Here is a 56,935-nt window from a genome sequence, read left to right as displayed (position 1 = left end):
TGTGCCCACATGATATCCCGCAAGTGCGGGAATGCTGGCCGCTGCGCCAAACCGTGCGGAGAGCGCAGCGAAGAACAAATTCCCCGGCCCCGGGGAAAAGGCAAGTGGAATGAGAAACAGGACTAGAGGTAAAACATATGACATCTAAGCAGCCTTACTAAATTAGCTCACATGCTATCGGTGGATCATCAGCTAGGCGACCCGATTTTGACCAGCGATTATCTGGAAATCGGCAATAGTGGCTCATCCCTTTCAGGTTCGCCCAATTGTGGTCCATCTGTATCTTCTTCTGACTTGTCTTCAAATTCTAGTTGCTCAATGCGCTCACCGCGCTTGGTCACTTTGCCGGTGGAAATGAGAATTTGCTCGACGTCTTTGTTGGCTTGGCTGAAATGGGTTTGGAGCTTTACCACTCGGTCTGAAAGTCGACCGACATCGCTTAAAAGGTTCGCGACTTCCTTTTGAATAATATGCGCCTGCTCCCGCATTTTAACGTCACGCAGCAACGCTTGCACCACTTGGATGGACAACATCAGCAATGAGGGTGAAACGATGACCACGCGTTGGCGCAGAGCCTTTTGCACGATATCTTCAAACTTCTCGTGAATGTCGGCAAAAATCGCCTCGGACGGCACAAACATAAAGGCCGTGTCATGGGTTTCACCCGGGATCAGATATTTCTCTGAAATGGCCTTAACGTGAACATTCATATCGTTGCGAAACGAAGCCAGGGCCTGCTTGGTTTGATCCGTATTTTCCGCTTCATGCAGCCGTTGCCAAGCCTCTAGCGGAAACTTGGCGTCAATTACTAAATTAGGCGCATCATTGGGCAATGTAACCAAACAGTCGGGTCGATTATTGTTGGAAAGGGTAGCTTGAAAATTAAAGCTGGCGTTAGGCAGCCCGTCGGCAACAATGGCTTCCATGCGTCCTTGGCCAAACGCCCCACGGCTTTGCTTGTTCGCCAAAATATCGCGCAGGGATACAACTTCTGTGGAAAGGTCCGCAATGGTAGATTGCGCCCGATCAATCACAGCCAAACGTTCGTTGAGTTTGGAAAGGCTCTCTTCGGTTTTAACCCGGGTTTCGTTGACCGACTGATTGGTGCGATGGCTCGCCCCTTCAATCCGTTCGGTTAACAGCCGCGCAAGGTCCGACGTGCGCGAGCCGAATATTTCCGACATGGTGTGCATGCGCCCGGTCATTTCAGACTGAACGCGCATCAAGTCCGCCATATGGCGTTCCATTTCCGAATTGCGTTCCACCAACGCAATCGCGTCTTCGCGTCGTTTGCGATTTGCGGCCATCGAGGTAAAAATGGCGACGACAGAAACAAACAATAAAAGCCCCAAAATGATGAGGACGGTTTCAAAGCCACTAAAATTGCGACCAAATGCTGAGAATAAGATGCTTTCCATATCGATGTTTTATCGTGATTCGGTGCTCGAGGTTGTGCAATTTTGATCTAGAAATTGATGGCAAAAATCCCCATATTAAGGGTGAGCTTCACTGGAACGGGCGAAAGCTTTCCTTGACCAGTAAAGCCCTTTCATCCTATCGACACGACTGAATTGGAATAAAAGGTAAAAGACCCCATGGCTATCCGGCGCATTCTTCATATCCCCACCCCTTGCTTGCGTGAAGTGGCTGCACCCGTCGCAACAATTGATGACGAGATTAAAACGCTGGTCAAAGACATGTTTGACACCATGTATGATGCGCCTGGCGTTGGGCTTGCTGCACCCCAAATTGGGGTCATGCGTCGGGTAATCGTGATGGACCCCGCAGGGGAAGAAGAAGACCCTCAGCCGTTGGCGATGATCAACCCTGAAATTACGTGGTTTTCAAAAGAATTGCGTGTGCATCAGGAAGGTTGCTTGTCCATTCCCGAATATTACGAAGATGTAGAACGCCCGGAAAGGTGTAATGTGACATTTTTGGATGAGAACAGCGAACGCCAAGAACTTGAATGTGATGGTTTGTTAGCCACTGTTGTACAACATGAAGTTGATCATTTGGACGGCAAATTGTTCATCGATTATATATCTCGCTTAAAACGAGATCGGGTGAAAAAGAAATTCCAGAAACTGGCCAAACGAGCGGCAGAATAATCCATGCGGATCATTTTCATGGGCACCCCAGAAATTGCGGTGCCGACATTGAGCGAAATTATCGGACGTGGGCATGATGTGGTTGCCGTGTACAGTCAGCCGCCGCGCCCAGCCGGGCGCGGAAAGAAAGAGCGTAAATCTCCGGTCCATGATTTGGCTGAAGGTTTTGGTCTTGAGGTGCGTACCCCGTTAAACTTCAAAGACGAAGCTGACATAGAAGCCTTTGAGGCGCTGGACGCAGATGTCGCCGTCGTTGTGGCCTACGGATTGCTGTTGCCCAAACGCATTTTGGATGCGCCGAAAAAAGGCTGTTTGAATTTGCACGGGTCATTGCTACCGCGCTGGCGCGGTGCAGCGCCAATCCAACGGGCGATAATGGCTGGCGATACGCAAAGCGGCCTAATGGTCATGCAGATGGACGAGGGGCTAGATACTGGCGATGTTGGCCTAATTGATGAAATTCCAATTTCGGAAAATATGACCGCTGGTGAGTTACACGATGAAATGATGATCCGTGGTGCGGATCTGATGGGGCGGGCACTGCCAGCGCTGGAGCGGGATAGCCTACACTTTGTGCCGCAGGCCAAAGAAGGCGTCACTTACGCCAAAAAAATCGACAAAGCAGAAGCGCGGATCGACTGGTCAGCAAGCGCGATTGATATCCATAACAAAGTGCGTGGTCTATCGCCATTTCCCGGCGCGTGGTTTCAGATCGAACTGAATGGCAAACCAACCCGGGTCAAAGTGATTAAGTCGGCACTCGTAGACGGGCAAGGTGCTGCAGGTACGATAATTGATGACGAATTAACGGTCGCAACCGGGCAAGGCGCAATCGCGATCACCCACGTTCAACGTGAGGGCAAAAGCATGATGGATGCTGAAACGTTCATTCGTGGAACGGGTTCGCTCAAATCATATGTGTTGACTTAATGCCTCGTTACAAAGCGCTTGTTGAATATGATGGCACGATTTATGCGGGTTGGCAGGTGCAGCCAAATGGCAAAGCGGTTCAAAACAAAATTGAACGCGCAATCGAAAAATTTTGTGGCGTAAAAACACGCACACAGGCGGCTGGCAGAACAGATGCCGGTGTGCATGCGCTAGGTCAGGTCATTCATTTCGATACAGATGTGGATCATGATCCATTCAAGGTCATGCAAGCAATCAACTTTCATCTTAAGCCGAACACCATTGTTATTATCAGTGTTGAAAAAGTCGATGAAAGCTTTGAAGCTCGGTTTTCTGCCACAGCGCGGCATTACGAATATCAGATTTTCTGTCGTCGTTCGCGGCCAGTACTGGATGCGAAGCGCGTCTGGCATGTTCCTATCGAACTAGATCACGTCAAAATGGCTGAGGCTGCCAAGTACTTCTTGGGCGAACATGATTTTTCAACATTTCGATCCAAGTTTTGCCAAGCAAAATCACCGATCCGCTCGATTGATCGGTTTGATGTGAGCCGGGATGGTGAAACGATTTTTATCAACGTTTCGTCTAGGGCATTTTTGCACAATCAAGTGCGATCAATGGTTGGGTCTCTCAAAGCAGTGGGTGAAGGACGTTGGCAACCTGAAGATGTCAAAATTGCGCTGGAAGCCAAAGACCGAAAAGCTTGCGGACCGGTAGCACCGGCCCACGGCCTATATCTGACCCACGTGGATTATCCTTAGATCTTGCGTCAAACCAGCATCTCAGCGCTACGGGGACTAACCGGGTATATAAAAGCCAAGTCCCGGAATAAACCCACCAATAATCATCAGCAAAATAACACAGGCCAACATCGCCAATAGTTGTGCGCCGATCATCAATACCAGGTCCGCGCCGCGAACGTTCAGCAGGTGCGTGGCCGCTCGGACATAGAAAACCGCCGTTGCAATTGTTATCGCCAAGCTGCCCATTAAACCGGGCAAGGCAAATACCAAAATTAGGGTAGCGCTCAAAAAGAACAAGTTGGACCAGTTGTGCGCGGCGATATATCGAAACATATCGATGCCCCGCCCTTTGGCGCGTAAAAACAGATAAACACCATAAAAACCAGCAACATTAACAGCCACCAAATGCAGCAAAACCATCACAGGGATAGGCGCAACAACACCTTCGGGCAGCGGCAATTTCAGCATAGCTTGAACGCCGATTGCCAATAGCGCAGCGATGGCAGAACTGATCAGTGCGGGCCAACTTCCATCAAGATACTTGATTTCTTGTTCGCGTCCCAAAAGAATGCCGAAGCATCCACGGGCGGCCGCCACCAATTCGTCGATCAAACTCGGCGGGTTCATAAAATTATCCTTGGTTTGCAAAGCTATTCAAGAAATGGGCGTAAACCTTCTCAAGTTCAAGTACCATTTGTGTGGGCACGCGTTCGTCAACTTGGTGCATGGTTTTTCCCACAAGACCAAATTCGGCAACCGGGCAATAATCAGCGATGAAACGAGCGTCCGATGTGCCGCCGCCGGTGGAACGTTCCGGGGTTTGTCCTGAAACAGTTGCGACACTATCCACTAACATATCGACATGTTTTGAACCATGCGAAACAAATGAGCGTGACACCGGTTCTTTGAAGTTCAACTCAATATCACAACCTTGGGCCGGAACTTTCAAAATTTGTGTCGAAATCCAATATTCAAGTTTTTGCGCATCCCAAATATCATTGAACCGAACATTGCCTTTAACGGCACCTTTGGCCGGGATGATATTTGTTGCATTATTGCCAACATCAATCGATGTAATCTCTAAATTGGTTGGCTGGAAATTCTCATTGCCATCATCCAGCTTTGCGCTTGAAAGCTGATGTGCAATACCTGCAAGAACTGGCATTGGGTTGCGGGCTTTATCGGGATAGGCAACATGGCCCTGCTCCCCCGTCACACTGATGGTGAAACTCATGGAGCCGCGTCGTCCGATTTTTACCGTGTCGCCAAATGTTTGAGCGCTGGACGGTTCACCGACCAACCCGAAGTCGAATACATGTCCGTGTTCTTCCGCCCATTTGAGCACTTTCACTGTGCCATTTACGGCGTCTGCTTCTTCGTCGCCAGTGATCAGCAAAGAGATGGTGCATTTGTCTGCTTCACCGCTTTTAATGAAAGGGGGTAGGGCAGAGCAAAAAGCAGCGACGCCACTTTTCATGTCCACCGCACCACGGCCCCACATCACGCCATCAACCACGTCAGCTGAAAACGGATCATGTGTCCAGGCGTCTGCGTCGCCAACCGGTACAACATCTGTGTGGCCAGCGAACAGCATATGCGGGGTTCCCGATCCGCGCGTTGCAAACAGATTGTCCACGGGATAACTGCCGTCGCCTTCAAATGGCGTGCGCGTACACGTAAAGCCCAATGGGTTCAAAAATGCTTCAAGCACATCCAATGCACCACCATTTTCGGGCGTTACTGAACGGCATTTAATAAGGTCAGAAAGCAGGTCAAGCGCGTCGGACATCAACTAGTCTCGCAACAATTCATTGATCGAGGTTTTCGAGCGCGTTTTTTCGTCAACCTGTTTAACGATCACCGCGCAATATAGGCTTGGGCCAGGAGTGCCATCTGGAAATGGCTTGCCGGGCATGGAACCTGAAACAACTACTGAATAAGGCGGAACTTCACCCATATGAATTTCGCCAGTGTGTCGGTTCACAATCTTTGTGGATTGGCCAATGAATACGCCCATGGAAATCACAGAGCCTTTGCCGACACGAACGCCTTCAACAACTTCTGAACGTGCGCCGATAAAGCAATCATCTTCGATGATAACCGGCCCAGCTTGCAACGGCTCCAAAACGCCGCCAATGCCCACGCCGCCAGAAAGATGCACATTCTTACCAATTTGAGCACACGACCCAACGGTCACCCAAGTGTCGACCATCGTACCTTCGCCAACAAAGGCACCCAGATTAACAAATGACGGCATTAAAACAGCACCTGGCGCAATATGGGCAGAGTGGCGGACAATGGCGCCCGGCACTGCGCGAAAGCCTGCGGCGCGGAAACGATTGTCACTCCAGCCAGCAAATTTTGAAGGCACCTTGTCCCACCAGTGCGAGCCACCAGGGCCGCCGGGAATGGCTTCCATATCGTTTAGCCGGAACGATAGCAAAACTGCCTTCTTCGCCCATTGGTTTACCGTCCATTCGCCTGCATCGTTTTTTTCAGCGACGCGTAATTTGCCGTCATCCATCAACGCTAGCGCATCCTTTACAGCTTCACGAATTGCGCCCGTGGTGGAAAGGTTGACATTATCGCGGTCATCAAAAGCGGCATCAATTGTTTGGGCCAAGTCGGCAAAAGACATAATTTGGGCTCTCTAGCTAAACATTCAAGGATTTGTGAGCGACATTAGCGTTGTCACAATTGGTGTCAACTCATCCAACTGCGAAAGCAATCCTTTCCCTCGCGGAAAAATGACGATTGCGCGATCCGCTTGCAACCACCTATCGTTAACTGGATTGTGCGAATAATAGTTACAAACAACATTTGGAGAATTTTATGTCAAAACGCCGCCACACCGCGTTACGTACTTCGCAAGAAGATATCAACGTTACGAGGCGTGTTCCCAAAACGCTTCAAACAGAATCAGCTGCCTATAAATTGGCGTTCTCAGACGAAGAATTCATGACGTCAGAAGACACGCGTGCCATTCGCTTGCAGCTTGAGATTTTAAAGCCAGAATTATGGCTGCAGGAGCGGGGCATTAACTCAACCGTGGTGCTATTTGGTGGCGCAAGGTTGCCAGCCCCGGGTGCAGATGCTTGGGCGGCGAAAAACGAGGTGCAAAAAGCCAATTTGGAAAAGAACTCCAAATATTACAACGAAGCGCGTAAATTTGCCCGTTTGGCATCGCTCACCTCAGAAACGCTTGATCATAAAGAATATGTTGTCGTAACGGGCGGTGGACCAGGCGTCATGGAAGCGGGCAATAAGGGCGCAACTGAAGTGGGTGCGCCTTCTATCGGATTGAACATCGTATTGCCGCATGAGCAAGCACCAAATACTTATGTTACACCCGACCTATGTTTCAATTTTCACTACTTTGCGACCCGCAAAATTCACTTTTTGCTACGCGCGAAAGTTATTGCGGTTTTTCCGGGTGGCTTTGGCACCATGGACGAGTTTTTTGAAACGCTCACGCTTATTCAGACGGGCAGGATGGAGCGGGTGCCGGTTTTGCTGTTCGGCAAACACTTCTGGAACCGGGTGATCAATCTTGAAGCTTTGGCCGAAGAAGGCACCATTTCACCCGATGATTTGAACTTGTTCAACATGGTTGATACCGCAGAGGAAGCTTGGTGCATTGTGCGTGACGCATACAACTTGCCTGCAATTACCGATGAAGGTTGTGACGCTGTCATTGAGTAGCTTTTAATTGGCTTTGAATATGCACGGACTCGGCTTTGCCGGGTCTGTGCCGTTCAATCAGCTCTTTTTCGCTTAGGCTACCAATTTCAACAATCGCATGGGCTTCTGCTGGGTCAATTCCGTACTAGCAAGTCCTTTGTTTAGGAAACCCAACTCTCGCACGATAATGCGAGATGATAAACGGATTTGATCAATTTCAGTATGCCTCAACATGGTTGCACCATGCAACCATGTTGAGGCCTGTCAATGACGTCCTGAGCAGTTCAGGCTCTGGAGAACATCAGGCTATTCAACCACATGTTCGATGTTGAAATGGTTCATGCCCTCAACGGTTTCAATCTGTTCCATCATTGGCGCAAATTCAGGTATTTTCATTACCATTTCTGCCGCGGACTTAGCGTCTTCAATGCTTTCCCACTCAACAAGGTCAGCGAATTGAGTTGGGTCTTCGTGGTTGATTAAAGCGGTCGCTTTTACGAAGCCAGGTAGTTTTTTAGCCGCAGCAAGTGCATCGCGTCGCGCCAATTTAGTTTGCTCTGGATCTTTAACTTTGAACGTAACGAGTTCGAAAACATGATTGGTCATTTTGTCTCTTTCCATTGTTGATGGAGTGGAACTATCATGACCCTGTTGCCACCCTTGTGGCCACAATGGAGAAATAAATGCGCCGAGCAGAACGATTGTTCAGAATTATCCAAATCATGCGGCAAGCAAACGGGGCAATGACCGCGTTGCAAATCGCCAACAAGCTGGAAACGTCTAAGCGTTCGATATATCGGGACATGGCGCACCTTGTAGCATCGGGTGCGCCGATTGATTCAGAGGCTGGTGTTGGGTTTATGCTACGGGACGAATTTGATGTGCCGCCGATGACATTCACATTTGAACAACTCGAAGCTTTGGCCTTTGGCGCGCGAGCAGTGGCCAACTTAGCCGATCATGCAATGGCCGTGGCTGCAAAGGAGGCGCTGGAGAAAGTTAAGTCGGTTTTGCCCGAAACGCATCAAAAGAAGCTAGAGCGCAATCACTTACTCGCCTATCCAGCGAGCGGCACCGAGAAATTAAAATCGCGTATTGCGCTGGCGCGACGGTCAATTGAAAAATGCACAAAGTTGAATGTGACCTATCTCAGTCTTTCGGAAACAGAGACCAAACGCATCCTTAGACCACTTGGTCTGATCAGTTTCGGCCCTATCTGGCTATTGACGGCATGGTGTGAAACCCGCAGAGGATTCCGCGAATTTCGACTGGACCGGTTTAGTAAACTCCAGCCAATCGATGAGCGTTTCAGCCAATTGCCCGGTCAAACGTTAGAGGACTACCATGGGAGCATGTCGCAAAGCCGTTAACATGAACGCTAAGCTGCGAAAGGCTTGAGAAATCCTGCAAGGTCGTCTGTTACGTGATGAATATGGTCGTGATCATCTTTGCGCTCCAGCTCGAACGCCTCAAGACTATCATCTATAAAATCAGCGCTTGGCACAACATGCACCGTGCGCATACCCAGTTGATGGGCGGTGAGGAGATTTTTTTCCATGTCTTCAAACATTGCAGCGGCTTTTGCCTCCACATGATGGTCCCTGAGGAATTTTTCATAGGGTCCAAGGAACGGTTTCGGTTCCAAATCGGCATCGACAACATCAAAAATGCCGTCAAATACATCATTGCCGCCAAGCCGATCAATTACAGCTTCTGCGTGTTTGGTGTCGGCATTTGTAAAAATCAGCTTTTTGCCCGGAAGAGCGCGAATAGCGGCCATCAAAGCGGGGTCTGGCTTCACCGGACTGTAATCAATGTCATGGACCTTTGATAGGAAATGGTGCGGGTCGATATCACGAGTGGCCATTAATCCCCGCAAAGTGGTGCCATATTGGCCGAAGAATTCTTTCTGCAATTGGCGAGCTGGTATCGGTTCCAATCCGGTAACATCTGCAACATAGGCGGTGATCAGTTTATCGATTTGCGCGAAGAGTTGGCATTCACGCGGATAAAGCGTGTTGTCCAAATCAAAAACCCAATATTGAATGTCCGCCAATGGCATTAGCATTCCTCCCGATCATCATCGTTGTGATGAATAAGCGTTCCCGCGCCATGTTCTGTGAACAGTTCCAACAAAACCGCGTGTTCTGTTTTGCCATTCACGATCACCACGCCTTCTACGCCGCTTTCAACAGCGTCGATCGCTGTTTCCAATTTTGGGATCATGCCGCCTTTAGCAACCCCATCTTTAATCAGCTTTTGCGCGCCTTCTACATCCATGTCAGGGATCAACTTACCGTCTTTGTCCAAAACGCCTTCGACGTCGGTCAATAAGAGGAAGCGCTTGGCGTCCATGGCAGATGCAATCGCGCCAGCAAAGGTGTCAGCGTTGATGTTAAATGTATCCCCATTTTTACCCGCAGCGATCGGCGCGATCACTGGAATAATCTCTTCGCCGATCAAACGATGCAGGATTTCGGGGTTTACGTGTTCGGGTTGACCTACAAATCCCAAATCGATGATCCGCTCAATATTGCTGTCTGGATCCATTGATGTGCGGGTGAGCTTGCGCGCTTGCACCATGCCCGCGTCCTTGCCACAAAGACCAATCGCCCGTCCGCCCTCTTGGGTAATAGCGGTAACAATTTGCTTGTTGATCGCACCCGCGAGCACCATTTCCACGATATCTACAGTGGCGCGGTCCGTGACCCGCAAGCCATCTTTAAATTCGGATTTGATGTTTAGTCGGTCGAGCATTTTGCCAATTTGCGGACCGCCGCCATGCACCACGATGGGCATAACGCCGGACTGGCGGAGCAAAACAATATCCCGCGCAAAAGCGCGTGAAAGTTCGGGGTTCCCCATGGCATGTCCACCATATTTAACAACGACAACCCTATGCCCATATCGCAACATATAGGGCAGGGCTTGAGCCAAAATCGCGGCTTCTCTTGTTTTGTCTATCATGGGGCAAATTCTCAAATACGTTCCGGAAGTCAATGTCACCCATAAACAAAAATCGATGTCTTGTCTTGATCTGCAATGAAAATTTTTAGCGCGTAGATGATGCGATAAGAATGTAAAATACGCTAGGCAGTGAGCAAAGTATAACGCCACCAGGCAAGAAGAGACTTCACAGTTGAACTTCAGGCATCAGTATTTAAAGCATTTTTGCGGTTCTTTTAGGTGTTTCTGTTAAATTGAACGTTAATCTTTTCACCGTTAAAGTTAGAACATAATAATCTGAATGAGTTCACAGGCAATTATGACAGAACGAATTCTAACCTTCATAAAACTTCATGTATGGAATGTTACAAACACTCCGGCGATAATTGCCCTCGTCCTGACCATTTGTTTTTGGCAGTATACTGAGTACCAATCTGGCGCTATCCAAGAACACTCGCTTCGTGAAGAAGTTATCGGCAATGCCAGTGTTTTACAGTCGCGTTTGGAAGGGAAGATCAATTCCAATCTTCAATTGGTGCGCGGCGTTGTATCGGTTCTTTCTGCCCGTCCCAACACAACTCAGCCCGAATTCGAATCTCTGCTGTCTGACCTTTTTGGTGACCATTCCGAGCTAACGATAGTTGCGGGTGCGCCAAATCTTGTCATTTCCATGATCTATCCGATTAGTGGCAACGAGCAAGCAATCGGTCTTGATTACAATCAAAACCCAGCACAGTTTGAGGCGGCTTTACGCGCGCGCGATAGCGGAAAGCTAATTTTGGCCGGCCCAATAGATTTGGTGCAAGGTGGGCAAGGTTTCATTGGTCGCTACCCTGTGTTTATCCGCTCAAGCGATGGCAGCCGAAGGTTTTGGGGCATTGTTTCCGCCGTAATTGACGTGCAAAAGCTCTATGAAAATAGCGGGTTGTTGGATGAAAGTATGCCGGTTGAAGTTTCGTTAGTTTCCAACGAAAAGCCCGGTCAGGCCGGTCAGGCCGGTCGGGTGTTCTTCGGACCAGATATACGCGATGACCCAAGGTCTGTTGTTTTGAATGTTGCACTTCCAAGCGGCTCTTGGAAAATGCTTGCCCAACCAAGGGGCGGGTGGGACGCTTACGAACCGGACCTGTTTTCAGTACGGATGATTATGTTCCTCGCGGGCATTTTGATTTTTATTCCGTCCGCTTATTCTGGCCACCTCATGCGCCAACGCGCATTGAAGAACAAAGAATTGGCTGAACGGGAGCAAAAAATTGGACTGATTTCAGAGCGGCTGAACATTGCCCTTGCGTCGTCCAATGTTGGGGTTTGGGAAGCTAACCTGACAACGGGTGAACGCTATTGGGATAAACGCACGACCTTGCTGTTTGGGTGGGAGTCTGAAGGGGCTACAGTTCCCGCGGATGCATTCACCGAAGCCTTACACACTGATGACCTTGAACGTGTAATGTCTTCCTTCGGGAAGGCTATCGATGAGAAATCTCAACTAAACACTGAGTTTCGGATTGTCCTGCCCGATGGCACAACGCGTCACTTACAGTCTCGTTGTGCATATTACCATCCTTACGGCAGTGACCCTAAAATGGTTGGGGTGAATTGGGACATCACCGAAGATGTTAAAATGCGCGATGAATTGCTTTCATCAAAGCGGTTGGCCGAAAGTAAAAATGTCGAGCTGCAACAAATGCAGAAACGTATTGAATATATTGCATTGCATGATGCGTTGACTGATTTGCCCAATCGTCGTTTCCTTGACCAAACCATCGAGCAATTTGCTAAATCGGCACATAAAAGTGACCCTGTCGCCATGCTGGTGGTTGACTTGGATAGGTTTAAGCAAATCAACGACACATTGGGTCACTTGGCGGGTGATGCCACGCTTAAACATGTTGCGCAGGTTCTGTTGCAAAGCGTCGATGAAAGAGATTTCGTGGCACGGATTGGCGGCGACGAATTCGTCGTTATGGTAAAACGTCCCTTTGATAAGGCGGAACTGGCAACCCTTGCAGAAGGCATCATTGAGGCACTCAAAGAGCCGGTGATGTATGAAGGCCAACCGTGTCGGTTCGGCGCGAGCATGGGAATTGCTCATGCGAAGGCCGGTAGCTCAAACCTAAATGATTTGATGGTGCAATCCGATATTGCACTGTATCGGGCAAAAGAGTGCGGCCGCAATTGCTTCGAGTTCTTTTCAAATGAACAGCAAGAACGCATTGTTAAGGCGCGTGAGGTTGCCGAAGAAATCCTTTGGGGACTAGAGCTTGGCCAGTTTGTGCCATTCTATCAACCTCAGTTCGACGCGAATACTTGTGAAGTCATTGGTGTGGAAGCGCTAGCGCGTTGGGACCATCCGGATAAAGGCATACTCGGCCCGTTCGAATTCCTCAAAGTCGCTGAAGACATTAGTGTCGTTGATGAAATTGACCATGAGATTTTAACCGCTGTTTTGAACGACTTTAAATATTGGGACGAGCAGGGTGTCCATGTAGAAAAAGCTTCCGTCAATATTTCGTCACCAAGGTTGCGCGATGATAACCTTGTTCGTCGATTAAGGGAGCTGGATATTGAACCCGGACGGATCACATTTGAATTGCTTGAATCAATCTTCTTGGATGAAAGCGACAACGTGATCGATAAAAATTTGGCCCAGATCAAAGCCATGGGCATCGACATCGATATTGATGATTTTGGCACCGGTCACGCGTCGATTGTTGGGTTGCTCAATTTGCAACCAAACCGGATCAAAATCGATCGGCAATTTGTTTCCTCAATCGCAGAGGCCGTTGATCAACGACGCCTCGTCAAGTCAATGATTGATATGGGCAAGTCATTGGGCATTCGAGTTTTGGCCGAAGGCGTGGAAACACAAGAGCAAGCCGATATCTTGCGCGAGCTTGGGGTCGACGAGTTGCAAGGCTACCTTTATGCCAAACCAATGGCGGCGCCGGACTTGAGGCATTTCTTGTCTAAATATACTTGGTCGAAAAGTAAGTCTAATTGTACAGGCTAAAACTGCGCAATTGTTGCCCGCAATATATCGATGCCGTAGCCTTTTTCAGACGAAGTGACCAACATCTCTGGGTGTGCTGCTGGGTGTTTGGAAATGATTTGCGCAGTCTGCAATTTAACCTTTTCCAACTCTTCAACCTTTGGCTTATCTGCTTTGGTCAAAACGATCTGATACGAAACGGCTGCACCGTCCAATTCGTTCATCACGGTGATGTCGGCGGGCTTGGGGCCATGCCGTCCATCAATAAGCACAAACACCCGGCGCAAGGTCGCGCGGCCCTTTAGATAGGAATGGATGAGGCGCGTCCATTTCTCAACGATCTTTTTGGGTGCTTTTGCAAAACCATAACCGGGCATATCAACAACGCGCATCGGCGCATTGTCTGCCTCAAAAATATTCAGCTCTTGCGTGCGCCCTGGCGTATTGGACGTCCGGGCCAAGTTCACCCGGCCTGTTAGTGCGTTGATGAGCGACGACTTACCCACATTTGATCTGCCAGCAAAAGCAATTTCCAAACGGTCGCCGGGAGGGAGGTCGTCAACGCGCACGCACCCCTTGATGAATTGCCAAGGTCGGGCAAACAAAAGGCGGCCAGCTTCAATTTCTGCAGAGCTAAATTCAGTCATCCGTGCGGTCTATACGGCATTGATCATCCCGTCTAGGTCTGCATTGGTGATCATATGAAGATTTGTGGTGATTTTTTCTGGTGACCAGTCCCACCAACTGATTTCCAGCAGTTTAGTGACCGTTTTATCGTCAAACCGTTGTCGAACAGCCTTAGCCGGGTTGCCCACAACAACGGTATAAGGTGGCACGTCTTTGCTCACGACAGCTTTTGCGCCGATGATTGCACCATCTCCGATTTTGACACCCGGCAGAATACACGCATCCCGTCCGATCCAGACGTCGTTCCCGACGACGGTGTCGCCACGGTGTTGTTCGGCCAATTGCGCCACGTCGCCATCTCCCCAACCATTTTGAAATATCGCGAACGGAAAGGTTGAAAAGGAAGAGAGGGGATGGTTTGCCCCATTCATCAAAAATGTACAGCCCGTCGCCAGCGAGCAATATTTCCCGATCACCAGTCGGTCGCCGACAAAGTCATAGTGATAAAGGACATTGCGCGTTTCAAATTCTGTCGCATGTTCCACATCATCATAATAAGTGTAGTCCCCGACCGAAATACTGTCTCGAGTGATGAAATTCTTTAGAAACACCAATTGATCGACGCCGGGCAATGGCGTCGGGTTGTCAGGATCAGGACCATACATGTGAACACCCAAAAAAAAATCGCGCTGTGAAAACAGCGCGATCTTAAACATCAAATCTTTTTGGGTCTATCGAAAACCCTAAGGATTATTTGGCGTCGCCTTCTGGCGATTTTTTCTTAAATGTCGCCAAAATATTGCCAATAATATCCACATCCGCGCCGTGGCGCTTCATGATGAAATATTGCTGACAGATGGACAAGAAGTTGTTCCACGCCCAATAGATCACCAAGCCAGCAGGGAAACCTGCGAGCATGAAGGTAAAGATCACCGGCATCCATGCGAAAATAGCTGCTTGGGTCGCATCAGCTGGTGGAGGGTTCAAACGCATTTGCACGAACATGGTGATACCCATGATCAATGGCCATGCGCCGATTACCAAAAAACCACCAATAAGCGGAAGCGATGTTGGATCAACCGGTATCAATCCAAAAAGATTAAACAGGTTGGTGGGATCGGGCGCAGCCAAATCCTGGATCCAGCCAAAGAACGGTGCATGGCGCATTTCGATGGTAACGAATAGCACTTTATATAATGAAAAGAACACCGGAATTTGAATAAGCACCGGCCAACACCCACTCATTGGGTTGATCTTCTCGCGCTTATACAATTCCATCATGGCCTGTTGTTGGGCCATGCGGTCTTCTTTGTGCCGCTCTTGAATTTCCTTCATTTCAGGCTGAACTTTTTTCATGCCAGCCATAGATGCGTATGATTTATTTGCGAACCAGAAGAACAAGATTTTGATCATCACGGTCACAGCCAGAATAGCCAAACCGAAATTGCCCAAAACTTCGTTCAGAGAGCGAATGACATAGAAAAGAGGTTTGGTGATGAAGTGGAACCAACCCCAATCGATCAGTAATTCTAACCGATCGATGCCCATGCCTCTTTCATACGAATCGATGATGCTCTCAACTTTCGCGCCTGCATAAATAAAGCTTTTATGTTCAGTCGTCGCACCTGCACCAACAACGAGCGGCTCGCGGCCAACATAGCTTGTTTGATAGGTGTCACGAGCATCAGCTTTTTTGTACGAGAAGCGTGCGTTGATTGGGGTGTTTGCTTCAGGAAAAACCGCTGAGGCCCAGTATTTGTCGGTAAAGCCGAGCCAGCCACCGGTGGCCTCATAATCTTTGCGACTATCCTCAACAAGGTCTTTATAGCCCAGTTCAACAAGGTTCGCGTCGCCCAACACACCAATTGGTCCCTCATGCAGAATGAAGAAGCCAGATGTTTGTGGTGTTTCTTGGCGGGTCACATATGAGTAGGGGTAAAGCGCGATGTCGCCGCCAGTGCTGTTTTGAACACTTTGCTTGACCGTGAACAAATAGTTCTCGTCAACCTCAAAGGTGCGCTTGAAAACAAGACCTTCGCCATTGTCAAAACTAAGTGTTACGGGTGCGCTGGCGCTTAAAGTTGGATTTCCTTCAACCGTCCAAACACTATCTGAATTTGGCAATGTTGCGGTGGATCCTGCAGCACCAACCCAACCTTGCTCAGAATAATAAGGTTCAGGTGTGCCTTGGGGTGAAAACAATGTGATGATAGGACTGTCATCTTCAATGGTTTCTTGGTAGCGCTTCAACCGCAGATCATCCAGGCGACCACCTTTTAAGTTGATCGATCCGGTAAGGGCCACGGTGGAAATTTCAACGCGGTCACCAGCAGCGATCACTTCGTCACGCGTACCAACAAGAGAAGCTGAGGATGTTGCAATTGCTGTGCCATCGCTCGCGGTACCTGGCGTTGGTAAATCTGCTGTGGCTTCGCTTTGTGCCTGTTCTGCAGCAACCTGGGCTTGTTGTTGTGTTTTTTCGAGCTGTGGTCCTGCGACAAAAAATTGCCACCCAACCAACACTAAGATCGACAAGCCGATCGCTACGATATAATTGCGGCCTTCACCATTCATGACTTTGCTTTCCGCTCCCCTAAGTCCGCTTTTGATTTGCGCGGACTGTGAATTTTGTCGATCGCTTCACCCAAGCCTTTTTGTAAAAGGCTAAAGGGTTCATGTAGCGCTTCTTTGCGCCCAATCAATACATAGTTATAATTAGGCTGGAATTTTGGTGCCAATTCGTCGCACAAAGCGCGAAGTCGGCGTTTTATGCGGTTGCGCTCCGGCGCGTTCCCAACGCGTTTGGTAACAGTAAACCCGATCCCGGGCTCTCCATCATCACACGTAGTTGCTTGCAGCACAAAGCCGCGCCGGACAGATTTCAGTCCTCGCGCGGCTTGTAAAAACTGCGACCGGTTTTTTAGACGGCGCATTGATCCACCTGCAATGTTTTGACCCAATTTTATCGACCGGGTCACAAAAACAATTTACGCAGACAAACGCTTGCGACCGCGTGCGCGGCGTGCGTTCAAAATTTTGCGGCCGTTTTTTGTTGCCATGCGTGCACGGAAACCGTGACGACGAGTACGCACAAGATTACTTGGCTGAAAGGTACGCTTCATTGCTCAATCACAATGCCGTTCGGGGCACTGCTCCTCTCGAATTAGAATTACATGTATGCCATCAAATGAATTTACGGTACGCCATGCAAAAATGCTGTCGCACCACAATTTTGCGGCCGAGTTGCGCGGTGTATATGCAAAATACGAGGTTAAGTCAATCTCAAAGCCCTGAAAGATCAGTGCATATCATCTTCATTTTTGGCGACATGTCCATCACGCGGAATTGAGCCTGTGTTCACATGCTGTAAAATTCGGGTGAGGCCATAAAGACTTTTCACGTTTTGTCGCTATGTTGCGTCTAAACAACAATAGTATTGTAGAGCACAAATGAAAAATAGTGAGCAACAAAAATCGTCAACAAAAAGCTGGAGCCGTTGGGTGCCACTGGCAATTTTTGGCGTCCTCATAGCGGCAATTGCGTTTTCGGGTGCCTATAAAGTTCTTTCGGTGGAAGCACTTGTTGGCAATTATGAGCAATTGCAGTCTTACATCTCAGACAACTTTTTGCTGGCCATTGCACTCTACGCGTTGATTTACATAACGGCAGTGGCCCTATCATTTCCTGCGGCATGGGTGCTCACAATTGCCGGTGGCATTTTCTTTGGCTGGTGGCTCGCTGGCTTCACAACAATATTCGCTGCATCGATTGGCGCATCGATTCTTTTTTGGATAGCCAGCTCATCCTTGGGCGCTCATTTACGTGAAAGCGCTGGCGGTTTTGTCCAAAAACTTCGCGCCGGGATGCAAGAGGACGCCATCAGCTACATGCTGTTTTTGCGACTTGTTCCAGCGTTTCCGTTTACATTGGTCAATATCGTGCCAGCGATTCTGGGCGTTCCGTTTCGAATTTTCTTCTGGACGACGCTTGCAGGCATAGCACCGGGTACTTTCGCATATTCGTACGCAGGCGAGGGACTCGCCTCGCTGGTTCAAGCACAATCTCGCGCCTTTGCTGACTGTATGGCGGCAAATGGCACCGATTGCGGTATTTCACTTGCGCCAAGCGATCTGATTACCACCGAATTGTTAATCGCATTTTCCGTGCTAGGTTTGGTGTCATTATTACCGATTGTGATTAAGCGACTACGCGCAAATAAAGTTGCCAGTTAACTCAAAGGGCTTTGCATAAATGACTGATTATTTGAAACCCGATCTATGTGTGATCGGCGGCGGTTCTGGCGGGCTTACAGTTGCAGCAGCGGCGGCCCAATTGGGCGCATCTGTTGTGTTGATTGAGCGCGATAAAATGGGCGGCGACTGCCTTAACACCGGCTGCATACCCTCCAAAGCGTTGATCGCTGCCGGTAACAGGGCGCAATTGATGCGCACTGCCCCCGAATTTGGTATTCAGGCCGAAGAGCCAAAGCCCAATTTCGGTCGGGTAAATGATCACGTCAAACAAGTTATTGCAGGCATCGCGCCCAACGATTCGGTCGAACGATTTCGCGGTTTGGGCGTCAATGTCATCGAGGGCGAAGCCAGCTTTGTCGACAAAAAGACCGTTATAGTCGGTGATGAGCTGATCCGGGCGCGCCGATTCGTCATTGCAACTGGCTCACGCCCAATGGTGCCACCGGTACCGGGCCTGTCTGACGTGCCTTATTTAACAAACGAGACGATTTTTGAGCAACGTCGTAAACCGGCTGACCTGATCATCATTGGGGGCGGTCCCATTGGTATGGAGTTAGCACAAGCCCACCAGCGGCTTGGGTGCAATGTTACGGTTCTAGAGATGTTTGAACCGCTGGGCAAAGACGACAAAGAATTTACCGAAATCGCTTTGCGCCATATTCGGCGCGAGGGTGTGGATATTCGTGCCAACACCAAGGTGATTGAAGTCGCGAAGAAAGCAAAAGCCATTTCAGTCAAAGTGGAAACGCCTGCTGGTGAAGTCGAGACAATTGTTGGTACGCATTTGCTGGTCGCTGCCGGGCGTGTACCAAATATTGAAAAACTGAACCTTGGTGCAGCGGAAGTCGAACACTCAAACAAGGGCATAAAAATAGGCGGCGGTCTTAAGACCTCGAACCGACGTATTTATGCAATTGGTGACGTCGCGAGTGGGCTGCAATTCACCCATGTTGCAGGCTATCAAGCAGGTCTAGTGGTGCGCAACGCACTATTCGGTATCCCGGTGAAGCAGAACATCAATATTATCCCCTGGGCAACATACACTGACCCCGCAATTGCTCAAGTTGGCATGAACGAAGATCAAGCCCGTGAAAAATATGGCGATAATTTCAAAATACTGCGTTGGAGCTTTGACGAAAACGACCGAGCGAGAGCCGAACGCCAAACCGACGGGTTGGTAAAAGTGCTAACAGACAAATCCGGGAAAATTTTAGGCGCTGGTGCGGTTGGATTGCATGCGGATGAGTTGATTAACATGTACGCGTTTGCCATTGCGAACGGCCATAAGATTGGCGCATTCACTAAAATGATCTCGCCATATCCGACATTATTTGAAGTGACCAAGCGCGTTAGCTACGAGTTTTATAAGGATAAACTGGACAACCCACTGCTCAAAGGGCTGATGTCACTAAACCGTTTGTTTGGTTGATCAAAATCAGCCTATAGTTGGTGTATGTCTAGTAACGTCAATTCATTCTATAAGCGCGCGCTTTTTGGCCTCTCCGTCAAACTCATTACCATGATCATCGCAATGATTATGATCGTGGAGGTCGTGATATATTTGCCCTCCGTCGCCAATTTCCGCATTCGCTGGCTGGATGATCGGGTTCAAGTGGCTGGTGTTGCCGCGCGGGTTATTGAAACCGTGCCAGACGCGATGGACCTCACCCCAGAAATGATTTCCAACCTGCTTAAATCTGCCCAAGCTGAAGCGCTTGTTGTGCGTATGGGGGGCAAATCACAATTGATCGAGCGCATGGATATGCCAATGCCAATCGCTGTAATCAAGGCAGACACCCGCGAACGTGGCTCTCTTGAGTTGATAAGCGGCGCACTGGACGTCATTTTTAACGGCAGCAACCGAACCATGCGCATCATTGGTACGCCAATTGACGCGCCTGATATTATCGTTGAAGTGTTGATGAGCGAAACAAATCTTCGCGAAGAAATGCTGACCTATTCAAGAAATATTTTCTGGCTTTCTTTGCTGGTCGCGATCGTCACAGCTGCGGTTATCTTCTTCTTCCTAAACCGTCTTTTAGTGCGCCCCATTGGGCGAATGACAGCGAATATGATCGCCTTTCGCAAAACCCCCGAGGATGCGAACTTGATCATCACGCCCTCCAATCGGCGCGATGAAGTTGGCATTGCCGAGCGAGAGCTTGCGATGATGGAAACAGATATTTTTTCCATGTTGCGCCAAAAACAGCATCTAGCGGATCTGGGTTTGGCCGTTGCCAAAATCAATCATGATCTGCGCAACACTTTAAGCGCCGCTCAGCTTCTATCTGATCAGGTGGCAACACTGGAAGACCCCCAAGTGCAACGCCTCGCCCCGCGTCTCGTGACAACGTTGGACCGAGCAATTAACTTCGCGCAGTCTGTGCTTGATTACGGCCGTCAAAAAACGCTTCCACCCAAATTCATGCATGCCGATCTTCGGCTATTGATCGACGAATCGGCGATCGACGCGGGCATTCGCTCGCATCCTTCGATTGAGTTTCAAAATGAAGTCGAAGATGACGTAGTGATTTATGTTGATCCGGACCAAATCGCGCGCGTGTTTATCAATATTTTGAAAAATGCACGCGAAGCACTGGAAGTCTATGACGCGCCGGACGGGCTCAAATCAGTGAGCGTCAAAACCCAGACCCACGCCAATTTTCACCAGATTTTGATCAGCGATAACGGCCCGGGCCTTCCGCGACGAGCTAAAGACAACCTATTTGTCGCCTTCGATGGTTCCGGCAAAGCCGGTGGCACAGGTTTAGGGCTAGTGATTGCCAAAGAAATCACTGAAGCACATGGCGGCAAGCTGAAATATTTGGACAGTGAGCAGGGAACAACATTTTCCATCGATTTGCCGCTAAACCACATATGAACATCGCCCAATTAGATTTTGTACATGAAAATGACATAAAAATAAAAAAGAACTAAATGAGACACTTGCATTCCAAATCAGCCCGGTATATGCCTTTGCCACACCGATGAGGGTAGCAACTACCCATTGTCGAAAATGCACCGGTAGCTCAGCTGGATAGAGTACTTGACTACGAATCAAGGGGTCGGGAGTTCGAATCTTCCCCGGTGCACCATTTCAACATTTGACGTTGAAATTTGACCTAACATCCTGAATGGTAAGGATGTTTTTGGTGTTCGATAACCTTCTTTTCTGCAATAGGCTAAATGTTCGGAAAACGCCAATCTAAGCACCATGCTTTGCAAGTGCGGTTTGCCTGATTCCCAGAGTTTGTAGGGGTTTGCAAGAAAATTGAGTGCGTGTTCGATAAAATCCTCAAACCTGCCTTTTGGAATGGCGCTATTGCCTAGTCTTTCCTGGGCGAGAGACATTTGAAGCTCCAAATCATTGATCTTCTTTTCGTACGCGGTAATGACGGTTGTGTTGGTTGTCGACATAATACGGTCCAATAGATTTTGAATTTGTTTGTCTGTGGCGATGACTTCGGATTTAAGTGATTCCAGTGTTTGCTCGATTTGTTTGCTGCGCTGGTTCCAAATAGATTTGAATGCTGCTCTTGCGAGCTTGAACAGTTCGCGGCTGGGTTTCATGTCCTGCAAAATTTTCACAAACCCATCTTCTATTTGCTGACGAGGAATAGACTTGCGGTAGCTAATGCAACCCTTCGTATCGCATAGGTAGTAGGGATATTTCTTGTTTTTGCCTTTCGACCAGCAGGCGGTATAGGGCTTGTTGCAGTCACTGCAGGCCACAAAACCGCGAAGCGGAAAGTCACTAGAGATGTCTTTTCGCGCAGGGACATATGCTGCTGTTTGGCGTCGTTCCTGTATCTTTTGAAACAGTTCTAAACTCACCAGCCCCTTATGTTGTCCTGGCACATAATTTATGTCCCATCTTGGATGGTGAATGACGCCTGCATAAAGATACCGGTCAAAAATCTCGACGACCCGTTGTTGAGGGACTTCATTACGTTTGTTCTTGGGGAAGATCGGTTGGCTTTCAAGGAAACGCTTCACTTCTGATTGTGAGGCTAATCTGCCTGATGCATAGCCCTCTAGTGCTTCTGTGATAACCGAGGCCATTGGTTCGTCTCTGACGAGGATCTTGCCATGCCCCTTTATATTGTCAAATTTATATCCATAAGGCGCATGAAAACACCAATAACCGTTTTGCATGCGGGCTTTCATCTTTTGAAGCACCTGTCGACCATTTTGCTGACGCTCTAATTCACCTTGTGCAGCGATGATGGTCTCAATGAATTTGCCTTCTGGCGAGTCTTCGAATCTGAAATTGAGACATTCAACGCGAGCGCCGCGCTCTGCAAACATGCGACGCAGCTTAAAGTGGAACTCTGTATCGCGAGCGAAGCGTTTAAGATCGTCGAATATCACCACGTAGTTTTTATCTGGCTGTGCCTTTAGATAGGCGAGCAGTGCAACCATGCCAGGACGTTTTACAAAGTCCCCACCGCCTGACACATCATCAGGGAACACAGCCTCAACCAGATAGCCTTTGTCCCGTGCATAATCACGGCATCTGGATTCTTGCGATTCTAACCCATGACCTTCGACAGCTTGCTTGATGCCTGACACGCGGCAATAAATCAGCGCGCTCAAAGGTTGTTCATCTGTGTTTGTGGTGTTCATTTTGAGCTCCCGTCATTCGATGCGGATGGCTTAGCGTCCGCTGCTTGGCCAAATTGTTGCTTTTCCCGAGAGCTGGATTCTAACATTTTTGGCTGTTCGTTGGAGATAAACGCCAACAAATCCAAATTCTGCCCACAGTCGTCAGGTGCCGCTTGTTGTATTGGATGAATGCCAAGCCCGAGATCAACAAAGGCCGCCATGATGTTCCAGACGGTTTCGATCAGCTCGCGTTTTTGATCGTCAGAAAGATCGCTATCTTCCAAATGATGACCGAACTCTTCCCAATCCATGGAAAGGGACGAGAAGTGGGTTTGCGTCGTGGTGTCCTCAGGTCTTTCCAGACTACTCTTGTTCTCTCGTTCCAAATCTCAAATCCTTTCCAATATTCGCCTTCCTTTGGTTTAGCAAAAGAAGGAGTATGAGGAATATATTCCTATTGAGCAAGTAAAAACGGCGTAATATTCTTGCGTATTTCGCCGCCTTGTTGGTTGATTGCGCAGGACACTATTGCGATTGCTTTAGTGTTTGCTTGCTCTCGTGCTGCCTTGATGCAGCCCGTTGTTCGCGCTCAGCTTCGACCTGCGGCGTATAGAACTCTTTTTCGAGTACCTTGTTGTGCTCGTAAAAGTCTTTGCCTGTGCTTTGGGTGAAGGTTTCTGCCATTTGGCGCTTGGCCCCCGACTGGGTAATGCGCAGCGCTTCTGCAAGCATAACTGACTGATTATCAAGCGCACGAAAGAACGGCATTTTATCGCCATGCTCAATAGCCGCGCCGACATCTTTGGCGTGACTAAGAGCTAGAGCTTTTTGTTCAGGATTTAGGGTTTTTTCGCGGGCCTTTAGATTGTCCAAGGTGACTTTCATGGTTTCGCCATAGCGCTCTTTATATAGCTCACGAACTATTACATTGGCTTTCATTGCGTCGAACTTTTCTGATCGTGCGAGCGCATTGGCATAATCACCAAGCTTGCCTGTGAATTTGCCAACCCGGTGGATTTCACGATGGACAATATCCACGATGGCCAAAGCGTCAGGTCGTTGTGCATGGGAAAGGCTGCGACCTGTTGGGCTATTGAGAGCACGTTGTATGCCCTGCATGTCTTGTTTGTTTGTTGCGATGTTCATTTCATTCTCCTTTGAGTTTTGATTAACGATCACGTCGGCGCGTGTGTTTGATTGGCGAAACGGTGCATTTGCGGCGATCTTGACCGACACGGCGATCAACAGTTTTTGTAAAATCTCTTGTTGGTTTACCCTGCAATTGATTTTGACGATGGCTGCGTGACATCAGTTTGCTTCGCTCTTGATGTTCGAAATTATCAATGCGAGCCAACCGCGATAGGTGGATAGCTTTGACTTCTCGATTGGCTTGGCGCATGAGGTCAGACTTGTGGAAGATGTCATTGCGCGCGTACGGGTGATCAAACTTTTTGTGCAGGGAACCTGCTTTATTCAGTAAGCGTCGGTACGCGACTTCGACACGAGTGGATTTTGATTTGTCGAAATGCCTGATTGCTTTTTCTCGGGCTGCTTTGCAACGCTTTACCAAACTCGCGTGCAGCTCCCATTGGCGACCGGTCAGAATTGATTTCGCTTCACGGCGCAGGCTGGCACGTTCGAAGTCGCGACGAATTTTTTGAGTGATGTTCAAAGCCATTGTGAGCCTTGCTTTCCACCGAAAATTTGCATAGCAAAGCCCGGATTTGGTATGTTTGAACTATGATCATATTCAAGGACATACAGGAGCTTGAGGAACACCTTGAACCGTTGAGCTACGAAGAGTTTTGGTTGCAAATTGATCCAAATGGATTGGATGTTGACTACCGCGCGCATTGCGATCAAGAAATTGCAAACGGCGTTGACAAAGACACAGTTCTGACGTGCATCAAGGCGGCAAAACGGCTTGAGATTATCAGAGCACAAAGGCTTGAGTATCGAGTTGAAATGGAAGAGTTTCTGCTGCATTAACCCCTCCCACTTTTGAAGAACCTGATGCGAGGGCACTTCCCATCCATCGGGTAAATTGTGATATCGCCTTTAGGGTTCCAATATGTGCAGCGCAGATAATGGCGTTTGGCCCATGGATCGTATCCTTGACCATTATCCTTAAAATCATAAGAGGCATTGAGATAGGGCAGGCCAAGGGTGAGGTAGACACCAACAAGCGCTGCCGGAAATATTATCCAGCCAAAATAGCGCAAGAACTTCATGATTGCCCCCACGGTGTCGTGGGTAAAGTTACTTTGCAAATGGGCGGAAGAACGCCTTGTTCAACTGGATTTACGTCCAGTTCCTGCGCATGAGGGAATATGTAATTTTGAAAGCACTTGTCAGTATGAATATAGCCTTTGCCAACATTGATGATTTGCTCAGAGGCAGGCAGGTTGATTAGTTGGTCAGCAGAGAACTTACGTTCCCGCCCAATATTGATGGTGCGAGATAGGTTGAGTTTTCCACCCTGTTCATTCAGGCTATAGCCAACATTATCGACGTCACCAATGGCTTTTGAAAGTCGGTCAGCGGCCTCGTAGTTTCCCACCTTTAAGATTTGTTGGAACGTATTGTCTTCCAAAGTGGCAATGGTCTTTGCACCATATTGGCGTTGCAGATCAGCGAGGCTTTGGGCGATGTACAAAACTTGCAGACCGAACGAACGAAAAACGATGACTTTCTCGATGATTTCCTTGCAAGGCGTTGCTGCAGCTTCGTCAAATATGAGGATCGTCCTGCCGCATTTCCCTGTGAGCTGGTTGTGCAGCACAGCATTGAACACTAGCCCGTAATATGCACCCTGTTGTTGGGCATGAGCCACACTCCCGACAACACAAACAATGTAGTTTTCTTTGAGCAGTTTTTTGACGGTGATGTCACTGGCATAGCCAACCTCGTGTAACGCCGAGCCTTCTTGGAACAGACGTAGAGATGAAAGTATTGCCAGTTTGTGCTGAGAATAGTGCTCAGGATCATTGTCACGCAATTCTTGAATTTGACGTGCGCGCGCTTTAGTGAATTGATTGCCGTCATGACATGCCGCATCAACCGCCATATTAAAAGTTTCGGGATCAGATATTAAAGCAGCTATTCCCCCCAGCGTTAGATTGTCCGCTTGGTTTTCCAGTATCAATAGAGCAGCCAGTTCGCCGATTTCGCGGGGAACGGTTCTGAAATATTTGTTCTTCGGATCGTTTTCCGGCTCCGGAATAACGATGTTGGCAAAGCTCTCCACCATCGACAAAATGTTAGTGTCTTTGCGCTTGTAAGCTTCAACGAGATGATCAAGTGGATTAACGTGCACCGTATGGGGATAGTCTTTGCCCAATTGGTTTGTTGGATCGATGATAGCAAATTTGCGACCATGCTTAATGCACATCGATGCAATTTGTGGTGCGATTTCAGCCTTTACATCATTGATCCATTGGCCGCGTGAATGATCCCGCAGCAAACTTTGAATAGCTGGAACTGTAACTGCCGTACTCTTACCTGAGCCAGCGCCGCCAAGTATCAACCAGCTTGTGGTCGTGTTTGGTTCAAATATCGGTTTGCCGGATTCTTTACTCAACCCGATAATGCGGCGAATCTCGCGGTTCTGTCTTTTGATTTTTGTTATGTTTTTGGGAGTAACGCCCAGGATAGATTTGAGAAGCTTTTTCATTCCATCATCCCATCGTTCTTGAGGTCGTTGTCATCCATGATTTTGGCGTTATGGGCTTGTTTTCCGCGCGCAAGAATTTCTTTGCGCAGGTGGTCATTGTGGTGGACCGTGTGAAACATTTTGATCCCTTGGCCAACGCAGATGAGGGCAGAGAGATACATCACGACAGAAAAAGCATAAAAGGCGTACCAGCGTACATCTGATGGCCACATGAGGTATCCAACGCCTGCCAAAAGCATGCCATAGGCGATCTTAATGTTCGCCTGAATGAGCGGACCTGTGGAGCTATTGAGATCACTCATGATGATCTCCCAATTGTGAGGCATAGAGCGATGAGACAATTTCTTCGCGTTTGCATTGAAGGCTGGAATAACGCCCCCACAAGACGTCACCCAAAGGCGACCCACGTAGATCTCGGGAGAGTAGTTTTAACTGACCAATTTGGCTGGAAAGGAACAATGCAACCGTGGATGCACAAAGAATTGAGACAATCTCGAGCGGGTATAAAAGGTCTGCAAACACGGCTGCATAGCCGACCAATAGGCCGCACAACATTAGTGAGGGTGCGATGAAGGGGCGGCGAACGCTCACAACTGAAAGCGAAGCTAACAAAAAGCTGTCTTTATTCGTCACCACGGCATTTTGCTTGATGTTGATGGTTCCTAAGATCACTGAAACCTCCCCGCACAAGTTGGGGTGTTCAATGCAGCGAATAGCTCGGCCTCTAAGTTTTTGATTTCAGAAGGCACAACAAACCGAAGTGTGCCAGCGTATAACGCCCAAGGAATACGATCCTCAAGCTGGACATTTTTTGCGCATTCGCAAGCAGTCGAAGCATTTGCACCTGCGTTTTTAATACGTTCTTGGTGTTGGTCTTTAAGTCGTTGGTTTTGTGCTTCGATTTGACTCGCAACTGGGTTTTCAAAAAGGAAACCAGCGCTATCGCAGAACTGACGCGCATCGGGACCGGCGAAGAGACCCATCACTCTATTACAATCAATTGACGGCGCAGGTGTTTGAAGATCGAGTGCGTCTTGTGCCGCCAGTTTGACTAGGGACTTTTCGCAACGCGGCAAAAATCCTGATCTTTCAATCGTTCTGCTGCCGATGGTTGGGCCAGTAAAAAACATGGCGATAACCATGTAAAACGCAGCGACTAGAAATAGTCCGCCGTTGATAGGCAAATTATTTGGGTCAAACATTATGAGTTCTCCCTAGAGATGACGTTTTTTAGGCCGTTACCAAAGCGGCAATGGGTGCGTGCAATATTCGAAAGGCCGCTTGCGTCCACGCCGAGTTGGGTCAAACCTGCATTGGTGATGTTTTTAAGATCGGCAAAATCAGGTGCGCTTAGCCCAGTTTTTGAGCCAAGGTCGATTTTGGTTGAAATGCCGCCATTATCAAAAGTGGTGTAACACCACTGATTTTTGACCTTGCCGTCGATAAGATCGTTGGCTGTGGCAAACGTCGTGCCTGTTGTGATCAACAAAATGACATGCGTGCCAAACCATTTTTCATTTTGAAAAAAAGAAATGTCCTTTGCTTCACTCAACGCATTTGCCAATTGTTCGGTGGCAGGTGTTTTACCTTTTTTAGGTTTAAGATCTTCGTCCGTGACCCAATCGCCAAACCAAGCGTGTTTGATTTGCTCAACCCGGACCCGGGCATGATGGTGTGGCGCATCCCAAAGAATGATGCTGGCAAAGGTCATAAGAACGATGGCGAGAATGGAAGTGATCGAGAAGACCTGCGCTACGCGATATAGCGCAGATCGTTTCGTGGCTTCCTTATATTTAGGAGCCTGTGTCATTAGCCATTCATCCCATCGTGAGAAACGCCATTTGGTTTAGATTTTGGCGGACGCCCAACTTTGCGGGGTACAGGCTGTTCATTTTTGGCAACGGAGAACGAGTTTGATTTGGGCGCAGGTTTGTGCCGCGCCTGCAAATTTTTACGAAACTCATCAACGTCATCGCGACGTTTTGCCGACGGCGTGGCACCATGCTCTGTATGGATCACCCAACAAAGGCGCGCGTACGTCACTAAAAACAACATCAGCGGCAACCCCACTTCCGCGCCGTACACCACTGCTGCAAATGGCCAATAATAGGAAATGTAGCTTAGTACATCAGCCAGTGACGCAGGCTTGGGAAATGCTGCAAAGTGAGCTGTTTCCTCTTCGATGCTTTCTAGGACGCGCTGTAATGCTTTGCCGTGGCCGTTCAAAACCATATCAACATTACGAGATGCAGTTGGACGACCAGTAAGCTCTACTTTTCCTTGTAGTTCGTTGGCGTAGGCAAACAAAAGACTTTTAGGGATTGCATTGTCTAGCGTTGCGCCTTCGGTTACGATTTGAGAATATATTTTTTGCAGGGCGCTGCGTTTTTTGCGAAAGCTCAATTCATCAATATCAAGAGTACCCTGATATTCGCCCAGTAGCTCATTCATACGTTCTAGGGATTCTTGGCGTGCGATTTCCCCGTCGGCTAAAATGTCAGAGATATTTTGTGCCCTGGCGCTTTTTTCCACCAAAAGACGCGTGATTGGTCCGATGCCCGGTAAGCCGCTTTCGGACAAGCAGGCGGACAGCCGTTCGCATTCTACCTTTGCAGTTAGGTCACTCGTAATGGCAGATAAAACCGGAACCGCTTGTGTGGCATTAATTGCACTATTGTTTTTCGTGGCAACGGTTTCAGCAGTGCTGGCGTGATGTTCCTGTAGTTGGATTATACCAACTGTATCCTTGACATTGCCGGTGATCGTAGCGCTTGAGATAGCAAACCCAATGGCTATTATCCCAACGATGCTGAGCAGCCGCACGCTCTTAAAGTTTAAGGCGCTGAGTTCAGCGCCTCGTGTCACCGCGAGATGATTTAAGGTGAACCCGCATACGACTGCGACGAGTGAAATCGCCAAGCTTGTGAACAGGGAAAGTGCGTCACTGCCACCAAGCATTTTTGACATGGCACTCCATAATAGGAAGAACTGCGCCAATGCCAAAAACCAAAGTAATAATGTTTTGAAATCGATGCCTGGCTTGTTTGGAAGGACGTAGTGCCAATCGTATTTTTCGCTTTGCGAATTTGTGTTTTGGTTTCTTTCATCACTCATGTTTCGTGCTCCATTCTATAAAAGAGCAGGCAAATTGAGGCTGCAAAAACGCGCAGTTATCCCTTTGCCGAAATCGCATGTTGTGCGATCAGCTCTCTATTGTTTAAAATCTGAAAGTGGTGGCTGATGCGAATTTTTCGCGCCAGTTTTGTCAAGGGGTATTAGCTAAAGCCATATCTGACCTTGCCCGCGACACAACGAGCAATCATACCCGCTGTATCCGCGATTTATGACTTCCCAGCCGTCACATAGTGGGCACCGCGCAGCAGGACAGGGATAAAAGCAAGGAACTGGCGTAATTTCCAAGTCCGTGATAGTTTGTAAGTCAACAAAATGCCAAGTGCTAAAATTGGATTGCAATATTATATCTCCTTTGTTTGTGTCTTCGTCGATGCAAAATCATGATACCTTGGTTCAAATGATTTTGCGGGAGACGTTCGGGAGATTTTGACGTTGGACATGTTCCAACGGCCACCAAGTTGCAGCTAAACAACTAAGTGGAACATGCAAAAAGAAATCGTTTTGAAAAACCGCTACGATTGGCCATACCGGTTAGCTGTTTGGCGTCGATGTCGCGAAATTGTGGCAAAAAAACGTCTTTCCGCTGATACGTTTTATACCAATGAAATAATGCCAAAGATCGAAGATAACATCGACCTTATTAAAGCGGAGTTCGATCCAAACTACCGGTTCGAATGGCATGTGGATAATGAGCTGCGAATAGTCAGTGATTTCTTGATGGAAGGGGATACTCGAAAATTTGGATTGAAGCGGTTTCACATGTTTGATGCGTATGTTCAAATCGCATCCCCAAAGTTCGTAACTCTTACGAACGGCAAGGAAGATTTGGACAAAATGGGCGAGATTGTTGGGCATTTCCTTCGCGATCCGAGTATGGGGGAACTCAGTTATCTCTTAGCGCAGGCCAAGCAAAAGCTTTTGCATTTTTTCTCCTACGACAACGTAGATACGTTGGGGGCATATGATGAAACTGAACGATATCTATGTCTGTTTGTAGGAGAAACTCCTGATTATCTTTTCGCTCTCGACTTTGCCTATGTTGAGAGTGATATCGTGCCACTATATGATGAGAAACTCCGCCTATATTATGGGTTTTGTGCGCCCGGCGAAGATTTTTCACCAATTGTAATGAGGTCTTATTGTTTGAGAGAACGTCTAGCAGGTCTATTGTACACGAAATCAAGCCTGATTGACTTAAGTAGCGCGTCACTAAATGACTTAACTTTTGAAGTTTTCACCACCGATCAGTCTTTTCATGGCAGTAAAAAAGAGGCGGAAAAAGAAGAAAGTCCAGCAATGCAAGCGGCTTCAAAAGCACTTCAATTAGTAAAAGGTGTAAAATTGGGACGAAATCTAACAAAAATACATGAAGATAGCGATTTATACACTTCTATGAATAGTAGAGTGCAGAAATTTATAGTTGATTTTTTGTAAAAAATGAAGTATATTTATGTCTATAATTAAATTATATTTAAACAAAAACTTGGATGATCTAAAGAAAAAATTTATACGCGAAGCCATCAAAGGCGACAACGAAGCGGCGAAGAAAATTATCGCCGCGGATGAAAGTGTTGTGAATTATCAAGATGAAAAATCTGGCATCACTGGATTGATGATATTTGTGTCAGACGGATGTGGCAGTATGGTCGATCATATATGTAATTTACCAGGGGCCGATGTTACTCTAGAGGATCACTTTGGTAGATCGGCAGGTTTAATGGCAATTGCTGTGGGGCGTTCAGACATTGGGAAGCGGATAGACGAACGCATCACCCAGGACATATTGAGTTTTGATCCCAATTTCTTCAACAGGGCGGCTGCGTTAGCGGGTAAAGATAAAGCTACTAACATCGTGAGATTGTTTGCTAATCCCAAGGGCGAGTCTGATCCGAGTCCTTGACTATCTCGCCCACAGCATCGATGTGCCGCTCCAGATTTCTCGCTGAAGCAGACCCCTTGTTGTCTGTTTGGTCTTTTTTCCGCATCTGCGAAGAAAATGCATAATCATAAGCGTAGCGGTTTAGACCAATCTCCTCTGAAATCTCGCGCATGCGTTTGTTCTCTTTTGCAAGGGGGAATCGCATTGTCCGCGCCTTTAACGTTCTGTGCTTTATGTTCAAATCCTCTCTCGACAATTTTTCAATAAGGTCAGTTATTTCACCCATCTCATGACCGATGTTTCTAATTTGTACGTCAATAACCTTTTCAAGGTACTCAAAATCAAAGGGTTTTTCGTTCTTGGAGATGTAGTAAACAAAAAGAGCCGATCTAACGATATTCAATTGTGCCACAAGCCCCATTCTTTTAAGTCCTCTGATTAACTGTATACCAGTTAGGAGGTTCCCAAATACACCTTTTCGTCTAGTGCTCTCCACTATCCCAAGGCGTTTTGTGGTTGCATAAATGGCATCTGATTTAGTACCAAATGCAATAAATGAAGGCGCGGATACTACTGACCAGTCACCCGAACGGCATTTCGTTCTCAATTGATCAGGCGCTATGAATTGATGGCCAAACACGAATTTGGAAAGTGCAGGAATTGTATCTTCGTCGTTTGATTTGAGGTATTCGGCTAGAGCAGTATAATAATTGATACCTGATAGATTTGCCTTAGCAGAACTGCCAAATTTCATGTCAGAACTGTGTAGCATATACAAATCGTCAATTTGCGAGTCTCCCCCATGAAATATCAGCGTGCCAGTGTTAGCCAACGCGCCCAGTGTGCTGTTATTGAATGCGTAAAACAGTTTTTCAAAAAATTTGAACTCGACTGGCACGCCGACTGGTCCGCGATTCAGCCGGACGTATTTTCCTGAATTGCTGCCTGGAAGAATGGCATAAACGCCTTTGTCGATACCCATAGGGTCGTTGCGGGTAGTGATAAGGTACTGTGCTTGAAACACATCAAACATAATTGCTTTCTCAAAAATTCTTAAACTAAACCAAGACAAGATTACTTGCTCGATTCAAAACGCGCAATGCTGTCCCGACAAGCACTAATTCTTCAATTATCTCCTCATCAAGGCGAACCGAACCAACGGAATTTTATCGGCCCAAATGGATGACAATCCTATGACAGAAGAACAGCTGAGGCGGCAAAGGCATTGCCGCCACTTAATATTATGCCCGGCACACAGGACACGGAAACCCAAGACCAGCTTACATCAACGCAAATTCACCTGATCCAATAGCTTAAATCCTCCGGCCCGCTCCATTCGCCGCACAAGTGCGCCTCCCGTGTAGTCGGATCATCTGCAAGCAGATGCCGCAAGCGGTGAAGCTTTGGGGCGTTTTGCTTCTGACCGAACGACCAAATCACGCGGCTTAGGGAAGCCTTGTGACTTTTAAGGTGGTCGCTCGCCGCTCGGCAAGGTTTCATGCGCGGGGTAGAAAGAAGAAATTCAAAGACCTCGTTTTGAAAACCAAACTAAGCGAGGACAACATGACCCTATTATTTTACGCCCAACCCTATGACACTTCCGTCGAGGGATTTTATTTTCGATCGGTCGAGGAATATGACCGCCAAGCATTAACCTTGCGAAACAGCTACGGCCAAAAAGTCGAGGAATTTGATATTCAGTTTATCGATGGTGAGGGCATTGATTGTGAACTAGCCAAGGCTTGGGGTATCAATCAGGCGAATATTCAAGCGTTTATCGATGCAGTGGAAAGCTGGTGCGACGACCAAAAAACTCGCTACATAATCGCCGTTGGCGAAGTGGGATATGCTCATACTCAATTCTTAGACAATCCCGACGATATTGAAATCGATATCTATGAATTGGATAGCTTGAAAGAACTTGCCTATCAGTTCGTCGAAGAAGGGCTGTTTGGCGATATTCCAGAACGCATCCAGCATTATCTTGATTATGACGCCATCGCCCGAGATTTGGGGATGGATTACGCCGAAACCACCATTGATGGCACCGACCTCATTTATCGCTCTGCTTGAGCATTGCATCACAGGAAAGCGTGACCCGTACAGGCGTTAAGCACGCTTTCCGCTGATGCAATGACGCATCGATAAATTGAATATTAAAAAGGAAAATATCATGGAGTTACATCATATCGAGTTGAACAAACTTAAACCTACAAAAATCAATGTACGGAAAATTGGCGCAAAGGAAGTTTCTGACCTTGTACCAAGTATAAAATCACTTGGAATAATTCAGCCGCTCTTGGTGCGTAAAAATTGTGATGGGTTTGAAGTTGTCGCAGGACAGCGCCGTTTTCACGCGCTAAGTAAAATTGCCGAAACAGTTGTTGTTGAAGCTGTTCCTTGCATTGTGATGCAAGCGGGCGATGATGCGAAAGCCATCGAAGCATCACTTGCAGAAAATATAGCTCGTTTACCAATGAGCGAAGTTGACCAATACAAAGCCTTTTCGGCGCTTGCTAAGAAGGGGGCGAGTGTTGCGGATATTGGTTTGCAGTTTGGTATATCAGACAGGCAGGTAAAACAGCGACTTGCGCTTGGGAATTTATATGCGCCAATTTTAACGGCCTATGAAAAACAGGATATTGGCGCCGATACAATCCGCTCGCTGACGTTGGCAACGCCGAAACAACAAAAAGAATGGTGGCAACTCTTCAAAAACGATGAAAACGTGCCACAGGGTAATGGTCTTAAAGCGTGGTTGTTTGGTGGTGCGAATATCCCACTCGAAAATGCCATTTTTGATGTTGAGAATTATAAAGGCCAAATTGTTTCTGACTTATTTGGTGACGCAAATTATTTTGATGATGCAGAACAATTTTGGACACTTCAAAACAAGGCGATTGCCGAACTTAAACAGCATTTGCTTGATAAAGGCTGGCAAGATGTTTTTGTCTTAGATATTGGCGAGCCGTTTTACAAATGGGATTTTGTGGAAACTTCTATGGAAGAGGGTGGTAAAGTCTATATCGCCGTAAATAACCATGGCGAAGTATCACAGTATCAAGGCTATCTCACCGAGAAAGAGGCCAAGCGCAATGAGCGAGAATTAAGTGGTGAAAAAGCTGTTTCCAAAAATGGTGAACTGACAAAGGCCATGCAAAATTACTTGGCACTTCATCGCCATAGTGCCGTGCGGACTGAATTGCTTGCGCATTCTGGCATCGCCCTGCGTCTCGCCGTGGCACAGATCATTGCAGGGTCAGAACTATGGAGCGTGCAGGCCGACCCGCAAAAAGCGAATAGTGACCCGATAGCACAAAGTCTTGTAAGCAACTTGGCAGAAGCGGGTTTTAAAGCTGAGCGTGCGGCTGTTGAAAAGGCCTTGAGATTAGAGGATGTTTCCAACGAAACACTTGTGCCGCGAAAGCGCGATTGGGGCAAAAGTATTGACCTCTATGCTGTGTTTGCAAAGCTACTTGAATTAGAAGATGCAAAAGTCAATCGCATCATGACATTTGTCGTGGCAGAAACCTTGCCTTGTGGTTCGCCGTTGGTTGAGGTTTTGGGTGAAAAGCTAGAGGTGGACATGAGCGCTCGCTGGCAACCAGAACAAGTCTTCTTCGACCTTTTAAAAGATAAGCAGGCCATAAACACCATTGTGAAACAAGTTGCAGGCAAGGACACTGCCGATGCGCATATCTCTTCCACAGCCAAAGTGCAGAAGAAAATCATACAAGATTGCATTGGCGGTAGGCGCAAAAGTAAGCAAAAAGACTGGCAACCCAATTACATGAGTTTCCCAATGGGCGCTTACACGAACAAGGGTGGTATTGATGCGATAGAAGGTCGCAAAGCGGTTGGGGCATCGTTCAGTTAAATGCAAAATTCAAAAACCGCCCGTTGGCTCTTCCCAACGGGCGGTTTAACCGCAAAAGCGGTACAATAGAATTTTATGGATATTTGACAGCAATTTGGGGTATAATGGCAATATGAGCAAAAAAACTGATCTAGCAGAGCAAGACAAACAAGAAGCATGGCCAAACGCCATTGCTAGTCCTGTTGCGTTGGATTCAGCCCTTGAAGAGGGCTTGAATAGCGGTGCAAGCCAACGCACCACTGAAGAAATCTTTGAAAGCGCGATTGCTCGTCTACAGAATGGCTAATTACACCTATTCAAAACTTGCCGCGCAGGATTTAGACAGCATTGCTGAATACACCTATCTCAACTTTGGTGAACATCAAACCCGCGCTTATCGTGTCGCTATAGACCAATCCGCAAGTACGGTTGCCAGATTCCCTGCAATGGGCAGATCATACACAACAAAAAATGGGGCCAGCTTTCAACGGTATAATGTTGGGGAACATACATTGTTCTTTCAAAAGACCGACGACGGTATTTTTATTGTGAGGGTTTTGCACCTCATGATGGATTTTGACCGCCACCTTGATCGGTAGCTGAGTTAAGTTAGCTCTGACGGCTGATGAAGCTTTCTATTTCTTGTTATAGCACGTTGGATACTGCGGGGGTGGACACCAAATTCGTTTGCGATCTCACTTAGGCTTGTTTCACCCATATCCAGCTTTATCTTTATGCTGCGAACATCGGCGGCAGAAAGCTTTCTTGGCCTGCCCAAAATCGCGCCGCGCTTTCGCGCGGCCCTAATGCCCTGTTTTGTCCGCTCAGAAATGCGGTCGCTTTCATGTTGGGCAACCGCTGCCATAATAGTATAGGCCAATTTGCCATCAGCGGTACTTGTGTCCATCGCCATATTTACGATTTGGAACTCAATTCCTAACGAGCGAAGTCGATCCGCCTGGTTGATCGCATCAACAGTGGAGCGGAATGCTCTGTCAATTGACAGGACAACCAAAGTGTCTCCTTTGCGTAATTTGCTCAGTACTGACTTGAATATTGGCCTATTTTGGGTCTTCGCACTGAACTTCTCGATATATAGTTCGTCACAAATTGACTTGAGCGCGTCAATTTGACGGTCAGGGTTTTGTTCCTCTGTGCTGACGCGAAGATAACCAAGTTTCATATATTTCAATACCTTAGTAAAAATCAAACATGCTCACGCATGTCACATAAATGACCTCTTTTGTCTGCGAGTTTCGATGGAAATGTGCTTTTAGCCAAGCTATTGAAATTCTTATATCATATCAATATTATAACAAATCAAGACTTACAAAGTAAAATATGACAAAAACGGTCATATATGTCCATTACAAAATGGTTTAAATTAAGTAAATATAAACAAGTTGCTGCCATAATACTTCTAGGTTTATTTGGGGTTGCTAAAGATGCGTCTGCAAAGAATTTAGATGCTGGCTTTGTCGTCAATGAAATGACCTCAGATCAGCAGGTGAGTTATGTTACAGGAATAGTAGATGGATTGGCATATGCAAGATGGAGAAACGGAAATAAAGATAGTGAAGGACTTCGTTGTATCACTAGTTGGTTAGGCGGTGAGATTGATAGATGGCCGTTAATTGATGCTTTTTTTGCAAAGCACCCAACAAGGCAACCAGCGGCGCTTTTATATATTTTGGTAAGTAAGGAATGTGGAGAATAATTGATACAACTCATAGACCAGTTCAAGCATAAAGAACGAAGCCAATCTGATTGGCTTCGACAGCAGAAGTGGTTTGTCAAAGCGCGTCAAGAAGCAAAACAGCGTGTCGATAGCGAACGAAAACTTGATGACGATATTTTGGCGGCGGCGATTGAAACCACAACTGCAACAAGCGACCAAATCAAACTATTCAATACCAAACTTGATACCTATCACGAAGCATCGACAGCAGCGCTGATCGAAAACCAAGCGCTGCTTGACGACATTGCAAAACGTATGCTCGCCGTTGAGAACAGGCTTGCCCCACATTGGGAACACGCGAACATCATGGATGATGGTAGACGTGTCTTCTTGAACGCTGAACGTAGCCAAGCTTATGACGAGTGGGGAAGTGAAGTTAGTGATGATGAATACGCATATGATAATTTTGCGGCTGACCACCGACCAGTAGATAGCTTCTTAGATGCGCTGAAAGAACGCGGCTCGTTGAAAGCAGAGCAAGAAAATGTCTTGGATGCGCGACATAGAATCCATGAGTTCGAAGAATTGACTGACGCCGCACGAGAAGAGGCAAGCAAAGAGGGGGTCACACAAGAGCGGCTTGACGAACTATCCGCTGATCTTGAAGACTTTATGCCAGAGGAAGTAGCTCAGCACATGCCCGATTATAAGCCGCCCGCAGATGCGTTAAATCTCACCTCTGAGTTTGCGAAACCCGCAAGTCCACTCGTTGAACCATTTGTAAATACAGCGATAAACGCGTCTGAGTTCACTCAATAGAAAAATTGCATTTGCCTATGAAATGCTTGACAGTTTAATCGTCAATCGGGGGAGTGTTCTCGAATTAGCCTTGAATGGTTGTGGCTTCAAGTCTATCATAATTGGATAGATTCGAAAGCAATGGGGGCTTTCTATGAGGTATGATCGGGCAGTTGCAATTTCGAAAAGGCATGAGGACATTCTGGTTCTTGTGAAATCGGGCACCTACTCCTCTGATGCTCTTGCCGAAAAGCTAAATGTTTCAATTCCTACAATCTATCGGGACGTGCTTTTCCTTAAACGTCAGGGTTATCCAATTGTGTCCGTCAAATTGTCTTCGAAGTGGGCCTATCAGCTCGGCTCAAATGACATGCCGGATGGTATGCGGGTCAGGAGACGTCTCCGATGACCACTGACACCAAGAAAAGCTGGCAAAAAGACTTTGGCATTGACCACCAAAGCTGCCCTAATTTCTTCTCGGGAACAGGCGATCTCGGGGTGTCAGTGCCGCAATCTCATGTGCTACGACATGCCTTCGAGCTGCTGGAATTGGACGGCATACTTTGTTCTGAGAACACACCGCTCATCTACTTTAAACGCGTGAATTCAATAGGGGGCGATGAAGTAATTCGGCTGCATCGGCAGTTCTGGAATCATGGGAGTGCACCAGTACTCGTTCTGATTTCGGACGACCAAGTGCATGTATATTCCGGTATGTCTCGACCCGCGCCCAGTGAGGAATCTCAGAATAACCCGCAGTCACTTGTTGTTACGCTGGATCGCGTGGCATCGGAGCTCAGCAACTTTCTTGTCTCAGTGGAGTCAGGAGAATTTTTTCGTCGGTATTCTTCTGCGTTCAATCCGGATCACCGCGTTGATCATGACCTACTGGGTAATCTGAAAGATGCCCGAGAATTACTCGATCAAAATACGCAGCGGAACATTGAATCTGGCGTACTCGACGCTTTGCTTTGCCGGTTGGTTTTTGCTTGCTATCTATTTGATCGCGGGGTGATCGGCGAAAATTACTTGAATGAACTCGGGTTTGAAGGGCTGAAACACCTGCGGGACGTGTTGAAGATACAACCGGTAAGAGACGCCAAGGCCGCGCTGTATAAACTCTTTCAAAAACTCGGAACGGATTTCAACGGCGACTTGTTCAGCGACGATTTGGAGGTCGAGGCCCGAAAGATTACGAACAAACACGTCGAAATTCTAAATGACTTTTTCCATGGAACGAAAGTTCGCACCGGACAGCTTCCCTTTTGGCCTTACGACTTTAAATTTATCCCTATTGAAACCATAAGTGCCATTTATGAGCACTTTCTAAAGGCGGAAGATCAGCAGAAGGGCGCTTTCTACACACCAAGGTTTCTCGCAGAAATCGTTTTGGATGCAGCTCTTGAACAACAGGGTTCTTTGATTGGCAAAAAATTTCTTGATCCAGCCTGTGGATCGGGAATATTCCTCGTCGGTTTGTTCAATCGGTTAGCGGAAGAATGGAAGCAAGCCAATCCAAAAGCGCGCAATGATCGTCGCGCAAGGGAGCTGATGCACCTGCTGCAAAATAGCCTGTTCGGTGTGGATATAAACCCAACAGCCTGTCGTATTACCGCGTTCAGTCTCTATTTGGCGTATCTCGATCAATTGGCACCCAGGAACATTCAAGAGCTGCAAAAGAAGGGGCGCGCGCTTCCGCGCCTTGTAGTTCAGGCGATAGGGGGAACCAGATCGCCAAGTGGAAACCTGTATTGTAGTGATTTCTTTGAAGATTTCAGCTCAATTGCTGAACTTGAAAAGAACTTCAACAATGTTGACCTCGTCATTGGAAACCCACCATGGGGCAGCATTGCAAAAAAAGGAACGCCAGCGGATAAATGGTGCAGAGAACAAAACAAGCCTCTTCCAGACAACCAAATCGCAAATGCGTTCATTTGGAAGGCTGGGGAACATGTTTCGCAAAGTGGGCATGTCTGCTTCATCTTACCGCATGGCGTGTTGCTGAATCACGGTCCAACCGCCAAAAAATTCCAAAAGGCTTGGATGATTCAGCACACCTTGCATCGTGTCGTAAACCTTGCCGACCTACGCAAATTTCTCTTCAACGAAGCTCGACACCCCGCAATTGTTGTAAACTATCAATGCGTTCCTCCAACGACTGAAGAGCACCGTGTCAAGTATTGGACTCCGAAGGCAGATTGGATAACCACACAAGCTGAGGTGATACCGGTATCACCACTAGACAGAGACGAAATTTCCCTCAAGGAACTCATAGACGATCTCGATGGGTTGGATGGTCCCCAAACATGGACCCGTAGCTTTTGGGGCTCGCAGCGCGATATACGTTTTCTTGACAGACTCTACCTGTACCCTCGTTTGCGCGACCATGTTCGACAATCACGGGACAAGGACTGCAGCAAGCCTTGGTTTATGGCTGAAGGCTTCCAGCCATTGGGGGAAAACGACGATCCGGATAAGGCAAAGACAGTCGAATTACCTACGACAAAATTTTTGAACGCAAGTGGAGCAACAAAGCGGGGTGTAGACCTGTTTTTGCTGGCAGAGGACTGTGAAAAGCTGACTTCAAAAGTCAAACGCCTGCGGCAAAAATCAAATACGAACACCAAAATATTTGAAGCGCCTCACGTTCTGATACCAAAAGGATTTAATTGGGTTGTATATGCGGATTTTCCTGTTTGTTTCCAGCATTCCATTCGAGGCATTCATGGGCCTAAGAAAGACCGCAATTTTTTGATATTTCTAGCTGCATACTTACGCTCGCGGCTGGCAAAATATATTGCGTTCCACACATCTCATAATCGATCTATGTTTCATGAAGAGGTTCATGTCACTGAACTGATGCGCTTGCCATTTCCGTTTCCAGGCAAAACGCTGGACCAGAATCGCGGCCTAGAAATCATAAATGAAGTTGCATCAATCGTAGATACGGCATCAAAGCGAGCAAGTGAAAACTTCCTAAAACACTCGCCTTCCATCGAAATGGCTAACGCAAAGATCGAGCCGCTTGTTGAAGAGTATTTCGACATTCAGCCTTTGGAAAAAGTTCTAATCGAGGACACACTTAACGTCATTACTACTAGCATTCAGCCAACTCAGAATAGGATGCCAGTCCCGACCGTCAGCCATACTACCACGGAAGGCCAACAAGCCTACAAGGATCGACTTTGCAACATGCTCAACATTTGGGCGAAGGGGGCCGATAGTGCTGTTCGAGGAGCCGTGGATCGATCAGATGCTCTAGGTATCGGCATTGTGGTTTTGGAGAAAGTTCCAAAACCACAGCATAAGGAACCAATGATTTTGCCTGACAAAAATATTCTTCAATCTTTAGATCGCTTACGAAGAGCCGTCCCTCGGAAGCAGCTAATAATTGACCCTATTCGGGGGATTATGGTTTTTGATAGCAATCGACTTTATATCGTCAAACCCCTCGCGCAAAGGCACTGGACTCAAACAACCGCCCTTAACGATGCAGATGAAGTTGCTGGAACCATTCTCATGCATTCTCGAAAGGAGAATGCATGAACATTATTGGTGCACCTGACGAGTGGATAGGTCTGATTGATACGCTCGTACCCGACGTTCTAAATCTAGTTCTGGAGACATGGAAGACGATGCCGCCTCTAGCGTCTGATGCACGCGAGGATCCAACAACGGAGGAGCTATGCCGCCGACTTCGTCAAAACAGGGATAGTGCCAAGCTACCATTTCGCATTGATATTCAAACCGTCGAGTTGGAACCCAATGCCGGAGAGGATCAGGGGCGTATGGATATTACCTTCTCACCGACAGTGCCACGAGAGGACATTTATTTTTGTCTTGAATGCAAACGCCTCAACGTCGTTCAGGCTGATGGCAAGCGCCGCCCGTACACCGCTGAATATGTCACTCACGGCATGCTCCGTTTTGTCCGAGGGCAGTACGCAAAGAATGTCAAACATGGTGGAATGCTCGCCTATGTCCTCGACGGCAAAGTTACTGTGGCAATAGGGAATGTTGGCGGAATCTTGAAAAAGAGATTTAAAGAATTGGGAATGACCTTCCCCGGAGAATTGGCTTCTTCTTCCATTTCTCCTCATAACAACGGGGTGAAAGAAACGCATCATTCACGTGAATATTCACAGGACATTTTCCAGATACATCACATTTTTGCGGCCGGCCATACACCAATTTAGTCCACAAACTCGTCCAAGTTTTCTGATGTCGGATTGCCGTCACATCATTGATTTGCTTGAATACTAACTTTAAACCTTGTGCCTAGCCCTACACCGATGCGTTCCGCTCTTTGTATCTCAACCAGTTTCTTGATGCTTGCTTCCACCGAGAACTACGCGTGTCCGGTGTGTCCCATCATTCTACAGGCCTTCCCGACACGTTAGGAAGACTAGAGTTTACCAACATGATTGTTGAGGAACTAGAGGAAGACTGGAATTCCTATTTGGCGCTTCAAGCCTTAGCGCGAAGGAAGATAGTTTGGTCAGTCGATTCTTTATCAAGATGCAAATCTGGCGCATGTGGCAAGGTTCATGAACCGCCGCCTAAGGTGAAAAGTTAGAAGAAGTACAGTCTAAGACGCTTCGCAAGATGTGTGTTGTCAGACAAACTTCGTTTGTCTGAACCCTGCGGGTCAGGCATCACCACTTGACAAGGGAGACGCTAGCGCTCTCCCGTTGTATCCCTCTGGCCTGTGGCATTCACTACATCAGTACCAATGAGAGATTGGCCCAGTTTCATTCATGCCAGTAAATCGTATCACCGATTAATCACTCGCAATCGTTTAGTCGCTGCACCACCATTCAAGGGAGCGTTCCTGCTCCCCTGAAAACCCCAAAGCCCACTTCATGGAGACGCCTTCAGCGCGACTATGCCTTTAGGGCAATGCCAATACGGAAGGAGAAATCACTTCCTCATAAAAATCACTAACTAGGGGGCAAATCAAAAACCTTGAAACGGATGAGCTGTTAGAATCGTGCGCGCTATCAATAGTACAGGCACGACCAGTATGCTAAACCTATGCATTAAAGCACAAATTCCCTTTAATGCCGCCTCAACCTGTGGCATCAATACTATTGATATTTAACGAAATCCAATTTGATACTGCGGCTGAAAATACTGAAAAGAAAGTGGAATATGGATCACGTAGGCGAAATTGAAAAACGACTTTGGTCAGTGGCTGACCACCTTCGTGCTAACTCCAACTTCGCCAGCAACGAATACTTCCTGCCTGTTATGGGACTCATATTCCTGCGCCATGCCTACAGCCGCTTCCTGCGCGTCCAGGATGACATCAAGGCATCACTTCCTTCGCGCGGCGGCGTCACGCGCCGGCTCACAAAAGAAGACTTTTCGCAGCGCGGCTCAATCTTCTTGAGGCCCGAAGCGCAATTCGATCACCTAGTTGCTATCCCTGACGGAGGGGATCGCGCCGGTGCGGTTATCGCTGCAATGGAAAGCATTGAAACTGATTACCAGTCCCTTGATGGCGCCTTGCCCAAATCCGAATACCAAGAACTAGGCGACGACGATCTTGGTCGGCTCTTGCGCACCTTCAACGATCCTGCGCTTCAAAAAGCAGATGGTGACGTGTTCGGGCGCATTTACGAATACTTCCTGACGCAGTTTGCCGACCAGAAAGCCCACGATGGCGGCGAATTCTTCACGCCTGTTTCCATCGTCCAAACTCTGGTCAACGTGATCGAGCCCGACCACGGCAAGATCATCGACCCCGCATGCGGCTCTGGCGGCATGTTCGTGCAGTCCGCCCATTTCATCGAGAAGATGAAAGCTAACCCAAGCGACCGTGTGACCTTCTACGGGATGGAAAAGAACCCGACGACGATCCGCCTCGCCAAGATGAACCTGGCGGTTCATGGGCTTGAGGGCGATATCAGCAAGGCGATTTCCTACTACGACGACCCGCACAAGGACAAAGGGCCGTTTGATTTCGTCATGGCCAATCCGCCCTTCAATGTGGATGAGATTGACGCAGAGAAAATCAAGAATGACGACCGTCTGGAATTCGGCCTGCCTGGGGTGAACAAAGGCGGCAAGGTGTCCAACGGCAACTACGTCTGGATGTCGTTCTTCCACGCCTACCTGTCAGAAACCGGTCGTGCTGGCATCGTCATGTCATCGCAGTGCTCTTCTGCTGGCGGCGGTGAGGCCAAGGTGCGCGAGGCGATGATCAAAACCGGCGATGTGGATGTCATGGTGGCTATTCGCAGCAATTTTTTCTACACCCGTACGGTGCCCTGCGAACTGTGGTTTTTTGACAAGGGCAAACCCGAGCACCTCAAAGACAAGGTGCTGATGATCGATGCGCGCAATGTCTACCGCAAGGTGACGCGTAAGATTTGCGACTTTACGCCTGAGCAGCAGCAGAACCTGGCTAGCATCGTGTGGCTGTATCGCGGGCAGGCCGACCGCTTTCTGACGTTAGTGCAGGACTATCTGGAAACCGCCTTTACACAAATGCAGGCCTGCGATTTCGCCGGGTTCGAAAAGGCTCTGAAAGCCGTGACCGGAGCGCATGATGACGAGGAACTGCACAAGCTGGCTGCGATCGTGACGACTGATGTCGCCGCGCTCAGCGCAGGTGCAACCGAGGCGCGCACCGCGCATTGGGAAGAAGCCCCACGCGACAATGACGGGCTCAAAGCCTCTAGCGCTGCATTCGGGCTGGTTGCAGATCAGGCTAAGGCCTTAGTCAAGGAAATCGACCACCTCTACAAACTGGCGACCCGTGTGCATCAGGCCGATGTGGCCAATGGAACGAAACCCACCGAGGGCAAGAAGCGCTTGAACGAACTGGACGCGGCGCGGCATGAGGTGACAGAGCACCTGAAACTGGCGCGGTATTTCCAAACCCACGCGGAATGGTTGCAAATCCGGTTTCCTGAGGCCGAGTTGTGCGACGTTGAGGGGCTGACTAAGCTGGTCGACCGCGATGAACTGCAGGACAACGACTGGAGTTTGACGCCTGGCCGCTATGTTGGCGTTGCCCCAGAGGAAGAGGACGAGGATTTCGATTTTGAGGAAGCCTTGCGCGACATTCATATTGAGATCGAAGGGCTAAACCTCGAAGCGGTAGATTTAGCGGCGAAGATTTCCCGTAATCTTAAAGAGTTGATCGCATGAATTGGGCTACGGCGAAACTCGATGAACTTGGAAGTGTCGGACGCGGACGTTCGAGGCATAGGCCACGCAATGACCCTTCCCTCTATGGGGGAGATTATCCGTTTGTCCAGACTGCTGATATTGCATCCGCAAACTATTACATCGAGTCCTACAATCAAACTTACAATGATAAAGGATTGGAACAAAGCAAGATTTGGACAGAAGAAACTCTTTGCATGACCATTGCGGGGGAAAATACTGCGAAGACTGCCGTTCTAAATTTCCCTGCGTGTTTTCCTGATAGCATTGTTGGGTTCATCCCCGACAATGAAAAAGCCGATCTAAGATTTGTCAAACACGCTCTCGATTTGATGAAATCGCATTTTCGAAGCGTCTCCAAGGGGGCTACCCAGGATAATCTAAGTCTGGCGAAAATCCTTTCGTTCGACATACCCACCCCTCCTGTTGAATATCAGAAGAGAATTGCCGGTTGCCTTGCTGCATACGACGACCTGATCCAAAACAACCGACGGCGGATTGCGTTGTTAGAAGAAGCTGCACGGCTTTTGTATCGCGAATGGTTTGTCCATTTCCGCTTTCCCGGCCACGAGCACGTCATGATCGTCAACGGTGTGCCGGAAGAGTGGGACGAAGTAGCACTTGGGGATCGAGTTGAGATTAAAAAGGGTCGAAATATCACAAAAAGGGATGTAAATTTCGGGAGAGTGCCTGTCGTCGCAGGCGGCCTAAAGCCCGCATATTTTCACGATACTCCCAATGTGAAAGGCCCCGTGATTACAATTAGTGCATCCGGCGCAAACGCTGGCCACGTTGGAATCTACTTCACAGATATCTGGGCATCCGACTGCTCATTCATCGCAGGCTCCACAAACCCGAGAATTCATTTCATTCACCAACTCTTACTGCAAAATGCTCCACAAATACATGCTATGCAAAAGGGGGCAGCTCAGCCGCATGTTTATCCGAAGGACTTGCAAAGGCTGCCCACCATTTGGCCTAGCGAGAGTATTCTGAATGATTTTACTGATTACATTCAGCCAATATACGAACAGATCGAACGGCTGGAGGCGCAAAGCCTCCGTTTAGCAGAAGCACGTGATCTGCTTCTTCCTCGTTTAATGGACGGCAGATTAGAAATTTGAAAACATGAATGATTATACCGAAGACCAATTAGCCCAAGCCACTCTCGCAGAGTATTTGCAGGACGAACTCGGCTGGGACACTGTCTTCGGGTTCAACACCGAGACCTTTGGGCCAGAGGGAACGCTTGGCCGCAAGTCCGACCGAGAGGTAGTGCTAACCCGTCATTTGGGGGAAGCGCTGATCCGCCTGAACCCTGGCTTGCCTGATGAGGCCTACACCTACGCCCTGCGCCAGATCACCGACACGCTGGCCTTTCAATCTACCGTTCAGACCAACAGCGAGAAATATGAGCTGATCCGCGATGGGGTGGTCGCCAGTTACAAGAAGAACGGTGAGATCAAGAAGGCGCGATTGAAGGTCTTCGACTACGCCAACCCCGACAACAACAATTTCCTATGCGTGCGTGAGATGTGGGTGAGCGGCCCCAATGGCCACCGCCGCCGCCCCGACATCATCGGTTTCGTCAACGGCCTGCCCTTGATGTTCGTGGAGCTGAAACGCCCCGACAAATCACTGCGCCGCGCATATGACGACAACTTCAAAGACTACATGGACACGATTCCGCAGCTCTTCCACTTCAACGCCTTTGTGGTGCTGGGGAATGGGATCGAAGCCAAGGTCGGATCGATCAGCGCCAAGTACGAACACTTCAGTGATTGGAAACGCCTAGCCGAGGGCGAAAAAGGCGTCGTGCAGATGGAGACCCTTGTGAAAGGTATCTGCACCAAGGCCAACTTCCTCGACATCTTTGAGAACTTCATTCTGTTTGATGACAGCACTGGAAAACTGGCCAAAATCGTTGCGCGGAACCACCAATATCTTGGGGTTAATCGCGCGCTTCAATCGGTGATCGAACGCAAGGAACGTGATGGGAAACTTGGTGTGTTCTGGCACACGCAAGGGTCCGGCAAGTCTTATTCTATGGCACTGTTCGCGCAGAAAGTACGGCGCAAGCTGGGCGGTGATTTCACTTTCCTCGTGCTGACCGACCGTGCCGATCTGGACAAGCAAATTTACGACACCTTCGCCGGTGTTGGTCTGGCCAACAATGACAAAGACCCATGCCGCGCGGATAGCGGTGACGAACTGAAGAACTTACTTGGCCAGCAGAAAGCATTTGTTTTCTCGCTGATCCAGAAGTTCAACAAAGAGATAAAAGGCGGTGAGGCCTATTCCGATAGGGAAAATATCATCGTCATGACCGACGAAGCGCACCGCACGCAGTACGGTACGCTGGCGATGAACATGCGGGACGCCCTGCCGAACGCCAGCTTCATTGGCTTTACCGGAACCCCGCTCTTCACAAGCGATGAAATCACGCAGCGCGTCTTTGGTGGTTACATATCCACCTATGACTTTCAGCGAGCCATCGAGGATAATGCCACGCTTCCGCTCTACTACGACGCGCGTGGTGACAAGCTCGGACTGTCTGCGGAAGGGTTGAATGAGAAGCTCGCCAGTGCCATAGCAGAGGCTGAAATAAGCGATGCGGACGTGGCTGCGAAATTAGAGAACGAGCTCAAGCGCGAATATCATGTAGTCACAGCCGAGAAGCGTCTGAAGCATATCGCGACCGATTTCGCAGAGCATTATTCGACCAACTGGGAAACCGGAAAGGCGATGTTCGTCGCGATCGACAAGATCACCGCGGTTCGCATGCATAGCTACTTCCTTGAGGCTTGGAAGGCTAGAATTACGGAGTTGGAAGCCGACCTTCCAACGGCGAAAGACGATCAAGATCAATTGGTTCGAGAGCGCCAACTTGCATGGATGCGCGAAACCGAAATGGCAGTCGTGATTAGTGATGAGCAAGGTGAAGTCGACAAGTTTCGTAAGTGGGACCTAGATATTCTACCTCACCGTAAACTGATGCGGGAAGGTTTCCTTCTCGAAGACGGGAAGCGTCTTGACGTTGAGTCCGCTTATAAACGCGAAGAGCATCCGTTCCGCGTGGTTATTGTATGTGCCATGTGGCTAACGGGCTTTGACGTACCTTCGCTCTCGACGCTCTACCTCGACAAGCCGTTGCAAGCGCACACGCTGATGCAGGCAATCGCCCGTGCAAACCGTGTGCATGAAGGCAAGAACAATGGTTTGATTGTAGACTACTGCGGGATTTTGAAGAACCTTCGAAAAGCATTGTCGACCTTTGCGGGGCATACTGGCGAAGGTGGCCTCGATGGCGAAGGAGGCACCGAAAATGATCCGTTGCATCCCGAAGAAGAACTTCTGGAAGAACTGGCAGAAGCGATAGAGTTTGTTCGTAGCCAATTGGATGATAATGGCTTTGATCTCGCAAAATTAAAGGCAGCAACCGGTTTCGCACGCAATAAGGCACTGTTAAATGCCAAGGAAGCCGTGAATATCGATGATGAAAGCCGCAAGAAGTTTGAGATTTCTGCACGCTCCGCCTTTAGAAAATACAAAGCCTGCCTGACGTTTAAGGGCGTTCAAGTTTTCCGCGCTGACGCTGAAGCGATCAGCTTCGTCTATAAGACCCTTCAAGACGATCGTGAAAGTGCGGACACTTCAGAGGTAATCCAAAAATTAAACACGATCGTCAGTGATGCGATCGATGTGAAGGCTGATGTCGATTCTGACGACAAGGTCTTCGACATATCCAAGATCAACTTTGACTTATTGCGGAAAGAGTTTGCGAAAAGCGAGACCAAACGATCTGACGTGCAGGACGTCAGGACAGTGGTCGAAAACCGGCTCCGGAAAATGCTGGAGCAGAATCCTTTACGTACTGATTTCCAAGAGCGTTTCGACGAGATTGTTCGAGATTACAACAAGGAAAAAGATAAAAATACGATTGAAGCCACGTTTGAGGCATTGATGCGGTTAACCGCTGAGATGTCGGAAGAAGAGAAACGCCACGTCAAGGAGGGCTTGGATACGGAACAGCAACTCGCGGTTTTTGACATGTTACTAAAACCCGACCTATCGAAGCCCGACATCAAGAAAATTAAGTCCGTTGCAGTTTCTCTTTTGCAGGAACTCGAAAAGCAAATGCGAGATGTGCAGGATATTTTCTCGAAAACCTCGACCCGCGACCGCTTCCGGCAATCAATATACGATTATCTTTATGATGACCGCACGGGCCTGCCGGTGGAGCAGTATACCGGTGAAGATTTAGTAAGAAAAACAGATCAAATATTTGGCTACTTTGAAAATCGGATTTCTAGATCAAATCGGGACGCAGGTAGTACCGTCTCGTCACTATACATTTAAGGATACTTCATTCTATGCACATTGAGTCTCTCTCTATCAGAAATTTCAGGTGCTTTGGAAACGAGGCCGCAAATACTTGTATCAACCCTGGCGTGACGGGCCTAGTAGGAGACAATGGCGCTGGAAAATCAGCCGTACTAGAGGCTCTAAAAAGACTTTTCTCTCCCATCGCAGCTGAACGCCGAATTCAAAAGGCAGATGTCCATTTCGGTTATGGTGAGGACAGCCAGAGCATTGATGAACGAGAAGTAGTGATCGATGTTGTATTTGGATTCACAAACCCCGATGCGATACCACACGTTTTCAACGACATATTCTTCAATGCGAAGGACAAGTCGCTCAAGGTTCGAATAGCACTCGAATGCCTCTATAAACGCTCCGAGTCGTTTGAAGATGATATCGAGGTAAAGATTTACACCATCAGGACTCTCGATCAGGTACCTTTTGGGCCTGATGATGAGCGCAAAACACCGCTTCGTGGGCGCGCAACCCAGTTCGCGGAACTTGTTTATATTCCTGCGCACCGCGACTCTCTTGGGGTAACCCGACACGCCCTAAAGAACGTGCTGAAACGAATTGAACGTTCAGCGGATTGGGATCAGGCGACAAGAGACAAATCACAAAAATTCGCTAAGGACTTAGAAGCCAGTCTGAATTCCGAAAAAGCAGTTGGTTCGGTAAGAGATGACTTGAAGTCTTTCTGGGGCGCTCTCCATGATGGGCATTATGATGCCGATCCGATCGTGAGTGTGGTTGCCACCGAATTTGAACAACTCATTCGGGAGCTAACTTTACGATTTGAGAAATCACCAGGCGGCGGTCAGAGACAACTTGAAGAGCTAAGTGAAGGGCAGGTATCACTTCTGTACTTCGCACTTTCTGCGACGCTACATAACCTAATTTGGAAAATGCAAGCGGCAACTCCAGGAGAACTCGACGGCTTTAAAACCCTTGATTTCTCGCCCCCGCCACTGACGATTTTTGCTTTGGAGGAACCAGAAAATCATCTGTCACCTTTCTATCTTCCGCGGCTTATTTCCTTGCTGGAAAAACTCAACAAGGAGGGTGACGCTCAGTCATTTGTTACCAGTCATTCGACGAGCATTTTAACGCGGATAGCACCAAGGAATGTTAGGTATGTGAGAAATTGCCGGCAGACGTTAATCTCTGACATTCGTGAAATACCGCTACCCGAATTGGGGTCTGACGAAGACAAATTTGTTACGCAAGCAATCCTTGCAAACCCGGAAATCTATTTTGCTAGACTGATTATTATCGGGGAAGGTGATAGCGAGAGAATTGTAGTGCCGCGAATTGCCCAAGCTCTGGGCACTCCTCTTGATCCGTCTTTTATCGCGTTCGTCCCAATCGGTGGCAGGCATGCGCAGCATTTGTGGAAACTGGCGACGGGCTTAAACATTCCGTATTTGACGCTTCTGGATTTCGATCTTGGTCGGCACGGTGGGGGTATGGGGCGCATAGTGAATGCCGCGAAGTGGCTCGCTGACGCTGGTTTCCCATCAGATCCGAGCGTTCAAATCCCATCAAATGACGGAATAGACGGCACTACTGTGGGTGGTTGGACTGAATGGCTTCGCCAGCATGGTGTTTACTATTCCACATATCTCGACCTCGACATGATGATGATCAAGGCCTTTCCTGCTGCCTATAAGCCAACGAAAAAATTTGATCCAGCCAAGGACGACATTGCCAAAATTTCAGTATCAGTTTTTGGCGAGAAGGGACTTGGGGATGTCGAACTCAATCGGATTGGCCAGCCTTTTTTCAATGAAGAGTTGCACGCCTATAAAAACCTCTTCAAATCCCGAGCAAAGCCAGCGTCGCACTACAATGCACTAGGGCAATTATCCGATCAGAACATAATAGATGATTGTCCCGAACCGCTTAAAGCACTCGTAGAGCAAGCCAAAATGTTACTGGCCGCTCCCGCTCGCAAGCCGGGTGGTGACGCAGAATGACAATCGTTAAACCTCAAGATTGGCAGCCTTCTCCCGGAATTAGCTTGGAGGGAAAAGCTCTAGAAATAGCGACAGCAAATGCCTCTGCCTCCATCTTAGCTGGACCGGGAGCGGGGAAAACTGAACTGCTGGCTCAAAGGGCAATGTATCTTTTGACTACTGGGGTTTGTCCCGTCCCGAAAAGGATTCTCGCAATATCGTTCAAAGTTGATGCTGCTCGTAATCTACAAAATCGAGTAGAAAAAAGATGCTCGCCGGAGCTAGCTGCACGCTTCGAGTCTTTGACCCTTCATTCTTTTGCAAAAAGGATAGTCGATCAGTTTCGTGAAGCCTTGCCTACAGAATTCCAGCCTTCAAGTGATTATCGCGTCATATTTCCCAATCGAGATATTTGGGATGATTTTGGAAACGCATACAGCGCTGATGTTCCATCCATCCGCGGCTTTAATAACGCCCAATTGGCCAAAATTGTTCACGAGCGGGTACCCGAAACAACACTTGAAGATGCGACCACCAACCAACAGAAAATACGTCGTTTATGGTGGAACCACAATCTAAGTGCGGTGCGATCAAATATTACTTTTGATATGATAATGCTTCTTGCGGCTTATATAATAAGGCGTGAAGAAACGATAAAATCTGCGTTACAAAATACTTATACGCAAGTGTTCCTCGATGAATTTCAAGATGTCACCGATCAACAATATGATTTGGTCAAAGCGGCGTTCCTAAATTCTGAAGCCGTTATAACAGCAGTAGGAGATTCAAACCAGGCCATCATGCGTTGGGCCGGAGCCAAGGCGGATATTTTTGATCGTTACGAGTATGATTTTAATGCTGAGAGCGATCGCCTGCTTTTCAATTTTCGTTCAAATAAAGCGATAGTGGACCTAATTAATTCTTTAGCCGAAACATTTGACGACGACTACGTTGAAACTGAAGCGGCGCGAAAAGACGATCCAGTACCTGAAGATGCGACCGAAGGATGGGTCTTCGAGACAAGAGACGATGAAGGACGTCACTTAGCTGAATTCATAGAGAATGAGTTGGCTCAGAACGAAAATATGAAGCCGTCCGACATTGTTATCTTGGCGAGAATAAGAGTCGACGATGTTGAAAATCGAATTCGCGCGGATTTTGAGAATAAAGATATCAAGATACGGAATGAAGCAAGAACTGTTGGCGGGATAGCCATTCAAGACCTAGTGAAAGAACGAATTTATGAGTTTCTCTTTGCCGTTTTGAAACTTGCGACCAATGTTAGAGTAGGCAACCCTTTTCAGGCCTGTAGGGACATAGTTGCTGACATCAGAGGAATTGATATCAACACCGATCGTGGGCACAGTGATTCATTGATAATAGTGAGAGCTTTGATTGAAGGCGTCAGCTCCTTTATAGGAAATCGCGAACCAAACGAAGTCTCCGTCGACGAACTCACAGACGCGATTTTAGCGGAAGCTACGCCAAATGAGTTCAGACGCGCCTACAGAGAATATGGTAGCGGTGACAGACTGTTGGATGCAATTTCAGGCTTCAAAGAGTTTCTGCAAGAATGCACGAGCGAAACAGCCACATGGGAAAACTGCATTTCAAATATGGAAGGGGACGACAGCGTTCGGCTGATGACGATCCATAAAAGCAAAGGATTAGAATACCACACCGTCATATTCTTGGAGTTCAATGACGATGCATTTTGGGGTAACGACGATGATGTGAATGTCTTTTTTGTCGCATTGTCACGGGCTAGAGAAAAAATAAGGTTTTCTTTCGCAAAAGACTCCAGAGGCTCTCGCAATGTGAAAGACTTTGCCGACAAACTTCAAAAATCTGGAGTAAAGTTCTTAAAGAAATGAACTCAAAATTTCGTCCTTTGAAAGACAACAGAACAATGATGAAGCAGCTTCAATCTTGCTTTAGAAACTGTTCACGTTGGACCTGTGAATGCTCGCAAATGACCAGCGCGTCAATGACAGGTTCATTATTGGAATGATCAAGAAACAGGAAAACGGTATTCTACCTAATTTGGAGTTTTTGAATCTCGATCTCGTTTACAAAATCGAAACATTCAACTGTAATCTAACGTGCGGCGGCGAGCGCTTCTATGCGCTTGATTTCGTGTGTTTTCTCTATTGTTGAATGGTTCTTGCTCGTCCGGAGTTGCATTCAGAGCTTTTCCAATATCTCGATTGAGTTTTTTGAAAGCTAGTGTGTGACGTTGACGTTCTCGCTTAATTTCATGTTGAAGTATGCGCCGCTCAGCTAACTGCTGTTCGATCAGTTTTTGAATATCGTTTGATGACCGCGTAGCTGAATTGCGTTCTTCCTTTTCAATTTGGCTTTTGATTTTGGCGTATTTTCCCGTAAGGCGAAACCAGAGTGCTTTTAGGCCCTTCGGCAATTTGGAAACTCGTTGTTTGGTTTCTGCAATGCGCCGCTCTTCCTGTAGAGTTTCTAGCTCATAGCGTTTTTGTTTGTGGAAAGCCGTCAGGCTTTGGCGCCTTTTAACAATGGCCGTTGCGTCGTCGTTGTGTCGGCTGACTTCTTGTTCTGCGTACTGTCGAAGCTTGGCCGTGAATTTAGTTGCCAATTTTCGATTGGTTTTGTCGATAGAGTTTAGTTTGTTTGGATCACCAAGTCTGACTTGCACTTCCTTGGTGCGAACGCCAACCCATTTCGAAATGGCATAAACCTCTCCGCGCCAGTCAACGGCGACAAAGCCGCGTCGATCGCCTCTTGCCAAATAGTAGCCACGCTCTTCCAATGCATTGCCAAACGTGATCACGTTGTCAGAAACGGCCCAACAATCCTGAAATGTTTGTTTGATGATTTTTGGATTAGCCTTTGCGCGTTTGGCTTGCTGATATTCTTCATAGGAATAGTTGAGAGGATCGCGTTCCTCACTATTCATCAAGCCTTGTGGCATTTGCCAATTGTGCTCGAGATACAGCTCGCGTGAAATATCTCGCAGCTTGAGCTTGTAATGTGAAATGTTGATTGCCTTCATGGCGTTCCCATCAATGCGTGACCAAACGCAATGGGCATGGCGACGACCTTCTTTTTCGTGGAACACAATCACACAAGGTTGGCCAGCCAATCCGAGCTTGTTTTCAATGTCTGAAACAGCTTTCTCGAATATCCCAACAGGGACCTTTTCAGTTTCGGGCGGACTAAGGCTGAGCGAGAAAATGAAGTTTCTGCACTTTGTTCCCTGACTAATCGCGTACGCCTCTGATAAAGCACCGGCGACTGTATCAGAAACGAAGCCTCGTATCTGATGCACGGTGACAATTTCATTGTCGAGCGTGTTTTCAAGGTGTCGCGCCATCTGAATTGCGCCGCCTCGTTCACTGCCTTTCAGAATCATGGCGCTATGCCGTCACCAACACCAAGCGCCTTAACTAGTTCAGAGCGCATGTCCTTTATGTGCTGACACGCTTCATTCAGTTGTTCATCTGTTTGCACATCAAGCAATAACGAGCCGCAATGAGCTTCATAGGCAATTTGATTGAGGTTGTTGGCTATACGAGTTTGTCCAAGCGTAAAGAGAACTCGACCTAGAGCTTTCTGATCTTTGATTGGCAACCGGCTGCGTACTTTTCGTGGTGCTGCATCTTTGCCAAATAGGCAATCACGTACATAAGCGCTTAAGGACATACCCGCGGACAAATGAGTAAGTTTTGCCATTTCCTCATCTGTTACTCGAAATGTAATGCGAGGTTGCTTTTTCTTTGGCTTTGGTGGTCGCGCGGATGAATTAGTAAAGTCCGAGCCAATTGATGCAACAACAGGGAAACCTTCAACTTTCCTCATAGTGACGGCCCCTTACGTTGGATACGTGGCCGAGCTTGTTGCCGATTTTCAGGTCTCGTAATGCTGTCGTCTAAGTCAACATTTACGGTCTTTAGATAGTCATTCCATTCCTCAAGCGCTTCCAGAACCGTGTTCGAGGTTTCTTCGCCCCGGTGCACCATTTTTTTTATATTTGATATATTTTCCGTACTTCATGGCTTACGACTGTTTGTTGGAGAAACGCCAAACGTCTGCATGTCGTTCAAATGATAAACATTTCCCATTCCCGCAGTTGGTTCTGTTTTTCAAACACAAGAATCAGTAACTTTTTGGCGACCTTTCCGACCCGCATAGCATTGCCGCACTTCGTTTGAATTCGGCCAAACTTGAAACTTTCATAATCCTCTTTACGCAACAAGATGGCTTTGGCTGCGATTTGGCTTGTCTATGATCGGCGAGTTAGAAACCAATTAGAAACCAATTAACGTTAACATTTCGAACAATGTGTTGAGGAGTGTTCCGCATGAAGTTCCCACGAGCGTTAAATTTCAAGCCAAACTTTGAATTTTTAAAATCACTTAAAATTTCTACGAGGATCGCGGCAAACTCGATGCTCGGTGCATTGTTGATTGCCGCCGTTGGCGTGATGTTTGTACTATCCGAACAGCAAAAGACCGCAGAAATCGAAGGCGAACGGCACTTTGCGAAGGTCCAGCAGCTGGCCCAAGCCGTGGGCAGGAGCAACCTTGCAGTCCGTCAGTTTGAAAAAGATTTTATTCTTCGTGATGACTTGGCTATTGCAGAGCAACAGCGCAGCGAAAGCGAAAACGCAGCGGCACTTCTTGATGTACTTTCGAGCCAAGTCGGCGAAAGCTCCATTGCGGAAAACATCGAACGGCTCAAGGGCCAACTGGCTGAATATCGTCGACTATTTGACGTGTTGGTGGAAACGAGTATTGAAATTTCGCCAAAGGCTGATAGCGGATTTTATTACGATTTTACCCAAGCAGATAAAGAAGTTGCGAAAAAGATCAAGCCGTTCAAATCAAACTTGGTGAACCTTGAATATACGCGCATGCGCCTTGCTGAACGCAACTTTGTTATTGAAGGCGGCGACCGCAATATATTGGGCGTGGATAAGCAAATCAAAAAAGTTTTGCGTGGCGCACAAAAAGAAAAAGTTGATCCACTGGAACGCATCGCACTGGCAGAATTGCTCGAGTTCTACAATATTGGATTTGACGAATATGCTGGGGCCAAAGCGCGTTACATCGATCTACAAGTCCAACTTGATGCGCTTTATCAAAGCATGGCGAACGAGTTATCAGTGGTCATCGCAGACGCGGACATAAAGGGCGCAGCCGCCCGCGAAAATCTGGAACAGGTGACAGAAAACGCTCGGATGTTCATTTTGGCGGTGATTGGTGCGGCATTGCTTTTAACTCTGTTGGCCAACTTTGCAATTGGGTGGACGATTATCCAGCCGTTGAAAAAGATTACCACCGTTATGCGCACCCTTGCGGGTGGCGAACTTGCGACGGACGTCCCGTTCACATCCCGCACGAACGAACTCGGCGAGATGGCCCGTGCGGTTGAAGTGTTCCGTGAGAACGGTCTTCGGGTGAACCAAATGACCGAAGAAGAAAAGATCGCAGAGCGCGAGCGGACATCGGAGCGGGCCAAGATGATGCAGGATTTGCAGCAGGCGTTTGGCGCGGTGGTCGATGCAGCGGTGGCGGGTGACTTTAC

54 protein-coding genes and 1 tRNA gene (1 of these 55 cut by a window edge) are annotated in these 56,935 nt (G+C 47.9%); 28 read left to right on the top strand and 27 right to left on the bottom strand.

Annotation, left to right across the window (positions count from 1 at the left end; all coding sequences use genetic code 11):
• Together ACSHWX_RS02960 and ACSHWX_RS02955 are read right to left on the bottom strand one after the other, a co-directional pair.
• On the bottom strand, positions 1 to 144 hold the start of the coding sequence (locus tag ACSHWX_RS02960) for a LysE family translocator (RefSeq protein ID WP_435666695.1). 465 nt of this gene lie to the left of the window's left edge; the window shows 144 of its 609 coding nt (coding positions 1–144); it begins with the start codon at positions 142 to 144; its stop codon lies off the left edge, out of view.
• 74 nt (positions 145 to 218) lie between these two features.
• Positions 219 to 1,418 (bottom strand): DNA recombination protein RmuC, encoded by a 1,200-nt coding sequence (locus tag ACSHWX_RS02955; RefSeq protein ID WP_435666694.1) that lies wholly within the window; start codon positions 1,416 to 1,418, stop codon positions 219 to 221.
• 177 nt (positions 1,419 to 1,595) lie between these two features.
• On the opposite strand from ACSHWX_RS02955, the gene def reads away from it, so the two are divergent.
• The 3 genes from def to truA are packed head-to-tail and all read left to right on the top strand — an operon-like array spanning position 1,596 to position 3,781.
• Entirely contained in the window at positions 1,596 to 2,111 is a 516-nt protein-coding gene (def, locus tag ACSHWX_RS02950; RefSeq protein ID WP_435666693.1) for a peptide deformylase, read from the top strand.
• Positions 2,112 to 2,114: 3 nt separating this feature from the next.
• Positions 2,115 to 3,041, top strand: coding sequence for a methionyl-tRNA formyltransferase (fmt, locus tag ACSHWX_RS02945; RefSeq protein WP_435666692.1), 927 nt, complete (start codon positions 2,115 to 2,117; stop codon positions 3,039 to 3,041).
• Positions 3,041 to 3,781 (top strand): tRNA pseudouridine(38-40) synthase TruA, encoded by a 741-nt coding sequence (truA, locus tag ACSHWX_RS02940; protein ID WP_435666691.1) that lies wholly within the window; start codon positions 3,041 to 3,043, stop codon positions 3,779 to 3,781. Before fmt ends, truA begins: the two co-directional genes overlap by 1 nt.
• 36 nt (positions 3,782 to 3,817) lie before the next feature.
• On the opposite strand, the gene ACSHWX_RS02935 is transcribed toward truA, so the two are convergent.
• Genes ACSHWX_RS02935 through dapD form a run of 3 tightly spaced genes read right to left on the bottom strand, consistent with a single transcriptional unit; the run spans position 3,818 to position 6,401 of the window.
• The gene (locus tag ACSHWX_RS02935) at positions 3,818 to 4,390 is read right to left on the bottom strand and encodes a hypothetical protein (RefSeq protein ID WP_435666690.1); all 573 of its coding nucleotides are present in this window, start codon (positions 4,388 to 4,390) and stop codon (positions 3,818 to 3,820) included.
• Positions 4,391 to 4,394: 4 nt separating this feature from the next.
• Positions 4,395 to 5,552 carry a succinyl-diaminopimelate desuccinylase gene (gene dapE, locus ACSHWX_RS02930; RefSeq protein ID WP_435666689.1) on the bottom strand — a complete coding sequence of 386 codons (1,158 nt, stop codon included), beginning with the start codon at positions 5,550 to 5,552 and terminating at the stop codon, positions 4,395 to 4,397.
• A gap of 3 nt (positions 5,553 to 5,555) precedes the next feature.
• On the bottom strand, positions 5,556 to 6,401 hold the full coding sequence (gene dapD / locus ACSHWX_RS02925) for a 2,3,4,5-tetrahydropyridine-2,6-dicarboxylate N-succinyltransferase (protein ID WP_435666688.1): 846 nt from the start codon (positions 6,399 to 6,401) through the stop codon (positions 5,556 to 5,558).
• 194 nt (positions 6,402 to 6,595) lie between these two features.
• Here dapD and ACSHWX_RS02920 point away from each other — a divergent pair, with 194 nt between their 5' ends.
• Positions 6,596 to 7,465 (top strand): LOG family protein, encoded by an 870-nt coding sequence (locus ACSHWX_RS02920; protein WP_435666687.1) that lies wholly within the window; start codon positions 6,596 to 6,598, stop codon positions 7,463 to 7,465.
• Between the two features lie 285 nt (positions 7,466 to 7,750).
• Here ACSHWX_RS02920 and ACSHWX_RS02915 read toward each other — a convergent pair whose 3' ends face one another.
• Complete coding sequence (locus tag ACSHWX_RS02915) at positions 7,751 to 8,050, bottom strand: hypothetical protein (protein WP_435666686.1); 300 nt, start codon at positions 8,048 to 8,050, stop codon at positions 7,751 to 7,753.
• Positions 8,051 to 8,127: 77 nt separating this feature from the next.
• On the opposite strand from ACSHWX_RS02915, the gene ACSHWX_RS02910 reads away from it, so the two are divergent.
• Positions 8,128 to 8,814 (top strand): helix-turn-helix transcriptional regulator, encoded by a 687-nt coding sequence (locus ACSHWX_RS02910; RefSeq protein ID WP_435666685.1) that lies wholly within the window; start codon positions 8,128 to 8,130, stop codon positions 8,812 to 8,814.
• Positions 8,815 to 8,822: 8 nt separating this feature from the next.
• Here ACSHWX_RS02910 and ACSHWX_RS02905 read toward each other — a convergent pair whose 3' ends face one another.
• Positions 8,823 to 9,506, bottom strand: coding sequence for a pyrimidine 5'-nucleotidase (locus ACSHWX_RS02905; protein ID WP_435666684.1), 684 nt, complete (start codon positions 9,504 to 9,506; stop codon positions 8,823 to 8,825).
• Complete coding sequence (gene argB, locus ACSHWX_RS02900; RefSeq protein WP_435666683.1) at positions 9,506 to 10,411, bottom strand: acetylglutamate kinase; 906 nt, start codon at positions 10,409 to 10,411, stop codon at positions 9,506 to 9,508. Before argB ends, ACSHWX_RS02905 begins: the two co-directional genes overlap by 1 nt.
• A 298-nt stretch (positions 10,412 to 10,709) precedes the next feature.
• On the opposite strand from argB, the gene ACSHWX_RS02895 reads away from it, so the two are divergent.
• Entirely contained in the window at positions 10,710 to 13,400 is a 2,691-nt protein-coding gene (locus tag ACSHWX_RS02895; RefSeq protein WP_435666682.1) for a bifunctional diguanylate cyclase/phosphodiesterase, read from the top strand.
• Here the strand turns inward: ACSHWX_RS02895 and yihA are convergent.
• The 5 genes from yihA to rpmH form a co-directional block, all read right to left on the bottom strand.
• Positions 13,397 to 14,026 (bottom strand): ribosome biogenesis GTP-binding protein YihA/YsxC, encoded by a 630-nt coding sequence (gene yihA, locus ACSHWX_RS02890; protein ID WP_435666681.1) that lies wholly within the window; start codon positions 14,024 to 14,026, stop codon positions 13,397 to 13,399. The two genes, ACSHWX_RS02895 and yihA, sit on opposite strands and share 4 nt — an antisense overlap.
• Before the next feature lie 9 nt (positions 14,027 to 14,035).
• Entirely contained in the window at positions 14,036 to 14,671 is a 636-nt protein-coding gene (locus tag ACSHWX_RS02885) for a CatB-related O-acetyltransferase (protein ID WP_435666680.1), read from the bottom strand.
• A gap of 85 nt (positions 14,672 to 14,756) precedes the next feature.
• Positions 14,757 to 16,580 carry a membrane protein insertase YidC gene (gene yidC / locus ACSHWX_RS02880; protein ID WP_435666679.1) on the bottom strand — a complete coding sequence of 608 codons (1,824 nt, stop codon included), beginning with the start codon at positions 16,578 to 16,580 and terminating at the stop codon, positions 14,757 to 14,759.
• Complete coding sequence (rnpA, locus tag ACSHWX_RS02875) at positions 16,577 to 16,939, bottom strand: ribonuclease P protein component (protein ID WP_435666678.1); 363 nt, start codon at positions 16,937 to 16,939, stop codon at positions 16,577 to 16,579. The genes yidC and rnpA overlap by 4 nt, the downstream gene beginning before the upstream one ends.
• Positions 16,940 to 16,993: 54 nt before the next feature.
• Positions 16,994 to 17,128 (bottom strand): 50S ribosomal protein L34, encoded by a 135-nt coding sequence (gene rpmH, locus ACSHWX_RS02870; RefSeq protein ID WP_084633949.1) that lies wholly within the window; start codon positions 17,126 to 17,128, stop codon positions 16,994 to 16,996.
• 327 nt (positions 17,129 to 17,455) lie between these two features.
• Between rpmH and ACSHWX_RS02865 the strand changes: the two genes are divergently transcribed.
• From ACSHWX_RS02865 to ACSHWX_RS02850, 4 genes are all read left to right on the top strand, one after another.
• Positions 17,456 to 18,238, top strand: coding sequence for a TVP38/TMEM64 family protein (locus ACSHWX_RS02865; protein WP_435666677.1), 783 nt, complete (start codon positions 17,456 to 17,458; stop codon positions 18,236 to 18,238).
• Between the two features lie 19 nt (positions 18,239 to 18,257).
• Positions 18,258 to 19,688, top strand: coding sequence for a dihydrolipoyl dehydrogenase family protein (locus ACSHWX_RS02860; RefSeq protein ID WP_435666676.1), 1,431 nt, complete (start codon positions 18,258 to 18,260; stop codon positions 19,686 to 19,688).
• Positions 19,689 to 19,712: 24 nt separating this feature from the next.
• Positions 19,713 to 21,140 carry a sensor histidine kinase gene (locus tag ACSHWX_RS02855; protein WP_435666675.1) on the top strand — a complete coding sequence of 476 codons (1,428 nt, stop codon included), beginning with the start codon at positions 19,713 to 19,715 and terminating at the stop codon, positions 21,138 to 21,140.
• Between the two features lie 137 nt (positions 21,141 to 21,277).
• Positions 21,278 to 21,354: transfer RNA gene (locus ACSHWX_RS02850), tRNA-Arg, on the top strand.
• Here the strand turns inward: ACSHWX_RS02850 and ACSHWX_RS02845 are convergent.
• From ACSHWX_RS02845 to ACSHWX_RS02830, 4 genes are all read right to left on the bottom strand, one after another.
• Positions 21,317 to 22,885, bottom strand: a complete 1,569-nt coding sequence (locus ACSHWX_RS02845; RefSeq protein WP_435666674.1) for a recombinase family protein — start codon at positions 22,883 to 22,885, stop codon at positions 21,317 to 21,319. The two genes, ACSHWX_RS02850 and ACSHWX_RS02845, sit on opposite strands and share 38 nt — an antisense overlap.
• Positions 22,882 to 23,250, bottom strand: coding sequence for a hypothetical protein (locus ACSHWX_RS02840; RefSeq protein ID WP_435666673.1), 369 nt, complete (start codon positions 23,248 to 23,250; stop codon positions 22,882 to 22,884). The genes ACSHWX_RS02845 and ACSHWX_RS02840 overlap by 4 nt, the downstream gene beginning before the upstream one ends.
• A 139-nt stretch (positions 23,251 to 23,389) precedes the next feature.
• A complete protein-coding gene (locus tag ACSHWX_RS02835; RefSeq protein ID WP_435666672.1) occupies positions 23,390 to 24,010 on the bottom strand; it encodes a hypothetical protein in 621 nt (206 codons plus the stop codon).
• 22 nt (positions 24,011 to 24,032) lie between these two features.
• On the bottom strand, positions 24,033 to 24,542 hold the full coding sequence (locus ACSHWX_RS02830; RefSeq protein ID WP_435666671.1) for a hypothetical protein: 510 nt from the start codon (positions 24,540 to 24,542) through the stop codon (positions 24,033 to 24,035).
• Positions 24,543 to 24,604: 62 nt separating this feature from the next.
• Here ACSHWX_RS02830 and ACSHWX_RS02825 point away from each other — a divergent pair, with 62 nt between their 5' ends.
• A complete protein-coding gene (locus tag ACSHWX_RS02825) occupies positions 24,605 to 24,853 on the top strand; it encodes a hypothetical protein (protein WP_435666670.1) in 249 nt (82 codons plus the stop codon).
• 238 nt (positions 24,854 to 25,091) lie between these two features.
• Here the strand turns inward: ACSHWX_RS02825 and ACSHWX_RS02820 are convergent, their stop codons facing one another.
• Genes ACSHWX_RS02820 through ACSHWX_RS02795 form a run of 6 tightly spaced genes read right to left on the bottom strand, consistent with a single transcriptional unit; the run spans position 25,092 to position 29,651 of the window.
• Complete coding sequence (locus ACSHWX_RS02820) at positions 25,092 to 26,537, bottom strand: type IV secretory system conjugative DNA transfer family protein (RefSeq protein WP_435666669.1); 1,446 nt, start codon at positions 26,535 to 26,537, stop codon at positions 25,092 to 25,094.
• Positions 26,534 to 26,839 (bottom strand): hypothetical protein, encoded by a 306-nt coding sequence (locus ACSHWX_RS02815; RefSeq protein ID WP_435666668.1) that lies wholly within the window; start codon positions 26,837 to 26,839, stop codon positions 26,534 to 26,536. Before ACSHWX_RS02815 ends, ACSHWX_RS02820 begins: the two co-directional genes overlap by 4 nt.
• Entirely contained in the window at positions 26,832 to 27,209 is a 378-nt protein-coding gene (locus ACSHWX_RS02810) for a hypothetical protein (RefSeq protein WP_435666667.1), read from the bottom strand. Before ACSHWX_RS02810 ends, ACSHWX_RS02815 begins: the two co-directional genes overlap by 8 nt.
• A complete protein-coding gene (locus ACSHWX_RS02805; RefSeq protein WP_435666666.1) occupies positions 27,206 to 27,739 on the bottom strand; it encodes a hypothetical protein in 534 nt (177 codons plus the stop codon). Before ACSHWX_RS02805 ends, ACSHWX_RS02810 begins: the two co-directional genes overlap by 4 nt.
• A complete protein-coding gene (locus ACSHWX_RS02800; RefSeq protein ID WP_435666665.1) occupies positions 27,739 to 28,347 on the bottom strand; it encodes a hypothetical protein in 609 nt (202 codons plus the stop codon). Before ACSHWX_RS02800 ends, ACSHWX_RS02805 begins: the two co-directional genes overlap by 1 nt.
• Positions 28,347 to 29,651 (bottom strand): hypothetical protein, encoded by a 1,305-nt coding sequence (locus ACSHWX_RS02795; protein WP_435666664.1) that lies wholly within the window; start codon positions 29,649 to 29,651, stop codon positions 28,347 to 28,349. The genes ACSHWX_RS02800 and ACSHWX_RS02795 overlap by 1 nt, the downstream gene beginning before the upstream one ends.
• Positions 29,652 to 30,155: 504 nt before the next feature.
• Between ACSHWX_RS02795 and ACSHWX_RS02790 the strand changes: the two genes are divergently transcribed.
• Positions 30,156 to 31,106 carry a hypothetical protein gene (locus tag ACSHWX_RS02790; RefSeq protein WP_435666663.1) on the top strand — a complete coding sequence of 317 codons (951 nt, stop codon included), beginning with the start codon at positions 30,156 to 30,158 and terminating at the stop codon, positions 31,104 to 31,106.
• Positions 31,107 to 31,122: 16 nt separating this feature from the next.
• The gene (locus ACSHWX_RS02785) at positions 31,123 to 31,572 is read left to right on the top strand and encodes a hypothetical protein (protein ID WP_435666662.1); all 450 of its coding nucleotides are present in this window, start codon (positions 31,123 to 31,125) and stop codon (positions 31,570 to 31,572) included.
• Here ACSHWX_RS02785 and ACSHWX_RS02780 read toward each other — a convergent pair.
• Positions 31,538 to 32,623: a YqgE/AlgH family protein gene (locus tag ACSHWX_RS02780; protein ID WP_435666661.1), complete on the bottom strand. Its 1,086-nt coding sequence runs from the start codon at positions 32,621 to 32,623 to the stop codon at positions 31,538 to 31,540. The genes ACSHWX_RS02785 and ACSHWX_RS02780 overlap by 35 nt on opposite strands.
• A gap of 491 nt (positions 32,624 to 33,114) precedes the next feature.
• On the opposite strand from ACSHWX_RS02780, the gene ACSHWX_RS02775 reads away from it, so the two are divergent.
• The 4 genes from ACSHWX_RS02775 to ACSHWX_RS02760 all read left to right on the top strand — a co-directional run bounded on the left by ACSHWX_RS02775 (position 33,115) and on the right by ACSHWX_RS02760 (position 36,006).
• Complete coding sequence (locus ACSHWX_RS02775; RefSeq protein WP_435666660.1) at positions 33,115 to 33,624, top strand: antirestriction protein ArdA; 510 nt, start codon at positions 33,115 to 33,117, stop codon at positions 33,622 to 33,624.
• Positions 33,625 to 33,724: 100 nt separating this feature from the next.
• Positions 33,725 to 35,428, top strand: a complete 1,704-nt coding sequence (locus ACSHWX_RS02770; protein WP_435666659.1) for a ParB/RepB/Spo0J family partition protein — start codon at positions 33,725 to 33,727, stop codon at positions 35,426 to 35,428.
• A 112-nt stretch (positions 35,429 to 35,540) separates the two neighbouring features.
• Positions 35,541 to 35,714, top strand: coding sequence for a hypothetical protein (locus tag ACSHWX_RS02765; protein WP_435666658.1), 174 nt, complete (start codon positions 35,541 to 35,543; stop codon positions 35,712 to 35,714).
• Complete coding sequence (locus tag ACSHWX_RS02760; RefSeq protein WP_435666657.1) at positions 35,707 to 36,006, top strand: type II toxin-antitoxin system RelE/ParE family toxin; 300 nt, start codon at positions 35,707 to 35,709, stop codon at positions 36,004 to 36,006. The genes ACSHWX_RS02765 and ACSHWX_RS02760 overlap by 8 nt, the downstream gene beginning before the upstream one ends.
• 5 nt (positions 36,007 to 36,011) lie before the next feature.
• Here the strand turns inward: ACSHWX_RS02760 and ACSHWX_RS02755 are convergent, their stop codons facing one another.
• Positions 36,012 to 36,590 (bottom strand): recombinase family protein, encoded by a 579-nt coding sequence (locus tag ACSHWX_RS02755; protein WP_435666656.1) that lies wholly within the window; start codon positions 36,588 to 36,590, stop codon positions 36,012 to 36,014.
• 177 nt (positions 36,591 to 36,767) lie between these two features.
• Between ACSHWX_RS02755 and ACSHWX_RS02750 the strand changes: the two genes are divergently transcribed.
• The 10 genes from ACSHWX_RS02750 to ACSHWX_RS02705 all read left to right on the top strand — a co-directional run bounded on the left by ACSHWX_RS02750 (position 36,768) and on the right by ACSHWX_RS02705 (position 53,250).
• Positions 36,768 to 37,124, top strand: coding sequence for a hypothetical protein (locus ACSHWX_RS02750; RefSeq protein ID WP_435666655.1), 357 nt, complete (start codon positions 36,768 to 36,770; stop codon positions 37,122 to 37,124).
• A complete protein-coding gene (locus ACSHWX_RS02745) occupies positions 37,125 to 37,904 on the top strand; it encodes a hypothetical protein (protein ID WP_435666654.1) in 780 nt (259 codons plus the stop codon).
• A gap of 133 nt (positions 37,905 to 38,037) precedes the next feature.
• Positions 38,038 to 38,292, top strand: a complete 255-nt coding sequence (locus tag ACSHWX_RS02740; protein ID WP_435666653.1) for a helix-turn-helix domain-containing protein — start codon at positions 38,038 to 38,040, stop codon at positions 38,290 to 38,292.
• On the top strand, positions 38,289 to 41,429 hold the full coding sequence (locus ACSHWX_RS02735; RefSeq protein WP_435666652.1) for an HsdM family class I SAM-dependent methyltransferase: 3,141 nt from the start codon (positions 38,289 to 38,291) through the stop codon (positions 41,427 to 41,429). The genes ACSHWX_RS02740 and ACSHWX_RS02735 overlap by 4 nt, the downstream gene beginning before the upstream one ends.
• Complete coding sequence (locus ACSHWX_RS02730) at positions 41,426 to 42,079, top strand: hypothetical protein (protein WP_435666651.1); 654 nt, start codon at positions 41,426 to 41,428, stop codon at positions 42,077 to 42,079. The genes ACSHWX_RS02735 and ACSHWX_RS02730 overlap by 4 nt, the downstream gene beginning before the upstream one ends.
• A 955-nt stretch (positions 42,080 to 43,034) precedes the next feature.
• Positions 43,035 to 45,041 carry an N-6 DNA methylase gene (locus ACSHWX_RS02725; RefSeq protein ID WP_435666650.1) on the top strand — a complete coding sequence of 669 codons (2,007 nt, stop codon included), beginning with the start codon at positions 43,035 to 43,037 and terminating at the stop codon, positions 45,039 to 45,041.
• The gene (locus tag ACSHWX_RS02720; RefSeq protein ID WP_435666649.1) at positions 45,038 to 46,183 is read left to right on the top strand and encodes a restriction endonuclease subunit S; all 1,146 of its coding nucleotides are present in this window, start codon (positions 45,038 to 45,040) and stop codon (positions 46,181 to 46,183) included. Before ACSHWX_RS02725 ends, ACSHWX_RS02720 begins: the two co-directional genes overlap by 4 nt.
• A 4-nt stretch (positions 46,184 to 46,187) precedes the next feature.
• Positions 46,188 to 49,418, top strand: a complete 3,231-nt coding sequence (locus tag ACSHWX_RS02715) for a type I restriction endonuclease subunit R (RefSeq protein WP_435666648.1) — start codon at positions 46,188 to 46,190, stop codon at positions 49,416 to 49,418.
• 14 nt (positions 49,419 to 49,432) lie between these two features.
• Complete coding sequence (locus tag ACSHWX_RS02710; RefSeq protein ID WP_435666647.1) at positions 49,433 to 51,397, top strand: ATP-dependent nuclease; 1,965 nt, start codon at positions 49,433 to 49,435, stop codon at positions 51,395 to 51,397.
• Entirely contained in the window at positions 51,394 to 53,250 is a 1,857-nt protein-coding gene (locus tag ACSHWX_RS02705) for a UvrD-helicase domain-containing protein (RefSeq protein WP_435666646.1), read from the top strand. Before ACSHWX_RS02710 ends, ACSHWX_RS02705 begins: the two co-directional genes overlap by 4 nt.
• Before the next feature lie 212 nt (positions 53,251 to 53,462).
• Here the strand turns inward: ACSHWX_RS02705 and ACSHWX_RS02700 are convergent, their stop codons facing one another.
• Together ACSHWX_RS02700 and ACSHWX_RS02695 are read right to left on the bottom strand one after the other, a co-directional pair.
• A complete protein-coding gene (locus tag ACSHWX_RS02700) occupies positions 53,463 to 54,761 on the bottom strand; it encodes a relaxase/mobilization nuclease domain-containing protein (protein WP_435666645.1) in 1,299 nt (432 codons plus the stop codon).
• Complete coding sequence (locus tag ACSHWX_RS02695) at positions 54,758 to 55,207, bottom strand: plasmid mobilization protein (protein WP_435666644.1); 450 nt, start codon at positions 55,205 to 55,207, stop codon at positions 54,758 to 54,760. Before ACSHWX_RS02695 ends, ACSHWX_RS02700 begins: the two co-directional genes overlap by 4 nt.
• A 502-nt stretch (positions 55,208 to 55,709) precedes the next feature.
• On the opposite strand from ACSHWX_RS02695, the gene ACSHWX_RS02690 reads away from it, so the two are divergent.
• A partial coding sequence (locus ACSHWX_RS02690) for a HAMP domain-containing protein (RefSeq protein WP_435666643.1) occupies positions 55,710 to 56,935 on the top strand: 1,226 nt, incomplete at its 3' end.

It is taken from the genome of Maritalea sp. (assembly GCF_051251695.1).
Taxonomy (GTDB): domain Bacteria; phylum Pseudomonadota; class Alphaproteobacteria; order Rhizobiales; family Devosiaceae; genus Maritalea.
Note: the sequence above shows the minus strand (reverse complement) of the source record. Positions and strands in the feature narration are given on the sequence as shown.

Excerpts from the sequence above, each read along its gene's own strand:
- ACSHWX_RS02955 (WP_435666694.1), bottom strand. The coding sequence starts at position 1,418 with ATGGAAAGCATCTTATTCTCAGCATTTGGTCGCAATTTTAGTGGCTTT.
- def (WP_435666693.1), top strand. The coding sequence starts at position 1,596 with ATGGCTATCCGGCGCATTCTTCATATCCCCACCCCTTGCTTGCGTGAA.
- fmt (WP_435666692.1), top strand. The coding sequence starts at position 2,115 with ATGCGGATCATTTTCATGGGCACCCCAGAAATTGCGGTGCCGACATTG.
- truA (WP_435666691.1), top strand. The coding sequence starts at position 3,041 with ATGCCTCGTTACAAAGCGCTTGTTGAATATGATGGCACGATTTATGCG.
- ACSHWX_RS02935 (WP_435666690.1), bottom strand. The coding sequence starts at position 4,390 with ATGAACCCGCCGAGTTTGATCGACGAATTGGTGGCGGCCGCCCGTGGA.
- dapE (WP_435666689.1), bottom strand. The coding sequence starts at position 5,552 with ATGTCCGACGCGCTTGACCTGCTTTCTGACCTTATTAAATGCCGTTCA.
- dapD (WP_435666688.1), bottom strand. The coding sequence starts at position 6,401 with ATGTCTTTTGCCGACTTGGCCCAAACAATTGATGCCGCTTTTGATGAC.
- ACSHWX_RS02920 (WP_435666687.1), top strand. The coding sequence starts at position 6,596 with ATGTCAAAACGCCGCCACACCGCGTTACGTACTTCGCAAGAAGATATC.
- ACSHWX_RS02915 (WP_435666686.1), bottom strand. The coding sequence starts at position 8,050 with ATGACCAATCATGTTTTCGAACTCGTTACGTTCAAAGTTAAAGATCCA.
- ACSHWX_RS02910 (WP_435666685.1), top strand. The coding sequence starts at position 8,128 with ATGCGCCGAGCAGAACGATTGTTCAGAATTATCCAAATCATGCGGCAA.
- ACSHWX_RS02905 (WP_435666684.1), bottom strand. The coding sequence starts at position 9,506 with ATGCCATTGGCGGACATTCAATATTGGGTTTTTGATTTGGACAACACG.
- argB (WP_435666683.1), bottom strand. The coding sequence starts at position 10,411 with ATGATAGACAAAACAAGAGAAGCCGCGATTTTGGCTCAAGCCCTGCCC.
- ACSHWX_RS02895 (WP_435666682.1), top strand. The coding sequence starts at position 10,710 with ATGACAGAACGAATTCTAACCTTCATAAAACTTCATGTATGGAATGTT.
- yihA (WP_435666681.1), bottom strand. The coding sequence starts at position 14,026 with ATGACTGAATTTAGCTCTGCAGAAATTGAAGCTGGCCGCCTTTTGTTT.
- ACSHWX_RS02885 (WP_435666680.1), bottom strand. The coding sequence starts at position 14,671 with ATGTATGGTCCTGATCCTGACAACCCGACGCCATTGCCCGGCGTCGAT.
- yidC (WP_435666679.1), bottom strand. The coding sequence starts at position 16,580 with ATGAATGGTGAAGGCCGCAATTATATCGTAGCGATCGGCTTGTCGATC.
- rnpA (WP_435666678.1), bottom strand. The coding sequence starts at position 16,939 with ATGCGCCGTCTAAAAAACCGGTCGCAGTTTTTACAAGCCGCGCGAGGA.
- rpmH (WP_084633949.1), bottom strand. The coding sequence starts at position 17,128 with ATGAAGCGTACCTTTCAGCCAAGTAATCTTGTGCGTACTCGTCGTCAC.
- ACSHWX_RS02865 (WP_435666677.1), top strand. The coding sequence starts at position 17,456 with ATGAAAAATAGTGAGCAACAAAAATCGTCAACAAAAAGCTGGAGCCGT.
- ACSHWX_RS02860 (WP_435666676.1), top strand. The coding sequence starts at position 18,258 with ATGACTGATTATTTGAAACCCGATCTATGTGTGATCGGCGGCGGTTCT.
- ACSHWX_RS02855 (WP_435666675.1), top strand. The coding sequence starts at position 19,713 with ATGTCTAGTAACGTCAATTCATTCTATAAGCGCGCGCTTTTTGGCCTC.
- ACSHWX_RS02845 (WP_435666674.1), bottom strand. The coding sequence starts at position 22,885 with ATGAACACCACAAACACAGATGAACAACCTTTGAGCGCGCTGATTTAT.
- ACSHWX_RS02835 (WP_435666672.1), bottom strand. The coding sequence starts at position 24,010 with ATGAACATCGCAACAAACAAACAAGACATGCAGGGCATACAACGTGCT.
- ACSHWX_RS02830 (WP_435666671.1), bottom strand. The coding sequence starts at position 24,542 with ATGGCTTTGAACATCACTCAAAAAATTCGTCGCGACTTCGAACGTGCC.
- ACSHWX_RS02825 (WP_435666670.1), top strand. The coding sequence starts at position 24,605 with ATGATCATATTCAAGGACATACAGGAGCTTGAGGAACACCTTGAACCG.
- ACSHWX_RS02820 (WP_435666669.1), bottom strand. The coding sequence starts at position 26,537 with ATGAAAAAGCTTCTCAAATCTATCCTGGGCGTTACTCCCAAAAACATA.
- ACSHWX_RS02815 (WP_435666668.1), bottom strand. The coding sequence starts at position 26,839 with ATGAGTGATCTCAATAGCTCCACAGGTCCGCTCATTCAGGCGAACATT.
- ACSHWX_RS02805 (WP_435666666.1), bottom strand. The coding sequence starts at position 27,739 with ATGTTTGACCCAAATAATTTGCCTATCAACGGCGGACTATTTCTAGTC.
- ACSHWX_RS02800 (WP_435666665.1), bottom strand. The coding sequence starts at position 28,347 with ATGACACAGGCTCCTAAATATAAGGAAGCCACGAAACGATCTGCGCTA.
- ACSHWX_RS02795 (WP_435666664.1), bottom strand. The coding sequence starts at position 29,651 with ATGAGTGATGAAAGAAACCAAAACACAAATTCGCAAAGCGAAAAATAC.
- ACSHWX_RS02790 (WP_435666663.1), top strand. The coding sequence starts at position 30,156 with ATGCAAAAAGAAATCGTTTTGAAAAACCGCTACGATTGGCCATACCGG.
- ACSHWX_RS02785 (WP_435666662.1), top strand. The coding sequence starts at position 31,123 with ATGTCTATAATTAAATTATATTTAAACAAAAACTTGGATGATCTAAAG.
- ACSHWX_RS02775 (WP_435666660.1), top strand. The coding sequence starts at position 33,115 with ATGACCCTATTATTTTACGCCCAACCCTATGACACTTCCGTCGAGGGA.
- ACSHWX_RS02770 (WP_435666659.1), top strand. The coding sequence starts at position 33,725 with ATGGAGTTACATCATATCGAGTTGAACAAACTTAAACCTACAAAAATC.
- ACSHWX_RS02765 (WP_435666658.1), top strand. The coding sequence starts at position 35,541 with ATGAGCAAAAAAACTGATCTAGCAGAGCAAGACAAACAAGAAGCATGG.
- ACSHWX_RS02760 (WP_435666657.1), top strand. The coding sequence starts at position 35,707 with ATGGCTAATTACACCTATTCAAAACTTGCCGCGCAGGATTTAGACAGC.
- ACSHWX_RS02755 (WP_435666656.1), bottom strand. The coding sequence starts at position 36,590 with ATGAAACTTGGTTATCTTCGCGTCAGCACAGAGGAACAAAACCCTGAC.
- ACSHWX_RS02750 (WP_435666655.1), top strand. The coding sequence starts at position 36,768 with ATGTCCATTACAAAATGGTTTAAATTAAGTAAATATAAACAAGTTGCT.
- ACSHWX_RS02740 (WP_435666653.1), top strand. The coding sequence starts at position 38,038 with ATGAGGTATGATCGGGCAGTTGCAATTTCGAAAAGGCATGAGGACATT.
- ACSHWX_RS02735 (WP_435666652.1), top strand. The coding sequence starts at position 38,289 with ATGACCACTGACACCAAGAAAAGCTGGCAAAAAGACTTTGGCATTGAC.
- ACSHWX_RS02730 (WP_435666651.1), top strand. The coding sequence starts at position 41,426 with ATGAACATTATTGGTGCACCTGACGAGTGGATAGGTCTGATTGATACG.
- ACSHWX_RS02725 (WP_435666650.1), top strand. The coding sequence starts at position 43,035 with ATGGATCACGTAGGCGAAATTGAAAAACGACTTTGGTCAGTGGCTGAC.
- ACSHWX_RS02720 (WP_435666649.1), top strand. The coding sequence starts at position 45,038 with ATGAATTGGGCTACGGCGAAACTCGATGAACTTGGAAGTGTCGGACGC.
- ACSHWX_RS02715 (WP_435666648.1), top strand. The coding sequence starts at position 46,188 with ATGAATGATTATACCGAAGACCAATTAGCCCAAGCCACTCTCGCAGAG.
- ACSHWX_RS02710 (WP_435666647.1), top strand. The coding sequence starts at position 49,433 with ATGCACATTGAGTCTCTCTCTATCAGAAATTTCAGGTGCTTTGGAAAC.
- ACSHWX_RS02705 (WP_435666646.1), top strand. The coding sequence starts at position 51,394 with ATGACAATCGTTAAACCTCAAGATTGGCAGCCTTCTCCCGGAATTAGC.
- ACSHWX_RS02700 (WP_435666645.1), bottom strand. The coding sequence starts at position 54,761 with ATGATTCTGAAAGGCAGTGAACGAGGCGGCGCAATTCAGATGGCGCGA.
- ACSHWX_RS02695 (WP_435666644.1), bottom strand. The coding sequence starts at position 55,207 with ATGAGGAAAGTTGAAGGTTTCCCTGTTGTTGCATCAATTGGCTCGGAC.